The organism is Antarctobacter heliothermus, from assembly GCF_002237555.1.
In the GTDB taxonomy this organism is placed as follows: domain Bacteria; phylum Pseudomonadota; class Alphaproteobacteria; order Rhodobacterales; family Rhodobacteraceae; genus Antarctobacter; species Antarctobacter heliothermus_B.
Genome location: NZ_CP022540.1, coordinates 2,541,542 through 2,597,585 on the forward strand (window position 1 = coordinate 2,541,542; position 56,044 = coordinate 2,597,585).

Annotated in this window: 54 protein-coding genes (2 of these 54 cut by a window edge); 23 read left to right on the forward strand and 31 right to left on the reverse strand. The window is 63.5% G+C overall.

The window, feature by feature from the left end:
* The 3 genes in view from wrbA to ANTHELSMS3_RS12155 are tightly spaced (at most 18 nt apart) and all read left to right on the forward strand, a layout consistent with a single transcriptional unit that may run on beyond the window.
* Positions 1-520, forward strand: partial view of an NAD(P)H:quinone oxidoreductase gene (wrbA, locus tag ANTHELSMS3_RS12145; protein ID WP_094035088.1) — the 3' portion only. It extends 101 nt beyond the left edge of the window; 520 of the gene's 621 nt are visible here — the last part of the coding sequence; its start codon lies beyond the left edge, outside the window; it ends in the stop codon at positions 518-520.
* The gene (locus ANTHELSMS3_RS12150; RefSeq protein ID WP_094035089.1) at positions 520-663 is read left to right on the forward strand and encodes a DUF1127 domain-containing protein; all 144 of its coding nucleotides are present in this window, start codon (positions 520-522) and stop codon (positions 661-663) included. The genes wrbA and ANTHELSMS3_RS12150 overlap by 1 nt, the downstream gene beginning before the upstream one ends.
* Positions 664-681: 18 nt before the next feature.
* Positions 682-1,590 (forward strand): EamA family transporter, encoded by a 909-nt coding sequence (locus ANTHELSMS3_RS12155; RefSeq protein WP_094035090.1) that lies wholly within the window; start codon positions 682-684, stop codon positions 1,588-1,590.
* Here ANTHELSMS3_RS12155 and ANTHELSMS3_RS12160 read toward each other — a convergent pair.
* The 4 genes from ANTHELSMS3_RS12160 to ANTHELSMS3_RS12175 are packed head-to-tail and all read right to left on the reverse strand — an operon-like array spanning position 1,577 to position 5,822.
* Positions 1,577-2,821 carry an NAD(P)/FAD-dependent oxidoreductase gene (locus tag ANTHELSMS3_RS12160; RefSeq protein WP_094035091.1) on the reverse strand — a complete coding sequence of 415 codons (1,245 nt, stop codon included), beginning with the start codon at positions 2,819-2,821 and terminating at the stop codon, positions 1,577-1,579. The genes ANTHELSMS3_RS12155 and ANTHELSMS3_RS12160 overlap by 14 nt on opposite strands.
* A gap of 31 nt (positions 2,822-2,852) precedes the next feature.
* Positions 2,853-3,632, reverse strand: coding sequence for a maleate cis-trans isomerase family protein (locus ANTHELSMS3_RS12165; protein ID WP_094035092.1), 780 nt, complete (start codon positions 3,630-3,632; stop codon positions 2,853-2,855).
* On the reverse strand, positions 3,629-4,795 hold the full coding sequence (locus ANTHELSMS3_RS12170) for a M24 family metallopeptidase (RefSeq protein WP_094035093.1): 1,167 nt from the start codon (positions 4,793-4,795) through the stop codon (positions 3,629-3,631). The genes ANTHELSMS3_RS12165 and ANTHELSMS3_RS12170 overlap by 4 nt, the downstream gene beginning before the upstream one ends.
* On the reverse strand, positions 4,788-5,822 hold the full coding sequence (locus ANTHELSMS3_RS12175; protein ID WP_254694726.1) for a pyridoxal-phosphate dependent enzyme: 1,035 nt from the start codon (positions 5,820-5,822) through the stop codon (positions 4,788-4,790). The genes ANTHELSMS3_RS12170 and ANTHELSMS3_RS12175 overlap by 8 nt, the downstream gene beginning before the upstream one ends.
* Positions 5,823-6,226: 404 nt before the next feature.
* Between ANTHELSMS3_RS12175 and araD the strand changes: the two genes are divergently transcribed.
* The 4 genes from araD (at position 6,227) to ANTHELSMS3_RS12195 (ending at position 11,620) form a co-directional block, all read left to right on the forward strand.
* Positions 6,227-7,960: an L-arabinonate dehydratase gene (araD, locus tag ANTHELSMS3_RS12180; RefSeq protein ID WP_094035095.1), complete on the forward strand. Its 1,734-nt coding sequence runs from the start codon at positions 6,227-6,229 to the stop codon at positions 7,958-7,960.
* Positions 7,961-8,066: 106 nt separating this feature from the next.
* Positions 8,067-8,966 (forward strand): dihydrodipicolinate synthase family protein, encoded by a 900-nt coding sequence (locus tag ANTHELSMS3_RS12185; RefSeq protein ID WP_094035096.1) that lies wholly within the window; start codon positions 8,067-8,069, stop codon positions 8,964-8,966.
* A gap of 124 nt (positions 8,967-9,090) precedes the next feature.
* Complete coding sequence (locus ANTHELSMS3_RS12190; RefSeq protein WP_198319798.1) at positions 9,091-9,816, forward strand: ribonuclease activity regulator RraA; 726 nt, start codon at positions 9,091-9,093, stop codon at positions 9,814-9,816.
* 283 nt (positions 9,817-10,099) lie between these two features.
* Complete coding sequence (locus ANTHELSMS3_RS12195; protein WP_094035097.1) at positions 10,100-11,620, forward strand: aldehyde dehydrogenase (NADP(+)); 1,521 nt, start codon at positions 10,100-10,102, stop codon at positions 11,618-11,620.
* Positions 11,621-11,717: 97 nt separating this feature from the next.
* Here the strand turns inward: ANTHELSMS3_RS12195 and ANTHELSMS3_RS12200 are convergent, their stop codons facing one another.
* From ANTHELSMS3_RS12200 to ANTHELSMS3_RS25545, 16 genes are all read right to left on the reverse strand, one after another.
* Positions 11,718-12,521, reverse strand: a complete 804-nt coding sequence (locus tag ANTHELSMS3_RS12200; RefSeq protein WP_094035098.1) for a methyltransferase domain-containing protein — start codon at positions 12,519-12,521, stop codon at positions 11,718-11,720.
* A 64-nt stretch (positions 12,522-12,585) separates the two neighbouring features.
* On the reverse strand, positions 12,586-13,578 hold the full coding sequence (locus tag ANTHELSMS3_RS12205) for an ABC transporter ATP-binding protein (protein ID WP_094035099.1): 993 nt from the start codon (positions 13,576-13,578) through the stop codon (positions 12,586-12,588).
* Entirely contained in the window at positions 13,575-14,528 is a 954-nt protein-coding gene (locus tag ANTHELSMS3_RS12210; RefSeq protein ID WP_094035100.1) for an ABC transporter ATP-binding protein, read from the reverse strand. Before ANTHELSMS3_RS12210 ends, ANTHELSMS3_RS12205 begins: the two co-directional genes overlap by 4 nt.
* On the reverse strand, positions 14,525-15,460 hold the full coding sequence (locus tag ANTHELSMS3_RS12215) for an ABC transporter permease (RefSeq protein ID WP_254694727.1): 936 nt from the start codon (positions 15,458-15,460) through the stop codon (positions 14,525-14,527). Before ANTHELSMS3_RS12215 ends, ANTHELSMS3_RS12210 begins: the two co-directional genes overlap by 4 nt.
* Complete coding sequence (locus ANTHELSMS3_RS12220; RefSeq protein WP_094035101.1) at positions 15,457-16,386, reverse strand: ABC transporter permease subunit; 930 nt, start codon at positions 16,384-16,386, stop codon at positions 15,457-15,459. Before ANTHELSMS3_RS12220 ends, ANTHELSMS3_RS12215 begins: the two co-directional genes overlap by 4 nt.
* 151 nt (positions 16,387-16,537) lie before the next feature.
* Entirely contained in the window at positions 16,538-18,154 is a 1,617-nt protein-coding gene (locus ANTHELSMS3_RS12225; protein WP_094035102.1) for a peptide ABC transporter substrate-binding protein, read from the reverse strand.
* A gap of 200 nt (positions 18,155-18,354) precedes the next feature.
* Positions 18,355-19,149: a hypothetical protein gene (locus ANTHELSMS3_RS12230; protein ID WP_094035103.1), complete on the reverse strand. Its 795-nt coding sequence runs from the start codon at positions 19,147-19,149 to the stop codon at positions 18,355-18,357.
* Positions 19,146-19,487 (reverse strand): hypothetical protein, encoded by a 342-nt coding sequence (locus ANTHELSMS3_RS12235; RefSeq protein ID WP_094035104.1) that lies wholly within the window; start codon positions 19,485-19,487, stop codon positions 19,146-19,148. The genes ANTHELSMS3_RS12230 and ANTHELSMS3_RS12235 overlap by 4 nt, the downstream gene beginning before the upstream one ends.
* A gap of 97 nt (positions 19,488-19,584) precedes the next feature.
* Positions 19,585-20,430, reverse strand: coding sequence for a dynamin family protein (locus ANTHELSMS3_RS12240; RefSeq protein ID WP_157733492.1), 846 nt, complete (start codon positions 20,428-20,430; stop codon positions 19,585-19,587).
* Positions 20,427-22,430, reverse strand: a complete 2,004-nt coding sequence (locus ANTHELSMS3_RS12245) for a dynamin family protein (protein ID WP_094035106.1) — start codon at positions 22,428-22,430, stop codon at positions 20,427-20,429. Before ANTHELSMS3_RS12245 ends, ANTHELSMS3_RS12240 begins: the two co-directional genes overlap by 4 nt.
* Positions 22,431-22,476: 46 nt before the next feature.
* A complete protein-coding gene (locus ANTHELSMS3_RS12250) occupies positions 22,477-23,646 on the reverse strand; it encodes a hypothetical protein (protein WP_094035107.1) in 1,170 nt (389 codons plus the stop codon).
* Positions 23,643-24,539 carry a PP2C family protein-serine/threonine phosphatase gene (locus ANTHELSMS3_RS12255; RefSeq protein WP_157733493.1) on the reverse strand — a complete coding sequence of 299 codons (897 nt, stop codon included), beginning with the start codon at positions 24,537-24,539 and terminating at the stop codon, positions 23,643-23,645. The genes ANTHELSMS3_RS12250 and ANTHELSMS3_RS12255 overlap by 4 nt, the downstream gene beginning before the upstream one ends.
* Positions 24,532-25,482: an FHA domain-containing protein gene (locus tag ANTHELSMS3_RS12260; RefSeq protein ID WP_094035109.1), complete on the reverse strand. Its 951-nt coding sequence runs from the start codon at positions 25,480-25,482 to the stop codon at positions 24,532-24,534. Before ANTHELSMS3_RS12260 ends, ANTHELSMS3_RS12255 begins: the two co-directional genes overlap by 8 nt.
* 16 nt (positions 25,483-25,498) lie before the next feature.
* A complete protein-coding gene (locus ANTHELSMS3_RS12265; RefSeq protein ID WP_094035110.1) occupies positions 25,499-26,812 on the reverse strand; it encodes a serine/threonine-protein kinase in 1,314 nt (437 codons plus the stop codon).
* A 197-nt stretch (positions 26,813-27,009) separates the two neighbouring features.
* On the reverse strand, positions 27,010-27,612 hold the full coding sequence (locus ANTHELSMS3_RS25540) for a DedA family protein (protein ID WP_157733494.1): 603 nt from the start codon (positions 27,610-27,612) through the stop codon (positions 27,010-27,012).
* Entirely contained in the window at positions 27,609-27,974 is a 366-nt protein-coding gene (locus tag ANTHELSMS3_RS25545; protein WP_157733495.1) for a hypothetical protein, read from the reverse strand. Before ANTHELSMS3_RS25545 ends, ANTHELSMS3_RS25540 begins: the two co-directional genes overlap by 4 nt.
* 126 nt (positions 27,975-28,100) lie before the next feature.
* On the opposite strand from ANTHELSMS3_RS25545, the gene ANTHELSMS3_RS12275 reads away from it, so the two are divergent.
* Positions 28,101-29,768 (forward strand): thiamine pyrophosphate-dependent enzyme, encoded by a 1,668-nt coding sequence (locus ANTHELSMS3_RS12275; protein ID WP_094035112.1) that lies wholly within the window; start codon positions 28,101-28,103, stop codon positions 29,766-29,768.
* Positions 29,769-30,184: 416 nt separating this feature from the next.
* On the opposite strand, the gene ANTHELSMS3_RS12280 is transcribed toward ANTHELSMS3_RS12275, so the two are convergent.
* Together ANTHELSMS3_RS12280 and ANTHELSMS3_RS12285 are read right to left on the reverse strand one after the other, a co-directional pair.
* Complete coding sequence (locus tag ANTHELSMS3_RS12280; protein WP_094035113.1) at positions 30,185-30,391, reverse strand: hypothetical protein; 207 nt, start codon at positions 30,389-30,391, stop codon at positions 30,185-30,187.
* 81 nt (positions 30,392-30,472) lie between these two features.
* A complete protein-coding gene (locus tag ANTHELSMS3_RS12285; RefSeq protein WP_094035114.1) occupies positions 30,473-31,585 on the reverse strand; it encodes a hypothetical protein in 1,113 nt (370 codons plus the stop codon).
* 405 nt (positions 31,586-31,990) lie between these two features.
* Here ANTHELSMS3_RS12285 and ANTHELSMS3_RS12290 point away from each other — a divergent pair, with 405 nt between their 5' ends.
* Both ANTHELSMS3_RS12290 and kynU read left to right on the forward strand, forming a co-directional pair.
* Positions 31,991-32,854 carry a tryptophan 2,3-dioxygenase gene (locus tag ANTHELSMS3_RS12290; protein ID WP_094035115.1) on the forward strand — a complete coding sequence of 288 codons (864 nt, stop codon included), beginning with the start codon at positions 31,991-31,993 and terminating at the stop codon, positions 32,852-32,854.
* Positions 32,851-34,041, forward strand: coding sequence for a kynureninase (kynU, locus tag ANTHELSMS3_RS12295; RefSeq protein ID WP_094035116.1), 1,191 nt, complete (start codon positions 32,851-32,853; stop codon positions 34,039-34,041). Before ANTHELSMS3_RS12290 ends, kynU begins: the two co-directional genes overlap by 4 nt.
* On the opposite strand, the gene ANTHELSMS3_RS12300 is transcribed toward kynU, so the two are convergent.
* On the reverse strand, positions 34,017-34,745 hold the full coding sequence (locus ANTHELSMS3_RS12300; RefSeq protein WP_157733497.1) for a Hint domain-containing protein: 729 nt from the start codon (positions 34,743-34,745) through the stop codon (positions 34,017-34,019). The two genes, kynU and ANTHELSMS3_RS12300, sit on opposite strands and share 25 nt — an antisense overlap.
* A 275-nt stretch (positions 34,746-35,020) precedes the next feature.
* Here ANTHELSMS3_RS12300 and ANTHELSMS3_RS12305 point away from each other — a divergent pair, with 275 nt between their 5' ends.
* Together ANTHELSMS3_RS12305 and ANTHELSMS3_RS12310 are read left to right on the forward strand one after the other, a co-directional pair.
* Complete coding sequence (locus tag ANTHELSMS3_RS12305; protein WP_094035118.1) at positions 35,021-36,544, forward strand: acyl--CoA ligase; 1,524 nt, start codon at positions 35,021-35,023, stop codon at positions 36,542-36,544.
* Positions 36,545-36,642: 98 nt separating this feature from the next.
* Positions 36,643-37,620, forward strand: coding sequence for a 2-dehydropantoate 2-reductase (locus tag ANTHELSMS3_RS12310; protein WP_094035119.1), 978 nt, complete (start codon positions 36,643-36,645; stop codon positions 37,618-37,620).
* Between the two features lie 58 nt (positions 37,621-37,678).
* On the opposite strand, the gene ANTHELSMS3_RS12315 is transcribed toward ANTHELSMS3_RS12310, so the two are convergent.
* Positions 37,679-38,746, reverse strand: a complete 1,068-nt coding sequence (locus ANTHELSMS3_RS12315; RefSeq protein WP_094035120.1) for a Gfo/Idh/MocA family protein — start codon at positions 38,744-38,746, stop codon at positions 37,679-37,681.
* 82 nt (positions 38,747-38,828) lie between these two features.
* On the opposite strand from ANTHELSMS3_RS12315, the gene ANTHELSMS3_RS12320 reads away from it, so the two are divergent.
* The 11 genes from ANTHELSMS3_RS12320 (at position 38,829) to ANTHELSMS3_RS12365 (ending at position 49,129) form a co-directional block, all read left to right on the forward strand.
* On the forward strand, positions 38,829-39,119 hold the full coding sequence (locus ANTHELSMS3_RS12320; RefSeq protein ID WP_094035121.1) for a putative quinol monooxygenase: 291 nt from the start codon (positions 38,829-38,831) through the stop codon (positions 39,117-39,119).
* Positions 39,116-39,928 (forward strand): N-acyl homoserine lactonase family protein, encoded by an 813-nt coding sequence (locus ANTHELSMS3_RS12325; RefSeq protein WP_094035122.1) that lies wholly within the window; start codon positions 39,116-39,118, stop codon positions 39,926-39,928. The genes ANTHELSMS3_RS12320 and ANTHELSMS3_RS12325 overlap by 4 nt, the downstream gene beginning before the upstream one ends.
* Positions 39,929-40,087: 159 nt before the next feature.
* Positions 40,088-41,080 carry an inositol 2-dehydrogenase gene (iolG, locus tag ANTHELSMS3_RS12330; protein WP_094035123.1) on the forward strand — a complete coding sequence of 331 codons (993 nt, stop codon included), beginning with the start codon at positions 40,088-40,090 and terminating at the stop codon, positions 41,078-41,080.
* Between the two features lie 447 nt (positions 41,081-41,527).
* Positions 41,528-42,583: a TRAP transporter substrate-binding protein gene (locus ANTHELSMS3_RS12335; RefSeq protein WP_094035124.1), complete on the forward strand. Its 1,056-nt coding sequence runs from the start codon at positions 41,528-41,530 to the stop codon at positions 42,581-42,583.
* Between the two features lie 67 nt (positions 42,584-42,650).
* Positions 42,651-43,244: a TRAP transporter small permease gene (locus tag ANTHELSMS3_RS12340; protein WP_254694728.1), complete on the forward strand. Its 594-nt coding sequence runs from the start codon at positions 42,651-42,653 to the stop codon at positions 43,242-43,244.
* A complete protein-coding gene (locus ANTHELSMS3_RS12345; protein WP_094035125.1) occupies positions 43,241-44,557 on the forward strand; it encodes a TRAP transporter large permease in 1,317 nt (438 codons plus the stop codon). Before ANTHELSMS3_RS12340 ends, ANTHELSMS3_RS12345 begins: the two co-directional genes overlap by 4 nt.
* 74 nt (positions 44,558-44,631) lie before the next feature.
* Entirely contained in the window at positions 44,632-45,393 is a 762-nt protein-coding gene (locus tag ANTHELSMS3_RS12350) for an SDR family NAD(P)-dependent oxidoreductase (protein WP_094037093.1), read from the forward strand.
* A 10-nt stretch (positions 45,394-45,403) separates the two neighbouring features.
* The gene (locus ANTHELSMS3_RS12355; RefSeq protein WP_094035126.1) at positions 45,404-47,197 is read left to right on the forward strand and encodes a feruloyl-CoA synthase; all 1,794 of its coding nucleotides are present in this window, start codon (positions 45,404-45,406) and stop codon (positions 47,195-47,197) included.
* 109 nt (positions 47,198-47,306) lie between these two features.
* On the forward strand, positions 47,307-47,471 hold the full coding sequence (locus ANTHELSMS3_RS25550) for a hypothetical protein (protein WP_157733498.1): 165 nt from the start codon (positions 47,307-47,309) through the stop codon (positions 47,469-47,471).
* Between the two features lie 199 nt (positions 47,472-47,670).
* A complete protein-coding gene (locus ANTHELSMS3_RS12360; protein WP_094037094.1) occupies positions 47,671-48,507 on the forward strand; it encodes a helix-turn-helix transcriptional regulator in 837 nt (278 codons plus the stop codon).
* Positions 48,500-49,129, forward strand: coding sequence for a 3-hydroxyacyl-CoA dehydrogenase family protein (locus ANTHELSMS3_RS12365; RefSeq protein ID WP_094035127.1), 630 nt, complete (start codon positions 48,500-48,502; stop codon positions 49,127-49,129). Before ANTHELSMS3_RS12360 ends, ANTHELSMS3_RS12365 begins: the two co-directional genes overlap by 8 nt.
* Here ANTHELSMS3_RS12365 and ANTHELSMS3_RS12370 read toward each other — a convergent pair.
* From ANTHELSMS3_RS12370 to acs, 7 genes are all read right to left on the reverse strand, one after another.
* Positions 49,112-50,530 carry a 3'-5' exonuclease gene (locus ANTHELSMS3_RS12370; RefSeq protein ID WP_254694729.1) on the reverse strand — a complete coding sequence of 473 codons (1,419 nt, stop codon included), beginning with the start codon at positions 50,528-50,530 and terminating at the stop codon, positions 49,112-49,114. The two genes, ANTHELSMS3_RS12365 and ANTHELSMS3_RS12370, sit on opposite strands and share 18 nt — an antisense overlap.
* A 4-nt stretch (positions 50,531-50,534) precedes the next feature.
* Complete coding sequence (locus ANTHELSMS3_RS12375; protein ID WP_094035129.1) at positions 50,535-51,038, reverse strand: hypothetical protein; 504 nt, start codon at positions 51,036-51,038, stop codon at positions 50,535-50,537.
* 65 nt (positions 51,039-51,103) lie between these two features.
* Positions 51,104-52,927: a DUF294 nucleotidyltransferase-like domain-containing protein gene (locus tag ANTHELSMS3_RS12380; RefSeq protein ID WP_094035130.1), complete on the reverse strand. Its 1,824-nt coding sequence runs from the start codon at positions 52,925-52,927 to the stop codon at positions 51,104-51,106.
* Positions 52,928-53,049: 122 nt separating this feature from the next.
* The gene (locus ANTHELSMS3_RS12385; protein ID WP_094035131.1) at positions 53,050-54,837 is read right to left on the reverse strand and encodes a sodium:solute symporter family protein; all 1,788 of its coding nucleotides are present in this window, start codon (positions 54,835-54,837) and stop codon (positions 53,050-53,052) included.
* A gap of 6 nt (positions 54,838-54,843) precedes the next feature.
* Positions 54,844-55,125, reverse strand: coding sequence for a DUF4212 domain-containing protein (locus ANTHELSMS3_RS12390; protein ID WP_089279344.1), 282 nt, complete (start codon positions 55,123-55,125; stop codon positions 54,844-54,846).
* Between the two features lie 73 nt (positions 55,126-55,198).
* Positions 55,199-55,885 (reverse strand): adenylate kinase, encoded by a 687-nt coding sequence (locus ANTHELSMS3_RS12395; protein ID WP_094037095.1) that lies wholly within the window; start codon positions 55,883-55,885, stop codon positions 55,199-55,201.
* An 8-nt stretch (positions 55,886-55,893) separates the two neighbouring features.
* Positions 55,894-56,044, reverse strand: the end of a protein-coding gene (acs, locus tag ANTHELSMS3_RS12400) for an acetate--CoA ligase (protein WP_094035132.1). The gene runs 1,823 nt beyond the window's last position; 151 of the gene's 1,974 nt are visible here — the last part of the coding sequence; the start codon falls outside the window, past its right edge — the gene reads right to left on this strand; its stop codon occupies positions 55,894-55,896.

The following is a 56,044-nucleotide window of genomic DNA, read 5'->3' on the forward strand; positions in this document are numbered from 1 at the left end:
CGACATTCGACGCGTGGCAGAGACGGTCCCCGGGGCGGTGCGCCGCTCTGCCGGCTATGTCCCGGACATGACGCCGGTTGCCGCGCCGGCGGACATGGCCAACTATGACGGCATTCTCTTTGGGACGCCCACCCGGTTCGGCATGATGGCGGCACAGATGAAGCAATTCCTTGATCAGGCAGGCGGCTTGTGGGCGCGCAATTCGCTGGTCGGCAAGGTTGCGGGGGTCTTTGCCTCGACCGGGTCACAGCACGGCGGGCATGAGGCGGTTCTGTTGTCGGCGCATATCCCGTTGATGCATTTCGGAATGTTGATCGCCGGTCTGCCCTACAGTTTCGCCGGACAAACCTCGGCCGAGGGCATTCATGGCGGCACCCCCTATGGCGCGGGGACCATCGCCGGGGCGGACGGGTCGTTGCAGCCGACCGCGACGGATCTGGACGGCGCGCGCTTTCAGGGGGCGCATGTGGCGCGGATCGCAGCCCGCATGGCATCCGGCGCGGTAGAGGAGGCGGCGTGATGCCCTTGTTCAGTCGCGACAGCCCGCCGTCGTCCCGGATCGCCCGCAGACACCTGCACGGCATGTCCGATCACATGTTACGCGATATCGGGCTGGACCCAGTTGCGGTTTCCCCGCGCATCCTGCATGCGCGCCTGTGGTGACCAGAGAAGAGAACTGACATGACCCGTACCACCGATATCCTTGTTACGGCGCTTGCCCCGACCATCTGGGGCAGCACCTATCTGGTCACGACAGAGGCATTGCCGCCCGATCATCCCGTGACCCTTGCCATGCTGCGCGCCTTGCCTGCGGGGCTGTTGCTGTTGGCCCTGACCCGCCGATTACCACCGCGCGCATGGCTGGGCCGAACCTTTGTGCTGGGCACGTTGAACTTCGGGCTGTTCTGGGTGTTGCTCTTTGTGGCGGCCTACCGACTGCCCGGGGGTGTGGCAGCGACGCTGGGATCGTTTCAGGCGATGATGGTGATCGCCATGGCGCGCGGCTGGCTGGGCACCCCGATCAGGGCAGGGGCGGTTGCGGCGGCGGGTTGTGGCATCGTAGGTGTGGCGCTGCTGTTGTTGGGGCCAGAGGCTAGCCTTGACCCGCTGGGGGTTGCCGCCGGGCTGGGCGGTGCGGCGTCGATGGCGGCGGGCACAGTACTGAGCCGCAAATGGCAACCGCCCGTTCCCCCGCTCAGCTATACCGCGTGGCAGTTGACGGCCGGGGGACTGATCCTTGTGCCGCTGGCCCTGCTGCTGGAACCCCCGTTGCCGCCGCTGAGTATGCTGAACGTTGCCGGGCTTGCGTGGCTGGGCCTGATCGGCGCGGCAGCAACCTATTGGCTGTGGTTCCGTGGCATTGCGCGGCTAGAGCCGGGCGCCGTGTCGATGCTGGGCATGATGAGCCCGGTGACGGCGGTTCTGCTGGGCTGGCTCTGGCTGGGACAGGCGTTGACCCCGGTGCAGATCGCGGGTGCGGTGATTGTGTTGGGGTCGGTTCTGGCGGGACAGATCGCCAACCGCCCCGCCGCGGTGCGAGTGCGGACTACGCCTCCGCTTGCCGGTGCGGCTGACCTTAGAAACGGGTGATGCGGTAGGGGTGCAGGTCTACCACCGGGGGCTCACTGTCGATTAACTGTCCCATCAGTTTTGCCGTGGTGGCCGCAAGCGTCAAGCCCAGATGTCCGTGGCCCGTGGCGTAAAACACGCCCGGGGTTTTGGATGAGGCTGACAGGATCGGTACCGTGTCGGGCAGGGCAGGGCGATGGCCCATCCATTCCGTGGCCTCCGTCACGCACAGGTTCGGCAGGGCGGTTTGCGCATGTTTCACTGTAATCCTTGCGCGTCGCCAGTCGGGCGGCGTGTTCAGTCCAGCCATTTCCACGGTGCCGCCGACACGAATGCCGCCTGCGGTGGGTGTCACCATAAAGGCGCGGGCGGGCCAGATCAGCGCGTGGTCCAGATGCAATCCGGGGACCATGATCTGGGTGTGATAGCCGCGCTCTGTTTCCAGCGGGATCGGTTCCCCAAGCCAGCGCGCCAACCCGGCGGTGAAAACCCCTGCACACAGCACGACGGTTCCGGCCTCCAGCGCGCGGCCATCCGCCAACCGAACAGCAGTTATACGGTCGGCACGGTCAAAGCCCGCGACTTCGGCCCGCAGGATCGTTCCGCCAAGCGCCTCGAACCGGGTAACGATCCGGGTGACATAGCGGTGCGGGTCTTTCAATGATCGGTTGTCGGGAAGGATCACCGCCTGTTGAATGTCGTCTGAGATCTCTGGCACCAGCTCCCGCAGAGCGGTTTGTCCTATCACCTCATGGGCAAAACCGAACCGTTCAAGGATCTCGATATGATCGCCGTCGGCGCGGAACGCGGCGTCATCCTGATAAAGCGCAAGGCATCCGGTGTCCGAAAGGTCATCCTCGGAACCCAACTCGCGCAACAAGGCCTGCGTATCGCCAAGCGCGCGCTCACACAGCGCAGCACCCGCCGCCTCCAGCCGCCGCAGGGTTGCGGGGCGTGATGCCATCAGGAACCGCCAGAACCATGGTGCCAGCCGGGGCATGTGACTCTTGCGCACCGCAATCGGCCCTTCGGGATCTAGCAGCCAACCGGGCATCTGACGCCAGACCGAAGGGCGCGAGGCGGGCATGAATTCTGTCACCGCGATTGACGCCATATTCCCGAACGACGCGCCGCATCCCGGTGCGTCACGGTCGATCAGCGTCACGTCATGGCCGCGTTTTTGCAAGTCCAGCGCGATGGCCGCACCGATCACCCCGGCCCCGATCACAAGCGTTGGTTTGGTCGTCGTCACGTCGGTGGTCCTTGAAGTGGGGGCGGGTTGGTCACGCCGCAGGCAGCGCCGCCCCTGCAGATCGATTATCAGCAGAGTCGACTGGGCCAAGCGAGCCAATTGGGATGTCTGGCAGTCCTGCGGCGCGTGCCATGGCCCATGCCAGCGCAAGGTTGCTGCCAAAGACCGGCACCCTCAGTTCCTGTTCCAGTGGTCTGATCACGTCCAATGTCCTGAGGTTGGTGCAGGAAAGAAAGATCCCGTCAATGTCGCCGTGGCGGGCCACCTCGCGCGCGGCGGCGATCACGCTGTCGGGGGTGATGCGCGCCACGTTCGCCTCGACCTCTTCGCCGAAATGGACGGCGCGGGTGACGTGCAGCCCGTCTGTTTCAAAGGCGTCACTGACCGGCTGCGCCACGTCGGCGCGATAAGGCGAAACCAGCCCCAGCCTGCGGATACAAAGATGCGCACAGACTGCCCGTGCCGCACTAAGGGGATCGCAAACGGCGTCGGTCTTGCAGCCCGATTGGACCAGTTCCGCCACCCGGTCGACCCCGATCAGCGTTGTCCCGGATGTGCAACCATAGCCGACCGCCCCATAGCGCGTTGCCTGCGGCAACATCGATGCGGCCTCTGGCAGGTCCAGCGCCATTTGGGCGATCATCGCGGGCGTGACGGCAGCCCCGGCGCGCACGCGGCTGACGTAGATCCGAACTGGGGTGCCCCGGAAAAGTCGCAGGATATCGCCCTCAATCGTTTCGTCCGTTTGCAGGACGATCAGACCCAATGCGGGACCGCCGGTGTCTGACAACGTATAGGGAAAGCTGCTCATATCTCGATCTCCGGCAGGTCACAGGGTGCGCGTGGGGACAACAGCTCTGGCCCGTCGGCGCGCAGGACAATGTTTTCTTCATGCACCATGATCTTGCCCGGTCCGATTTCGACCGCCGGTTCCAGTGTCAGCACCATGTTTTCGCGCAGTTCGGTCGAGTCTCGGTCCGTGAAAGAGGGCCATTCGGTCAGCGTCACACCCAGACCATGCCCCAGCCGACCGCTGCAGGGCGTGGCCCCTTGCGCGCGCAGGCTTGTCGTCAAAAGCTGGTGCGCATCACGCGCGGTCATGCCGGGGCGCAGATCTGTCAGCGCCCGATCCGTCGCCGCATATAGCGCGTCTTGCGCGCGGCGGGCGGCGTCAGGCGGCGGGCCGATGGCAAAATTGCGATCAAAGTCGCAGAAATACCCGGCCTTCACCGCGCCGGTGTCCAACATCAGAATATCGCCCCGTTGCAGCGGGACTGATGCCGCCGGAGAGATCACATCGCCGTAACCGCCCGGACCCGCGCCGCCCGCCGTATAGCTGACCCAATCCGCGCCCGCCTCTAGCAAGGCGGCCTGAAAGTGCCGGAACACACTGTCCAGTCGCCGGTCGGTGGCGACGATGGTCGGCACGGCGTCAAAGGCGCGCCCGGCGATGGTACAGATCGTTCGGATCGCCGCGATTTCCTGTTCAGACTTAATCTCACGCACCCGCTGCACCGTGTCGGTGGCGTCGACAAAGGCGCGCGGGGCAAGGGCTGTGGCCAGGTGCAGATAGTCACCCAGCGGCATCCGCAAGCTGGTTTCCAATCCCATCGGCATGCCGATACGGCCTTGTTCAGGGACAAGTTCCGCAAGCGTGTCAGTCAACAGTCCGACGCCGTCGTCCTGTGGATCCGGGGCGGGCCAAGTGCGGATTTCGCCGGTGTGGCACGCTGCCATCAGATGCGCGCCGATTTCGGGGATCACCGCCACCGGTGCGCCGGTTTGCGGCAGGATCACGAACCACGGTCGCGCGGGGCTTTCCCAGAACCGGGTCAGAAAACCCGTGGTGTAGAAAACATCTGCCGAAGAGGTTAGCAACAGCGCGTCCTGCCCGGCGTTTGCCATGCGTGCCTGCAGCGCCTCCCACCGGCGGGCGTATTCGCCCGCGCCGAAACCGGGGCGCGCGTCAGCCATCTTCGGGGCCTTCGCTGAGGATGGCCAGGACGCGCGCGTCCGCGCCGACCCCCGGCAATCCCGCGATCAACGCGGCCAGACCGGCACCGCCGGACGGCGTGGTGGCAAACCCGTATCGGTCCAACAGGGCGACACCGTCGCGGGCCTCATCCTCTGTGATTGTCACAAAGGTATCGGCGTCCCGCGACAGACCTGCCAGCGCGATCATCGAAGGCGTCTTGCAGTCCAACCGGCCCATGCAAGAGATGGGGCCGGACGTGGTGATGGGGCGGCCCGCACGAATGCTGCCAATCAGGGCAGGGGCAGCATCAGGTTCCACGACAAGGATCTGCGGATCGTCGCCCCAGACCTTGCGGAAATGCGCGGCCAATGCGGCGGCCATACCGCCCACGCCCGCCTGCAACAGGATGTGCGTGGGTGGGGTGGGCATCTGTTCGACGGCCTCAGCCGCCAGTTGCAAATATCCCTCCATCACCGCCAGCGGGGCGTCGGTGTAGTCCTCCCATGAGCTGTCCGACAACAGCGTCCAGCCGTTGTTATCGGCGGCTCTTTGCGCGGCCTTCATGCTGTCCTCATAGGTGGCGCCTGCGCGCACGACTTCTGCCCCCTTGGAGCGCAGGCGATTGGCAAAGGCCTCTGGCACTGTGTCAGCAAGATAGATCACCGCCCGCGCGCCAAAGGTCGCCGCCCCTGCGGCCACGGACAGCCCGTGATTGCCTGCACTGGCGGCGACATAGGTGCGCCCGTTTGCCGAGGGCGGGTCCACCCTGCTAACATCGCGCGCGATCACATAGGCCGCACCAAGCGCCTTGAAGCTGCCCAGCCCCATACGCCCGCTTTCGTCTTTTATGCGCAGATCAGCCAAACCGCAGACCTGCGCTAGATCCGGCGCGGTGCGCAGCGGGGTCACGCCATGTTTCGGACAGCCAGAGAGCAAGGCCGCGACAGGCGTAGGGTCATCCTTGGGCAGGGACCAATCGGAAAGAAGGCCGGTGCCCCGGAACGGATTGGCAAAACTCTTTGGCACGGGCGGCCTCCGGCAATGATGTGTCACCCTGCCAAGCGTAGGCGCATTCGAAATGGGGCGCAAACCACGCAACCGGCAGGCTTGGGAGAAATTCGACGTTTGCCTCACATGCGCTGTCTTTTCATATGGGCGTCGTTGGCATGTGGCGGTCTGCCTGTCGGATTTGTCTGGGAAACAGGATTGCATTGCAAATTAGACTAGTATACCAGTTTGGTGATTGCTACTCCGGTCCTGACAGACTCTTGTGGCAGGCTGCGTATAGGGGGAGGCAGGCGGTGGAGTTTTGCACATGGCGATGGGCAAATGGCGGTTGGCACGCGACCACGCCGGGCAGCCACCCGTGTTTGAACAGTCTCCTAGCCTGATGTTCATGTTTTCGCAGCCTATATCTTGAGGGGATTGAGATGTGTGTTAAGAGACCTGAAGATCTTCGTTCCGCGCGTTGGTTTGCGCCGGATGATTTGCGCAGCATGGGTCATCGGAGCCGTGCGATGCAGATGGGGTGGTCTGCGGATGACTGGGAGGGCAAGCCGGTTGTCGCGGTGATCAACACCTGGTCGGATCTGTCGCCGTGCCACCATCACCTGCGCGACCGGGCCGAGTGGGTCAAGCGCGGCATCCTGAAGGCGGGGGGCACGCCGGTCGAGATGCCGGTGCATTCGTTTTCCGAACAGTTCCTGAAGCCGACCTCGATGCTGTATCGCAACATGGGCGCGCTGGAGGTCGAAGAGACGCTGCGCAGCCATCCCATCGACGGGGCGGTGCTGCTGGGGGGCTGCGACAAATCCACTCCGGCGCTGGTCATGGGTGCGGTCAGCATGAACCTTCCGTTCATCTTCATGCCGGCAGGGGCCATGCTGCGCGGCAATTACGCGGGGGAAAAGCTGGGCTCGGGGACCGACGTCTGGAAGTACTGGGATGAGCGCCGCGCGGGCAATATCACCAAGGACCAGTGGGACGGCGTGCAGGGCGGCATCGCGCGCAGCTATGGCACCTGCATGACCATGGGCACCGCCAGCACGCTGATGTCGATTGCCGACGGCTGGGGGCTGACGCTGCCCGGCGCCTCATCGATCCCGGCGCCGGATGCGGGGCACAAACGCATGGCTGCCGCCTGTGGCGCGCGCGCGGTCGAGATGGTCTGGGAGGACATGACGCCGGACAAGATCATGACCTGGGAAAGCACGCGCAACGCGGTCACCGTGGCCATGGCGACGGGCTGTTCGACCAATGCGATCATCCACCTGATCGCGATGGCGCGGCGCGCAGGCGTCGACCTGACGCTGGATCACCTCGACGAGATCGGCCACACCACGCCGGTGCTGGCCAATATCCGACCCTCGGGCAAGGACTACCTGATGGAGGATTTCTATTACGCGGGCGGCCTGCCGGCACTGATGAAAGAGCTGGGCGACAAGCTGGACCTGTCGGTGATGACGGTGAACGGCCAGACCATGGGCGACAACATCGCAGAGGCGGTGAACTACAACGACGATGTGATCCGGCCGCTGTCCAACCCGGTGTACCAGCAGGGGTCGCTGGCGGTGCTCAAGGGCAATCTGGCCCCCGATGGCGCGGTGATCAAACCCGCCGCCATGGACCCCAGGTTCCAGACCCACAAAGGCCCGGCGATTGTCGCCGACAGCTATGCCGAGCTGAAGACGATCATCAACGACGAAGATTATCCGATGACACCGGACCACGTTCTGGTGCTGCGCAATGCCGGGCCGCTGGGCGGGCCGGGGATGCCGGAATGGGGCATGATCCCGATGCCCAAGGCGCTGCTCAAGGACGGCCACCGCGACATGGTGCGGCTGTCGGATGCGCGCATGTCGGGCACATCCTACGGTGCCTGCGTCCTGCATGTGGCCCCCGAGGCCTATATCGGCGGCCCACTGGCGCTGATCCAGACCGGCGACATCATCGAGATGGACATCCCCAACCGGACGCTCAACGTCGTGCTGACGGACGCAGAACTGGAGGCGCGCCGCGCCGCCTGGACAGCGCCCGCCCCACGGTTTGAGCGCGGCTATGGCCAGATGTTCAGCAAACATGTGGAACAGGCGGACAAGGGCTGCGACTTTGACTTTCTGCGCAGCGATTTTGGCGGCCCCGTGCCGGAACCGGAGATCAATTGATGGCTGTGACGAACACCGCCCCTGACCTGATCCGGAACCTGATCCGGGGCCTGCACCTTTCCCGCCGGGAGGTCCCGGGACAGGCCCGGGACGCGGGGCTTCTGACATGAGCGCTCTCGCCAAGGCGCTGACCGGCGTGTCCGGCATCCTTGTCACGCCGTTTGACACGGCGGGCGAGATCGCGCCGGACCTGCAAAAGCCACTGGTCGACCGCGCCATTGCCGCAGGCGTGCATGTGCTGACCGCCAATGGCAACACCGGCGAGTTCTACGGGCTGACGCTGGACGAGGCCTGCGCCATGGTTGCGGCCAGCGGCACGCATATCGCGGGCCGCGTGCCGCTGGTGGCGGGCGTCGGACGCGGGGTGCGCGACGCGCAGACCCTGGCCGAGGCGTCGCGCGCGGCGGGGGCAACTGCGCTGATGATCCACCAGCCGCCCGACCCCTTTGTCGCGCCGCGCGGCGTCATCGCCTATGTGCAGGCGGTGCGCGAGGCCGGACAGGGGTTGCCGCTGATCCTCTACCTGCGCAACGATGCCATCGGGACTGATGCCATCGCCGCGCTGTGCCGCGTCGAGGGCGTGGTGGGGGTCAAATGGGCCACGCCCAACCCCATGCGGCTGAAGGCCGCCATGGCCGCCGCCCCCGATCACATCACCTGGACCGGCGGTCTGGCCGAGGTCTGGGCGCCGACGCTCTACGCCGTTGGTGCGCGCGGCTTTACCAGCGGGCTGATCAATGTCTGGCCAGAACGGTCGGTGGCGATCAACACCGCACTGGAGGCGGGAGACTACGCCCGCGCCCGCGCGCTGATCGCCGACATGCAGGTGTTTGAGGATATCCGCGCCGAGGAACAGGGCGGGGCCAATGTGCCCGGCGTCAAGGCGGCGCTGGCGCTGATGGGCGAGGACTGCGGCGTGGCGCGCCCGCCCGCCGCCTGGCCGCTGACCGACGACCAGATGATGCGCCTGCGCGGCTTCATGGCCGGCAACGGACTGCTGGCATGAGCCGCCCGCTGCGACACAGGCGGGACCAGGCGGCGGTCGAGCCGTCTGAACCGCGTTTCGAACCGCGTTCGAAGAGTTTTTGCCAAAGCCTGTCGAACGCAGATGTCACCCGAAGGAACCAGAGATGACCGATCACCCCCTGACCCCCGACACCAAGGCCAAGCTGGAACAGGTCTCTGTCGCCACGCTGGCCACCGCGCTGTACAAGCGCGGGCTACGCCATCAGGCGATCCAGGACGTGCGCCCGGTGGCCGCCAAGGGCCGCAACATGGTCGGCCCCGCCTTTACCCTGCGCTACATGCCTGCCCGCGAGGACCGCAACCAACTGGTCGAGTTCCGCAACCCCGAACACCCCCAGCGCGTCGCCATCGAGACCTGCCCGCCGGGCCATGTGCTGGTCATGGACAGCCGCAAATCGGCCACCGCCGCCAGCGCCGGCGACATCCTGATCACCCGCCTGATGATGCGCGGCGGCGCTGGTGTGGTCACCGATGGCGGCTTTCGCGACGCGATGAACATCGGCGAACTGGAGATGCCAGCCTATCACAGCCGCCCCTCCAGCCCGACCAATCTGACCACCAACGAGGCCATCGACATCAATGTCCCCATCGGTTGCGGCGACGCGCCGGTGTTTCCGGGTGACATCGTGGTGGGCGACGACGACAGCGTCATCATCCTGCCCGCGCATCTGGCCGCAGAGATCGCCGACGAGGCGATCGAGATGACCGCCTATGAGGATTTTGCCCTGGAGCAGGTCAAGAACGGCGCGGCCATCATCGGGCTGTATCCCGCCACGCAGGAGGAGAACCTGGAAAAGTTCGCCGCCTGGCGCAAAACAAACGGCCGCTGATGCCCTGACGGCCCCGCGCCAGTGCTGCGCAGGGGCCCGTCACGCGGCGCGGCACGGGTCTCTGGTGCGGATCTTTGGCGCCGTTCTTTGGCGTCATGCGGTTTTGGAGGCCGGATGCGTTTTGTCTCCGACCGCCCAAATGCGCCCGCCGCCCAGCCCGCCGCCCGCCGGATCACGACAGACCGGATCACGTCAGACCTGACCAGACCACAAACAGCCCGACCACACCGGGCAAGACGACAAAGGGCCAGACCACAACGGCCCGCCGACACAAGGATCGACCATGCCCGACACCTACACCCCTCACGGCAAGCACCTGATCGCAGGCGAGTGGGTCGCCAGCGCGGCGACCTTTGCCTCTGACCCGGCGCACGGCCCGTCCCATGCCTATGCCATCGGCACCCCCGAGCTGGTCGACCGCGCCTGCATCGCGGCAGAGGCGGCGTTCGAGAGCTATGGCCAGACCTCGCGCGCCGACCGCGCCGCATTCCTGCACGCCATCGCCGATGAGATCGAGGCCCGGGGCCCGCAGATCACCCAGATCGGCACCCAGGAAACCGGCCTGCCAGAGGCCCGTCTGAACGGCGAACGCGGCCGCACCACCGGCCAGCTACGCCTCTTCGCCGAGCATATCCTCAAGGGCGACTATCTGGACCGCCGCCACGACAAGGCCCTGCCGGACCGCGCCCCGCTGCCGCGTCCCGACCTCAAGATGGTGCAGCGCCCGATCGGCCCGGTCGCCGTCTTTGGCGCGTCGAACTTTCCGCTCGCCTTTTCCACCGCCGGCGGCGACACCGCCAGCGCGCTGGCCGCCGGATGCCCGGTGGTGGTCAAGGGCCATTCCGCCCATCCCGGCACCGGCGAGATCGTCGCCGAGGCCATTCACGCCGCCATCGCCACCTGCGGCATCCATCCCGGCACCTTCAGCCTGATCCAGGGCGGCAAACGCGATGTCGGCACCGCCCTTGTCCAGCACCCGCTGATCCGCGCCGTCGGCTTTACCGGCAGCCTCGGCGGCGGGCGGGCGTTGTTCGACCTTTGCGCCAGCCGCCCCGAACCGATCCCCTTCTTCGGCGAGCTGGGCAGCGTCAACCCGATGTTCATCCTGCCGCAGGCGACAGCGGCGCGCGGGGCGCAGATCGGCACGGACTGGGCGGCCTCCCTGACCATGGGGGCCGGACAGTTCTGCACCAACCCCGGCATCGCCGTGGTGGAAACCGGCCCACAGGGCGACGCCCTGGTCGCCGCCGCGGCCGAGGCGTTGAAGGGCGTTCAGACCCAATGCATGCTCACCGACGGTATCGCCGAGGCGTATAGAAACGGTAAACAGCGCTTTGACAGCCGCAATCCGGTGCGCCCGGTGCTGACCACCGACAGCGAGGGCCGCAACGCCGCCCCCAACCTCTATGAGACCGACGCCGCGCAGTACCTGCAGGATCACAGCCTTGGCGAAGAGGTCTTCGGCCCCCTCGGCCTGGTGGTGCGCGTTTCTGGCGCCGACGAGATGGAAACCCTCGCCCGCGGTTTTGAGGGGCAACTGACCTGCACGCTGCACATGGATACCGGCGACACCGACCTTGCCCGCCGCCTGATGCCGGTGCTGGAACGCAAGGCCGGCCGCCTGCTGGTCAACGGCTTTCCCACCGGCGTCGAGGTCAGCGACACAATGGTCCACGGCGGACCCTACCCCGCCTCCACCAACTTCGGCGCAACATCCGTCGGAACCATGGCCATCCGCAGGTTCCTAAGACCCGTATGCTATCAAAACTTCCCAGATGACCTGCTCCCCGTTGATCTCAGGTGAGACGGGGGGAATGACTATAGACAAAGGGGCTCGGCAGCCTGTTGCCGGGCCTTTTTCTGTTTCGGATCCTGATGTTCTTGGTAGGTGAACAGTCCTTCTAGCCCGGCTTTTGGGTTGTCGCACTGATGAACAGGATCGCCCCGTAGAAACTGCCATTTTCGGCCCGCCGCGCCGCTTCGGTGATGAACGCCTCTGACAGATCGAGCCCGCAGTCGCCCGCTTTGGCCGCTGCCGCGACGCCGCGTGCCATCAGCGATTTCATATACGCAGGGTTTTGGGTTTGGACAAAGCCATGTGCCTCCGTCCGGGACCTTTCAAAGCCAGCGTCTTCCATCATGCGTGGCAACCGACGCATGATATAGCCGTCATGTATCAAGTTGCGCTGGGTCGCAATCATGGCGGCCTGCAGAGGATCGCCATCAAACAGGGCGACGGTGTTGGTGGCATAATCCCCATCAAAGACCGCCAGCGTTCCGCCGGGTTTGAGGACGCGAAATGCTTCTGCCAAGGCCGCGCGCGGATCGGGGAGGTGGGAATAGACAGTATGGGCGACGACGACGTCATAGGCCGCATCTGGCTGCTCGGTCTTGACCGCAGTCCCGACTGTAAAATTTACAGCCGTCCGCCCGGCGAACCGTTTGCGTGCACGATCCAGTAGGCCCTCGGCTGGGTCGATTCCGGTCATTTCTGATGGGTCGATTGCCCGCAGAAGGAGGGCTGTGCTGGCACCATTGCCACAGCCGATCTCAAGCACCTTTGCGCCCGGTTTGGGGAGACGCCCCATGTAGCTGGCGCAGATCGCCTGCATTGCCGGGTCATTTGCCCGATCGTCCATAGAGGCGGCAATCGCCTCAAGGACGGAATCAGGTTGCGTGGAAATGCTCAGATACAGATCTGCCATCGCGCTCTCCTCAACCCGCGCAGTATAGCGCGAATTGAGGATTTCTGACAGCGTGGCGTCCTTGTCAGGCAGAGTGCTGCGCCTCTGTTTCCAACAGGCAGGCCACCTGGCGACCGTCGCGCGCCAACAGGGGGGGGCGGATGTTGGCGCAATCGGGAATGCGTTTCGGGCAACGGGACTGAAACAGGCAGCCTTGGGGCAGGTTCATCGGGCTGGGCAGATCGCCGGTCAAAAGCTGCGGCTGCGTGCGGACGCGCGGGTCCGGCACCGGCACCGCTGACAGCAATGCCTGCGTGTAGGGGTGGCGCGGATCGTGCACGAGGTCGCGCGCCGGGGCCATTTCCATCATCCCGCCCATGTACATGACCAGAATGTCGTCCGAGATGTGGCGCACCACGCCCAGATCATGGGCGACAAAAATCAGCGTCAGCCCCATCTCGCCCTGCAATTCCTTGAGCAGGTTGATCACCTGCGCCTGAATCGACACGTCCAGTGCCGAGACCGGTTCATCGCACAGCAGGATCTGCGGACGCGCAATCAGCGCCCGCGCGATGCCGATGCGTTGGCACTGACCGCCGGAAAATTCGTGCGGGAACCGGTTCATGTTGCGTTGCGGAATGCCGACACGGTCCAGCATCTCGACCACTTTTTGTCGCCGCTCCTTTGCCGAGAACTCGGGGCAGAAGTAGATCAGCGGTTCGGCCACGATCTCACGGATGGTCATGCGCGGGTTGAGCGAGGCCATCGGGTCCTGAAAGATCATCTGCATCCGACGGCGCAGGCGTTGCATCTCAGCGCGGCGTCGATAGTCGATCTCTTCGCCCTCCAGCGTGACGGTGCCGCTGTCGCGAGGCCCCAACCCCGCAATTGCGCGGATCAGGGTAGATTTGCCGCATCCGGATTCGCCGACCACGCCCAGCACCTTGCCGGGCATCAGGTCAAAGCTGACGCCGTTGACCGCATGCAGGCGACCGGGCGGCGACCACGGAAACCGCTTCCCCTGACGATGTGGGAAAGTGACGTGCAGATCGCGGACGGACAGGATCGGGGTGGTCATGTCAACTCCTCCACCGGGCGGATACAGGCGCGACCGTCCTGCATTGTCGGCAAGGTCCGGTGGCATTCGGGGATCGCATCGACGCAGCGCGGGGCAAAGGGGCAGGCGGTGGGCGCGCCGGTCTGGTTCGGCGGGCTGCCGGGGATCGCCGACAGTTCGGCGTCGTCGTCGGTGATCCGGGGCACAGCACGCAGCAGACCACGGGTATAGGGATGGCCGGGCGCGTCAAAGATCGACAGCGTCGGTGCAGCCTCCATCATGCGGCCACCGTATAGCACCATCGTGTCCTCACAGAACCCGGCGACCACTCCCAGATCATGGGTGATCAACAGAACGGCGGTGCCCATGTCGCGCTGGATGTCGTCCAGCAGCGCCATGATCTGCGCCTGAACGGTCACGTCCAGCGCAGTAGTCGGCTCATCCGCAAGGATCAGGCGCGGTTTGCAGATCAGCGCCATGGCGATCACGATCCGCTGCCGCATCCCGCCGGAAAACTCATGCGGATAGGCCTTGAGCCGGTTCTTGGCATCGGGGATTTTGACTGCGTCCATGACCTCTAGCGCGCGTTTGCGGGCGTCGCTGCGGCTGGCCCCCTCATGCAGTTCCACGACCTCGCCCAATTGGCGTTCGATGGTCATGTAGGGGTTGAGCGAACTCATCGGATCCTGAAAGATCAGAGCGATTTCCTTGGCGCGCAGGCGGTTCAGCTCTGCCGTGGGCAGGCCGATCAGGTTGCGCCCGTTGTACAGGATTTCTCCCTCGACCTCGGCGTTGCGGGCCAGCAAGCCCATGATGGCCATTGCGATCTGGCTTTTGCCCGATCCGCTTTCGCCGACCAGCGCCAGTTTCTGTCCCTGCGCCATGTCAAAGCTGACATCGTTGACCGCGTGGATTTTTCCGTCGCCGGAGCGGAAACGGATCTTGACGTTTCTTACGGACAGCAGGGTCATCGGCGATCCTTGGGGTCGAGGGCGTCGCGCAATCCGTCGCCGATGTAGTACAGAGACACCTGCGCGATCACGAAGAAGGCGGCGGGATATCCCAACTGCCAGAGCGTGCCGAATGTCATGGTTTTGGCCCCCTCGGAAATCAGCGCACCCCAGCTGGTGTTCGGTTCCTGAATGCCTACGCCAAGGAAGGACACAAGGCTTTCGGCCATGATGACCTCTGGGATGACGATCGACGTATAGATCACGATCACCCAGAGGATGTTGGGGGCAAGGTGTTTGAAGATGATGGCAAAATCGCTCATCCCCAGCATCCGGGCGGCATCGACGAATTCGCGGTTCTTCAGCATCATGACCTGACCACGCACGATCAGCAGACCGGCGGTCCAGTTCACAAGGATGATCACGATGATCATCTGCGTCAGCGAGCGACCAAAAAACGCCTGCCAGACGACAAAGAAGATGATGTAGGGGATGGAGATCCAGATCGTGTAGAAACCGACGATGATCTGGTCCAGCCGCCCGCCGAAATAGCCCGCCAGCGCGCCCAACGTGGCCCCCAGCAACACCGCCAGCGGCCCGGCAACGAAACCCACCATCAACGATGTGCGTGAGCCTTGGACGACGCGGGCAAACAGGTCTCGGCCCAATTCATCGACGCCAAAGTAGTGGCCGTTTTCCCAGTTCGGCCCGCCCTCTGTCTTGATCAGGCCCAACAGGTTCCAGTCGATTTCTTCATAGCTCCACTGCGCAAAGGCATGGCCAAAGATGGCAAACAGCAACAGTGCCAGCAACATGAAGATTGAGAACACGGCCAACCGGTGTCCGAAAAATCGGCGGCGTGCGTCGGCCCAGAAGGACCGCGAAACGATCATCTCTTCGGCGACGGTTTGAGCGAACTCTTGGGAATTCAGGCGTTTTTTGGCGTCTGTCACAGGTTGCTCCGCACCTTGGGGTCGATCCAGGCGTACATGAGGTCTAGCAATAGGTTCAGCGTGAAGGTCAGCAGGCTGTACAGCACCGCAAGACCCAGCAGCATCGCGTAGTCGCGGCTATAGGCCCCGTCGATAAAGTCCTGCCCGATCCCGCCGGTCGAAAAGAAGACGTCGATAAAGACCGATCCGGTGATCATGTAGACAAAGACCGGCCCCATGTAGGTCAGCGTTGGCAGCAGTGCCGGTTTCAGCGCATGTCGCCAGATAATGGTACGTTCGGGCAGGCCCTTGGACCGCGCAGTCAGGATAAAGGGCGCGTTTAACACCTCCAGCAAGGACCCCCGCGTCAGGCGCGCGACGCCGGCCATGTAGGATGTCCCCAGCGCGATGGCGGGCATGACGATGTATTCCCATTGCCCGCCGTTCCACCCGCCGCCGGGCAGTAATCCCCATGACAGGGTGAACAGCAGAACGAGGATCGGCGCGAGGACGAAGTTGGGAAAGATCTGGGAAAAGATGGCGAGGCCCGTCATCGTGTAATCCCAGAAACTGTTGTGCCGCAGCGCCGCGACGATCCCCAGCGGGATGCCCAGCACCAGCACAAAGACCGCCGACCAGAACCCATAGGTGAGCGTCACCGGAAACCCTTGGGCGATCACGTCGTTCACCGTCCGGTCCTTTTGGGCAAAGCTGGGGCCGAAATCGAAGTGGAAGACGATGTTCTTTATGTAGGTCCAGAGCTGGACATACAGCGGCTGATCCATCCCGTAGCGTTCCAGCACGTTCTGCATCACTGCGGGCGGCAGGGGCTTCTCAGAGGTGAATGGACCGCCGGGGGCCAGTCGCATCAGGTAAAAGGAAAAGATGATCAGCACCAACAAGGTCGGAACGACCGTCAGGATGCGGCGCAGGGTATAGTTGAACATGAAGGGTCCAGTGCAAAGGGCGTCGGGCGCGAAACCCCGTCCCGGGCCTGACCCGGGACCTTTTGCCAGCAGCAAAAGGCCCCGGATTGGCAACAGGGCAGAGGCCCCGGATCAGGTCCGGGGCGGTGGTCGCCAGTTGGCGTTGTCGCGCCTATTCGGCGACCTTGTAGAGGTCTTTTGCGTACCACGTCTGTTCGACGTTGTTGATCGGCCAGCCTTGGATTGAGTCGCTCAACATGATGTTGGTCGAGTAGTGGTAGATTGGGATCACCGGCATTTCGGCGGCAAGGATCGCTTCGACCTCGGCATACAGCGGATTAGTGTCCTGCGAGGATTTTGCCTCTGCCATCAACTCATCCACGCGGGCGTTGCTGAACTTGCCATCGTTGTAACCCGACTGCGTGGTCAGCAGATCGAGGAAGGTCGAGGCTTCGTTGTAGTCACCGCACCATGCACCGCGCGCCAATTCAAAGTTCTGGTTGCCGCGGGTTTCAAGGAAAACCTTCCATTCCTGATTTTCCAGCGTCACCTCTACACCCAGTTTCTGCTTCCACATCTGGCTGGCCACAATGGCGATCTGCTGGTGGCTCTCGGAGGTGTTGTAAAGATAGGTGAACGACAGTTTTTCACCGTCCGGACCGTATCCCGCCTCTGCCAGCAGTTCCTTGGCCTTCGCGTCACGCTCTGCCTGAGTCATGTTGGCGTAGTCGACCTCAGGAACCTCAAACCCGTCTGTGGCACCGGGGGTAAAGGTATAGGCCGAAAACTGGCCGCCTTGCAGCACGCGGTCAACGATCACGTCGCGGTCTAGTGCATAGGACAGCGCCTGACGTACGCGCACGTCCTGAAACGGCTCTGGGCCGTTCTTGACGTTGAAGGTCATGTAGTAGTTGCACAAGCGCGGAAGGGCATAAGCCTCATCCGGGAACTCTTCTTTCAGGGTCGGGTATTGGCCCGAAGGGATCTCTGTCTTGTCGACCTCACCGGCGCGCCAGCGGGTCAGTCCCTGTGCGTCGTCGCCGATGACCAGTGTCACGACCTTGTCGAGCACGGTCTTGTCGTTGTCCCAGTACATCTCGTTGCGCTCGCGGACCGAGCGTTCCTTGGGGACGTGTTCGGTCAGGACATAAGCGCCGTTGCTGACGATGTTCTCGGGGCGGGTCCATTCGGACCCGTGTTCGTCGATCACCCATTTGGGCGAGGGGAAAGTGGTTGCATGGCTAACCATCTTGGCGAAATAGGGCAGCGGCTGCGACAGTTGCACAACCAGTGTGTGATCGTCAGGGGCCGAGACGCCCAGATCGGTGATCGGCTTTTCGCCCGCGATGATGGCCGCGCCGTTCTCGATCGACATCAGTTCCATGTACCACGCATAGGGAGAGGCCAGCTCAGGCTCGACCGCGCGCTGCCATGCGTAGACAAAGTCGCCGGCTGTGACGGGGGTGCCGTCAGACCACTTGGCATCATCGCGCAGGGTAAAGGTGTAGGTCTTGTTGTCTTCGCTGACGGTGTGGCTAAGGGCGACGCCGGGAACGATCTCGCCGTCGGCGTTCTGGTTGTAGAGCCCTTCGAACAGGTCGCGCACAACCTCGGAGCCGTTCACATCCTCGACCACCTGCGGATCGAACGACGAAAACTCGTCCAGCACCCGGTAGGTAAAGACCTGTTCGGCGGCAAGCTGTGTGCCATCGGGGACATCGGCGGCAAAGGCTGCGGTGACCAGCGTAGTTGACAACAGCATCGGAATAATCGCGGAACGAATTTTCATGGTTCTCCCCTTGGTTTGATGATTTTGGCAAAGCGTGCCTCAGTTGAACGCCGAAGCAAAGGCTTTTCTCCAGTGGCACTCGCGCGCCGTCGGGTCAACCGTAGAGGGTAAATATGAGCGCCGACTATCGGCCCAAATCGTCAGAACACGCGCGGGCAATTGCGGTGTCAGATTGTGCCAGATCGTGGTGGCGTTGCCTGTCAGGCCGGGTCGCAGATCAGGGGCGTATTGGCCATGTTGGCCCAGTAGGCCGCGATCTCAGGCAGGCTGTCTGCCTTGAAGATCAAGGCCACAGGGCCGGTTTCCGTGTGGACTAGCCCGAGTGCCAAATCCGCGTCAACCCGGCGAGTCATGAGTAGAATTTCATTTTCCTTCAGGATGTTGCCCAGATTATTTTGGTCGTCAAAAGCCTTGCCTGCAAGATTGGACAGATCGTCGGGAAGGGGCTGCCCCGGTTGTGTCACAAGAGGTTTCTGGCCCGGGCGGCAAATCGCGATCAGAACCTCGTCTGCGGCCTCAATCAGATAGGCAAGGCGGTCGGGCACGGCCAAGTCAAACGAGGTCAGGCCCAATGTGTGCAGCATCGCCGGGCAGGTCAGCCCCGCGTGCGTCGGATCGGACGCGGCCCCATGTGGCGAAGTCGAAAACGTGATGACCTGCTCACCAGGAAAGGCCCTGGATAAGAGAGCGGCAACCGGCCCCAGATCGGCGGGTCGCAATGGACGACTTATCAGGTCAGCACACCCTGCACGCAGAGAGGTGGAGGCGTCGATCAGTTGCATCAGGTTTCCGGAAGCGACCTCCATCCCAAGAAGCAATCCGCTCTCGTCCGAGACTGTCATTCTGCGCGGCAGGATGCAGGATGCAATTGCGTCCAGCACAGAGCCGAGCGCCTCTTCTGATGTGGCGACCTCGATCCGACGGGGACCGGTGCCTAGTGCCGCTGCTCTGGACAGGATGGTCGCAAGATCGGCGGGCACTTCCTTGCCGGTCATGCCACGCGGTCCCGGTGAAACAGGGCGGCACCGGCTGCGCAGGCGGCACCAAGGTCCGCCGCCGGTCCGAACAATCCGCAAAGCACCTCTGTCGCGTCGTCGGGCGATTGCACAAAGACCCGGCTGCCGGTGGGGCCGGCCAGGATGGCGGTTCCTGTTGCCGCCAAATCACCGGTAAACACTGACCGTGCCAGATCACAGAGGTGATCCAGCCGTTCCTGACCGAAATGCACATCGCTGTCAGACATCAACACTGTGCCGGTCGACAGATCGACGAGCGTCAAGAGTTCGCAGGTGCCTATACCGGCGCGAAACCGGGAAAGATCGTCATGGGTCATAGGACATGGGTCATGGAGCCGCCTTCACGCCCCAGTCATGGCCCATCGTGGGTTAATTTCACCTTACGAATGGCTCGACGACGGATCGACAACCGGGTTAGGCGGGCCTGTTTTCCGACGCCGCGCGATGGTCGCCGGATTTTGTGCGGATTATCCTACGCGGCACAACCCGACCGGGGCGGGCTGGATTGGCGGGCGCAGGGGCGGCCGTCGCTTTCGGGCGCGGCGGTGTGGCAAGCGGCGCAGTGCGCGGGCTATCCAGCCCTTCGAGAGCGTGGCATAGGAACTCTACCAGCGCCGCAGCACCTGTCGCGCCCAACACCTCGTCGTCGTCTCGTCCCGCCAGCGCACCGGTCAGCGAGATCGGCAACACGTCACGAAAAAGTGCACCGGCCTCGGCTCGCACGCGGGCCATGACACGGGCGCGGTCCCGTTCGGTCTGCATTTGGTCGATGCGGGTGACCAGCAGCAGGCTTTTGGTCCAGAGCAGCGGCGGCACCTGTTCCCACAGCGCCGCCTCTGACTGTCGCCACGCCTGATTGGCAGGGGTGCACCAGATCGCAAGATCGACCTCAGGCAGGAAGCGGGACCAGAAATCCGGGGCCATGTTGGGGTCCGCCGTTCCGGGCATGTCGATCAGGTCACAGGCGTGCAGAATGTCCGCCCCCAGTCCGACAGAGATCATGCGCGTGTCATCGGGCCGGACCTGCGACCAGTCGTCAATCGGCAGTGGCTCTGACCGGCCGTCAATGTCGATGCGCTGCGCCTCTGGCGGGCCTTGCCTGTACCAGACCGGTGGCAGCTGCGTCGCCGTGACCTGCACCGGAGATCTGTCCTGCCCAAGCAGCAGGTTTGCCAGCGTGCTTTTTCCGGCGCTAAATTCGCCCATCAGGGCGACGCGCGGATTGCGGGGCTTGGGGGCGGTTGGGGACTCTGGTGTCATCTGGCTGACCTCTTGAGGCGGTTCACAGGGGCGGTGGGGGGCAATTCTATTGCAGGCGGTGCGGCAGCTTGCTGCGCAAGGCCAAGAAGGACATCGCGTTGACCCTGCATGAAATCGCTCAGTGTTTGGCGCATTGCCTGAGCATGGGGCGCGGCGCATTGCTGGTGCAGCGTCTCCACGACCGGCTTTGTCTCTTCATGGATCAGCCGGGCAAAGTCCTCTGAAAACGCCTCATACCCGCGCTGACGCCGCCAGAATCGTGCCCACCAACTGCCGCGCAGGTCCAATGCGATGGTCTGGCCAAGGCCGATTGGCGCGGGAACGGCGGGCAGGGGCGGGGGGGCGATGGCCGGCCCGTCAGAGGCCAGACCAAAGGCATGATGATACAGCGCGCTGATGTCATTGGCGGCATTGGTCAGAACGGCGGCTCCGGTCTTTCCCGCCCCCTGCGCAAAGACCTTGTAGGCGCTGCGCAGCAGCATCCGCAGGCCGGAGGGGTCATAGGTCCAGATCTCGTCCTCACCAAACTGTTCCAGGTGCTTGATCAGTGACCCGGTCGCCCGTCCCAGAAAGGCGCGGCGGGCATTGTCGGTGCGCCCGGCAAAACTGCGGTGAACCTTGTCCAGCCCCGATTCCAGCGCGGCGTGCGCGCGGTCCTCGATCTGATCGAACTGCTGGACCAAATCCTGCGGCGTGATTTGCAGGTGACGCGGCCCGGCATTGGCGGAGGTGTCCTGTTGCGTCCTCGCAGCCAATCCTGTTCGCAGGTTTCCCAGCGCAACCCCCAGCGATTCCTCAAGTCGAGCACCGGGCCCCTTGTCGATCCGATCTGATATTGCGTCGCCAAGGGCCCGCAACCCGGACAGATGCCATATTATCTCACGCGGGGATAACTGTGCCAGTGCGCCGGTCACATGTGTCTCTGCCCAGGACACCAGCGCCTTCGCGCTGTCCGCGCCTAGTTCGGCAAAACTGTCCGCGACCGCGTGGTGGGCCCAAAAACCACTGCCAAACAGGATCTCGGCCTCTTGCGGGCCGTCGAATTTGCGCAGTGTCTCGACAATGCTGGCGCGGATCTGGGGAACCGCCTGAACCGGGTCGGCCAACTCATCGATACGATTGACAAAGATGATCACCTCACGCGCTTTGACGTTGGAAATCAGCCGGATCAGCCCAAGGTCGACCGAAGACAGCGCCTGTTGCGCCGACAGGACCACCACACATAGACGGCTGCCGCGCAGTGCGTTGATGGTGATCTGTTCGCGGATCATGAAGGTGTCGTTCACCCCCGGCGTGTCGCGTAGGCACAAGGGCAAGGGCAGGTCAGGCCCGGCAAACCACAGGTCTGCGGATTTGGTGATGTCGGCGAAACGGCCCTGATCCGGGCTGCCGTCTGCCTCCTCCCAGAAATCGTCGCCAAGGCAGACGTAGCGCTGGATCAGTTCCTTGTCGAACGTCTCATAGTTGTGGGTCTGTCCCAGCAGCATCTGGAACTTGCGCCCCAGCCGTGCCTTTGATTTCTCGCGCATCTCGTCCAGTTGGGCGCGGACCTTTTCAAGCTCATCCTCGGCCCCGGCGCGGGCGGCAATCTCTCCGACGCGGCCCCCCTGACGGATCAGGTTGTCCCATTCGTCGTTGGTAAAGAACCGAAACGCAGAGCGTCGGTCCTGCCGGCGCATCTGCGGCTGCATGTGCAGCGAGGTGACAACAGACGTCCACGGGTTGACGTCGGCCGGCAGCAGATCGGGCCAGCCGGTGAGCGCGTTCACAAGGGTTGTCTTGCCCGCCTTCACCTGACCGATCAGCGTCACAGAAGGTTCAAACCCGCGCAACTGGCGGCGCAATTCGCGTGCTTGATGGGCAATCGATTCCTCACCGCAACCGGCCAGTTCGATCATGGCCTCGTCCAGCGCGCCAAGACGGGTGGCCAATGCGCCCAGCCCGGAAAACGCACTTAACGCGGGCCGGTCTTTGGGCGTTGTGGGGGCCTGCGGTGTCATCTGTGTTGCCTCATGTGGTTGCGCGGACTGTCCATGTGTTGGGCTTTCAGGCGGCCAGCCGTTCCTGAATGTCGTGGCGGACCTGCACCAGCAGATGCGCGGCGTCGCCCAATTGTTCTGCGCCGCCCTCGATCCGCAACAGCAGGGCAAGGTCGTGGGCCTGCGTCACTTGGGTGGCCAGATCGGGCCACGTCTCTTGCAGGGCGACGTCCCCGGTGACCCGATCGGCCAACGCCTCGAAAATCTGTTCGAACTGCATCAGTAGGGTGTCGGTATTGCCTGCGGTCCCATCGTAAAGCCTGCGCAGCATGTCCTGGGCAGAGGTGCGGACCGCCTGAAACAGTCGTGCGAGCTCTGCAATGGCCTCGGGTGGGACTTGGGGTGCCACGGCGGGTGAGGCGGGGCGGGGGATGGTGGCGGTTTGGGTAACTTCATCCGCTTGTGATGGAGGCGCCGGCAAAGATGGCCGCGCGGATAGAGCACCGTTGCGTTGCAGAAACATTTGCGCGGCATGAATATCGTGCAGGCAGGCGTCTTTGATGGTTCGGTCCAGATAGGTGGCCAGTTCTGAAAAACTCTCAGCACCCGACTGACCAGCGCTGCTGAACCGGGTCTCAAACCCATCTGCCGCCGGATCGCTTCGGCGCTGCCCCTTCCCGGTGACAAACAGGATCGCGTGATTGCGCAGACTGTCCGGTGCGGTATGCCAGACCTGCCGTTCTGCCTCTGACCAATCCACCGTACACCATAGCGCGATGTCGATACGGGGCGCGGCCCATGTCAGAGCGGCCTGCAGATCCTCGGCGTTGGCTTCGGTCGAGACAAGCAGAACACACCGCCCCACCAGCGCCTTGTCCGGGGATGTCACCTGCAAAAAGACCGGTTGCTGTGCCAACAGGGCCGGGTCCGGCAGGCCGGACGCCTCAAGCCTGCCGCCATCCACCATCATGGCCGTGGTCGCAGGCACCGGGCCATAGGTGATTTCCAAGGTCGGAGCCCAACCCGGATGGTCGGCTACAGTAAGTCCGGTCAGGGCGTGTAGCACACGGCGTTTTCCGGCCCCGGGCAGGCCAAACAGGCCAATTCGGACCGGCCTGTCCAGTTTCTCTAGTAGAGAGGCACATGTCGCCCCGGCCCGCGCGGCCAGTTTGCCGTGCTGTTGCAAGGTGGCCAGGCCTTTGAGCGTCTCGGATCTGAGCATGTCCTGATCTGTCACGGACCCGTCCTTCGGCCCACGGCGCGCAGGGCTTGGCTGCGGATCGGAAAGAGGGGGCGGATCAAATCAGCCAACTGGGAAGCGATCCGCGCGCCGGACAACGACGAGGACTCGACAAGGGCCAACCGGATTACGACCAGCGTGACGTTGTCCTGTTGCGGGGCTTTTTGTGTGCGTACCGCGTCCAAAAGCGCGCCGGTCATCGCCACACTGTCTTTGTGGGCGTTTCGTTTGAGGATCTGCGCGATCTCTGCCTCTGACAGGACATTCAACCCGTCGCTGGCGAGAATGATGCTGTCGCCGGGTTCAAGTGTCAGGGCCTCGCCGGGGCAATCGACGTGCGGGATCTCGCCCCCGGTTACGGCTGAGGTCAGGCAATGGCGATGCGGGTGTTGCGCGGCGGCGCTGGCCTCCATCGCGCCGGTTTTCACCATCAGATCCAGTTGGATGGCCATGGAATGCAGTTGGTTCAACTGCTGCAACCGACCGTCGCGGTACAGGTAGAGCGGACTGTCGCCAACCGACATCCACCGCAGTGCGCGCCCCTCGACAGTAACGCATACCAACGTGCCGCCGGTGTCGACGCTGATGTATCCGGCGTCGATGTGTTGTTTCAGGCGCGCGTTTGTCCGTTCCAGCGCGGCGTGAAACACCTCTTCCGGCGTTTCGCTGCGTCGGTCTGGGCGAGCCGCTGCAAGATACATCTCGCCGAACATTTCGCTTGCGAGAATGCGACCAGCCAGATCCCCGTCGTCATGTCCGCCCATGCCGTCCGACAGGACGGCAACCCCCGGCATGTCGCCCTGCGGGAACTGCGCGATAACCGCGTCTTCTTGGCGGCTGCGCGCGCCGATGTACTGGCCGCTGGCGGCCTCTGCGACCAGATCAGTCATTGCCGATCCCCGACGCATCCGTGTCGGCCCAGGAAAACCCGTCATCGCATAGCCCGACAAAGCGCAGCACCGTCTTGCCAATCCGGACCGTGTCGCCGTCGTTGAGTTCCTCAGTCGTCAAAAGCGGCCTGTCATTGTGGCGCACGATGTTGCTTTTGCCGCCGTGGCCGATGTATGTCCGACCGTCCTCGTCGTCATGGGCGATAGAGATATGCCGCTCACGCGAGATGCTGGTATCGCCAAAATCCAGTGTAACGGTCTGGTCCGCGTCACGTCCGACGGTCGACAGTCCCGCTGTCAGGGCAAAGGACGCCCCGCGACCGGGGCCTTCGATGACAACGATCCAACCGATAGGAAAGCGCGGCGCGCTGGCTGTGGGGATGACCGCGGGGGCGGCAAAGGGGTCGGGAGTGCCTGCCTCGCTGTGAAAGCCCAGGAGCCGTGTCTTGACCCGTTCAGAGGTCGGGCGCGGTAGGGGATCGGCGGGCGCGACCAACCCAGCGGCGCTGCGCGCTAGTGGCGAAACCGTTTCCGCAGGTTCAGAGTGCAGCTGGTCCGATACGTCGGACCGGGCGGGGGCGGCCGCTGCGGCCGAAGGGTCCAGATCCCAGATCTTTGGCGTACTACCGGTGCTGGTCCGGGTTAGGGGGGCAATACCGGGATCAGCCCGTGGTGCCACAATCGGCTCTGGCGAGAGGTCGCTTTCCGGGTCCAAAGCGGACGGCGCCCATTCCTGACGGGGCGAGGGCTGTGGTCGCTCTGGCCTGGGAATGTGATCGCGCGCAGCCCGGGCGTTGTCCTTGTCACAGGTCCGAGGGTCCGGCTTTGTGCCCACACGGGCGTGCAACTCTTCCCATGGATCGACCAGCGGTTCGGGATCGGTCCCGGAGGCAGGGTCCGATGCGGGACGCCGTCTTGCTATCAGGTTCCTGATGCCCTGCATTGCAATTCACCTTTTCTCAAACATTAGTCTGGATGCCGTCGCGCGCACTGCGCGAGGGCCAGGGCAGCAGAGCGCTCAGCGAAAATCGGCGCTGGCGTCGCGCCGGCGGAGCGGATGTTTCGATCTGCGCGCTTGCCGGGATAGGGTCGGGGGCCGTTTGCGGTGCCCAATCGGCGGGATCCTCGTTCAGAATGGCCCAGTACGCGCGCTCTGCCGCGCGCTTTTCCGCCTCTGGGTCCGGTGTTCGGGTTTGGGCCGCGGGGGCTGTGGGGTGCGCCGAATCCGCCTCGATGGCCTGATGGTTGCTGGCCACGAGTTCGGCGATTTTCGACTCGATCTCTGGGTCATCCTGAGGGGGCCGGGGGATGGCCGCTGCAGGTGGCGCGACAGCCGCAGTGCTCTGGCGACCCGACAACGCGTCAAGCCAGGCGTCGGCGCTTTGCAGACGGTCCTTGGCAAACAGGTTCAGGCATTGGTCGATGGCCGCCAGCAGACGCTGATCCTGCGCCGGGAACCGCCCCAGCAGAGGGCGATAAGGGTCTGGCTTTTGCTCCGCCACGGCTGCCAGCCGTAGACTGCTATTGGGGGGCGGATGCCCCTCGATCAGGTGCACAAAGGTGGCCGCCAGCGCGTAGAGGTCACTGGACCGCGATTGCGCGCTGCCCGCGATGTAAAACTCTTGCGGGGAATACCCGTCCTTGACGGTATGGACGCGGGACAACACGCGGCTTGCCTGACTGGCACCCTGCCGGGCCGCGCCGAAATCAATCAGGACAGGCGTACCCATCGTGTCGAGCAGAATGTTGTCGGGTGAGATGTCGCGGTGCAGGATGCCGTTGCGATGCACATAGCTGAGCGCCTGCAACAGGATCACCGCCAGTTCGCGGGTCGCCTCGGGTGTCAGCGCGTTTGGGCTATAGTCGATCATGTCGAACAGATCGGTCCCCTCGACGAAATCCAGCGCCATGTAGGCCGTGCCATTGGCCTCAAATATCTGGTGGACGCCCACAATGTTGGGATGCTGCAAATGTGCCAGCGCGCGCGCCTCTTTCTGGAACAATTCGACCGCGCGGCTGAAATCCACGTCAAAGGTCTGGGACCGCAGGCGCACGGCCTCACCGGCGCGACAGCAGATCGCGTTGGGAAAACACTCTTTGATGACAACGCGGCGGCCTAGGCTGTCACGCGCCAGATATGTGATCCCGAACCCGCCAGCATTCAGGTATTTGTCGACAGTGTATTGCCCGTTGCACAGGGTGGTGCCGGGGGGCAACCCATCGCCAACGTGCTGTGAGGCGGCAGGTGCCTGGATCTTCGACTGATGCGTCATTCCGGGTCCTCCTGAGTAACGTGAGCAGCCCGCGTTTTGTGGCAAACGGGGGGCGCTGCACGGCGGACACCGTCAAATCATCAGCAAATGCGGCCCGGGCGGTGTTCTAAACTGGACGAAAACATGTCGCTTTGGGCGAGTTAAATTAAACCTTTACAATAGTTTGTCAGGATATCGGTGCACAAGGGGCGACCATGTCACCGCATCTTGCGGGTTTTGCGCAACTTGAGGACCAGAAGCGTGGCGAGGGTCACGGTCATGGCGGCAGAGACAATCATGCCCGACCAGTCTGTGACGATGTCCGTCAATTCCTCCAGCCGACTGCCAAAGGCAAAGCCCAGTGTCACATAGGCCGTGACCCAGATCGTTTCCCCGGCCACGTCCCAGACCGTGAATCGCCAGCGTTCCAGTCGCGCGGCCCCGGCGATCAGGTTGACCCAAGGCCCCAGAGGCGCAAACAGCCAAGTCGACAGGAACACGCCAATCCCGCCCCAATGGTGGACCGTATCGCGCGCCCGACCGATCAGTTTGTGGCGGCCGGTGCGCCGTGCAATGGCGTCGATCAGGGGCGGGCCGCCCCAGCGCCCGATGTGAAACCCGGTCTGGTCGCCCAGAACCGCGGCCAGCCATGCGGTGCCCAGCACTTGCCAAAACACCAGATCCCCCGCCGCCGCAAATCCCCCTGCGGCCAGCATGATGACGGCCGTGGGAATCGGAATAGCGAGACAGGACAAAAACGCCGAACCGGCGACAACCCACAGGCCATATGTCGACACCAAAGCAAACAGCGTCTCAGTCACGGGTGCACCTCTCGGTGGAGGGCAATAGCGGCCTCCAGTTCGGCGATCAGCACCTCGACCGGCACGCCGCGGTCTGCCGCCAATTGCCCCAGCGTGATCCGCCCGCCCGTGCCATCGTGCGTAAGGGCCAGCGTATCGGCCACCATGTCCGGCGGTAGGCGCCACGAATGCGCGACAAACCGCGGTGTCATCCAGGGGGCGGGCGGTACATCGCGGTGCGCCGGGTCGGCCCAGTAAATCGCACCGGCCACAAAGCGGCCCGCAAAAAACAGCGTGCAGGCAAGTGCCAGGACAAATGCCCCAGTTAGCCAGGGCGCGTCCTGCCACAGCCGTTTGATGACGCCCGGTCGGGTTCCAGTCATTCGGGTTTCTCCAATGGGCGCCCTCTGCAATTGGCGCTTTGGGTTTCATCGTCGGACGCTTGTCGCTACAAAAACGGTAAGACACCGGGTCGTACCGGTGCCACACCATCTTCGGGGATATTCGACATGATACGCAACGGCGGGCAACTTTTGGTCGATTGCTTGATCGCACTGGGTGCGACAAAGGGTTTCGGCGTTCCGGGCGAAAGCTATCTGGCGGTGCTGGATGCGCTGCACGACACCGGCGGCAAGCTGGACTTCGTGTTGTGCCGGAATGAGGGCGGCGCGGCCTTCATGTCCGCCGCATGGGGCAAGCTGACGAATAGCCCCGGCATCTGTTTTGTGACGCGTGGTCCGGGTGTCACCAATGCCTCGATCGGGATTCACACTGCGATGCAGGACAGCACGCCGATGTTGATTTTTGTCGGACAGGTGGGCACCGACATGAAGGGACGCGAGGCGTTTCAGGAAATCGACTACCGGGCGGTTTTTGGCTCCATGGCCAAATGGGCTGTGGAAATCGACGATGTGGACCGCGTGCCGGAAATCCTTGCCCGTGCGTGGAAGACCGCCACCACGGGCCGCCCCGGTCCGGTGGTAATCGCTCTGCCAGAGGACATGCTGACCAACATGACAGAGGCGGCACCGCTCGCGGGTGCCTCTGTCGTGCGCGAGCCGTCGACGGATGGCGCGACGGTGGCGGACGTGGCGGGGCTGCTGAGCGGGTCCAGCCGACCGCTGATCCTGATGGGTGGGTCCAACTGGTCGGCAGAAGGCGCGACAGCGCTGCAATCCTTTGCCGAAGCCTCTGACATTCCGGTCATTGCCGCCTTTCGCTATCAGGACCAGTTCGACAACCACTCACCGGTCTTTGCCGGAGAGGCCGGGGTAGGGATGCCGCCCCATGCGCGTCGCCTGCTGACAGAGGCCGACACCATTCTGGCCATCAACGTGCGCTTTGGTGAGATGACCACCGACGCCTATACGCTGCTGAAGGTGCCCGAACCGCAGCAAAAGCTGATCCATGTGCATGCCTCGGACGCGGAAATCGGCAAGATTTATGTTCCTGCGCTGGGCATACAGGCGGGACCGAACGCCTTTGCCAAGGCACTGACCCCGGTCAAAGGCGGCTGGGCTGACTGGCGCGCGCAAGCGCGGGCAGAGTTCGAGGCCAGCCTTGATGCACCGGCGCAACCTTCACCGGTGGATATGGGGACGGTCATGCGCCACCTGACGCAGGTTCTGCCCGACGATGTGATCCTGACGAACGGCGCGGGCAACTTTTCCGTCTGGCCGAACAAGTTCTTCAAATTTGGCCCCAAGGCGCGCCTGCTGGCACCGCAGTCGGGCGCGATGGGGTACGGCCTGCCCGCTGCTATCGCGGCGCGGGTGGCCTTTCCGGATCGTATGGCGATCTGTTTCGCCGGGGACGGCGACTTTCAGATGAACCTGCAAGAGCTGGCGACAGCGGCGCAGGCGGGGGCGCAGCCGATTGTCCTGATCCTCAACAATGGCATCTACGGCACGATCCGCGCCCATCAGGAGAGGCACTATCCGGGGCGGGTGTCCGGGACAGATATGGTCAGCCCGGATTTTGCCATGCTGGCGCGGTCCTATGGGTTTCATGGCGAGCGGGTCGAGCGGACAGAGGATTTTGCGGCGGCGTTTGAGCGGGCCCGCGCGTCGGGCACCGGGGCGGTGTTGGACCTTGCGATTTCCGAAGAGGCGCTGACCCCGCGCCGGACCCTGAGCCAGATGCGTGAGGCGGCGCTGGCGGCGCAAGGCGCTGGCTAAGGCAGGATGGGCTGTCCACGCGTGGACAGCCTTTCACCCACTATAAATCAATGGGTTACAGAGACGGTTTTACCTTTCGGTAACACTTGGGGCAGCGGGGTGGACCGTCTGGCCCGCCTTTGGTGCAGGCTGCGGGCAGGCCAAGTGGCAACGAATCCCGCCCGACGGCATCGGCCTAGGCCAGCGGTCGATGCGGGCCATGCGCGCCGCTGCGTAGGTTGCCCAAATGTGTCCTCGTTGTGTGATCTGATCCGAAAAACCAACCTGACCGACCATTTGCGCGCTTTGCCGGCCTTGAAAACGGACGTGTAGTTGGCCGGGCGCGACCTGTTCAAGTTTGGGATCGTCGGCGGGAGGGCATCAAGGCCCATAGCAAAATGGATGGGTTCCGATTTCCGTCAATCAACGGGAGTCGGTCACTCCGGTCCTTTTTGCGCGGCGATGGCGTCTGCAATTATTTTATGGGCGGTGGCCACATCCACACCGGCGCTGATGGCGCTCTGCTCTGTCGTGCCACCATGCGCATAGCAGTTGAGCACATCGGCGATCACGGTCCGGTCGATGGCGTGTTGCGTGGTTTCGTCTGCGGCGGGGCCTGCGCCGCCTTGCTTTTCATCGTTCATTTTTACTCACCAAGGTTATCTCCGGTCGCCTGAGCATGGATCGAGCGTTCGGCTGGAACCAGAACGCGGCCCATGCCGGATTTAGGCTGACGATAAATTCGCCGCGTCAGAAAGGAGGTGGTCAAGTGTATCGTTCCGAAGCGGGGACAGTCCGGTCTGGATCGCCTCCAGCGTGGCGCGTTTGTCTGGCTGGGACGCGATATGGCGGACTGCCAAATCCCGGTGTTCGCCCTTCCAATCCTCAAAATCGGTCTTGATTTGGTCCAGTTCCTTTTGCACGCGCGAAATGTCGTAGAGCAGCGGGGTGTCTTGTACCGTGATGGGCGTTGGGGATTTGAGCCGTTCCTCTAACCTCCTGACCCGACCGCGCAGTTGCGTAAGTTCGGCTTCCAAGCGGGCGATTTCTGCCTCGCGGTGGCTAGGGTTGCATTTGAGCGGGGTCAGGACAAACCCCGACACGAGATCGTTGATGATGTCGGGCCGCTGGTCCCGCGCAGCACGCGCAACTGGTCCCATAATTGCAGCCCCCAATTGCCAGCGTGCTTTGATTGAGCCGCTGGTCAGACCCATGATGCCATTTGCAACCTCCTGACAGAAGGTGTGCATCACGTCCCCGCGCTGGACCACATGAAAGGTTACAATTCGCCCGATGTCTTTGGCGGCATCGGAGCCCTGTGTAAGGAGAAAGAGGGTGAACGAGAATGCGTGTTCGGGAAACGACATCAAGACATCGGGAAGGACGCGCACCACCCCGGCGTATAGCTTTATGCCGTCACCCGTTGCCGAGGCATGATGAAAATAGAGCGAAATGAGCGCGTCCACCGGCTGGGCAAGCTCTGGTTGCTGCTTTGCCGCTGCGGTCATCTGGCGGATCAGCCACAGGATTTTTTCGTTATGCCGTGCCAAGCGTGTCTGGATCGCAGGTCGTGAACCGATCCCAGTCAGGTAACGTTGGTCGGATACAGTCGTCAGGAAAACCGTGGCGGTTTTCGGAGTGAACTTATGGGCGGGGTCGGGACGGTGCGTCCCGCCCAAAAGCGTTTCGCCTGCGTCGATGATCAGCTCATAAAGCGTGTCAAAGTGGTCAAAGTCCGTGGCGCAAATCTCTGCCCACGTTTGCCTGACCCTGTGCATTTCGGTGAGGTCACTCACGTCGACAGAGGCGAGCCGTTCCAGTGTCGGGGTGAAAATCATCGCGCGTCCACCAGTCGTTCGGCGAACCGATTGCGGAATGCGTTGTGGTCTCTGCCCTCATCAAGGATCGGCCTGAATGCCCCGGATTTGATGAGGCAGCGTTTGCAAATGGCAAAGGTCATGATCGTGCCGGGCCTTTTTCACCGGGTCTGGAGCCGGAAATCTGGTGTTCGAAGCACAAATTTTTCATGTGAAAACTCTTAATATTGTCCCATTGGGGTGAACAGTGACAGGCTATGGACGAGACGCATTCCCGGCAATGGTTCAAAGGCGAGCAGCGGGTACTTTTGCCGGGGCTGCGCATGTCGGTTCCCCCATCGCCACGCACGATGGCCGCGGAAATCCCTGTTCTGCCTTCTAACCGGGTTGCCAAGGCGCTGCATTCTGACCAAGAGTGCCGCCGATATGACCCAGACACCCGACGATACCAGCCCCGCCGCCGCCTTTGATCCCGCCCATGACGGGGCGAAGATGGGCTTTGCCGATGCCATGTCCTATGGCGATTATCTGCGGATCGATACGTTACTGGGGCAGCAACATTGCCTCAGCGATGCGCATGATGAATTGTTGTTCATCATCCAGCACCAGACCTCTGAGCTGTGGATGAAGCTGGCGATCCATGAACTGGGCGCGGCGCGCGATGCGCTGTTGTCCGACGATACCGCCAAGATGTTCAAGATGTTGGCCCGTGTGAGCCGCATCCTTGAACAACTCAACAACCAGTGGGACGTGCTGCGGACGATGACGCCCGCCGATTACACCCGCTTTCGCGAGGCGTTGGGCCCGTCGTCGGGGTTTCAGTCCTACCAGTACCGGCAGATCGAATACATTCTTGGCAACCGCAACACCCACATGATGCACCCGCACGACCACCTGCCAGAGGTGCGCGGCGTGTTGGAGGCGGAACTGGCCCGGCCCAGTTTCTACGATGAGGTTGTGACGCTGCTGTTCCGCACGGTTGATGGCGACACCGCAGCCATGCCCGCGCCGCAACTGGATAGCCCCCATACGGCGGTGCCAGAGATTCAGGCGCGGTGGAAGGTGGTCTATGAGGACATCGAGACCTATTGGACGCTTTACGAACTGGGCGAAAAGCTGATGGATCTTGAGGATTACTTTCGCCGCTGGCGGTTCAACCATGTGACGACCGTGGAACGGGTGATCGGGTTTAAACGCGGCACTGGCGGCACCTCTGGCGTGGCCTATCTGCGGCGCATGTTGGGCGTCGAACTTTTCTCTGAACTCTGGCACCTGAGAGGTGAGCTATGACCAATTTGCCCCGCAAAGAGCTGTTTCACCTGCCCGAGGGCGTGATCTATCTGGATGGCAATTCGCTGGGGCCGCTGCCCAAAGGCGCGACAGAGCGGATGCAGCAGGTCATGACGGCGGAATGGGGGCAAGAGCTGATCCGGGCGTGGAACACCGCCGACTGGATGGCGCTGCCTGCCAAGGTTGGTGATCGCATCGGCCGTCTGATTGGCGCGCCCGCCGGGTCGGTGGCCACCGGCGACACGCTGTCGATCAAGGTCTATCAGGCTTTGGCGGCGGCGCTGAAGATGCGGCCCGACCGGCGTGTGATCCTGTCCGATGCAGGCAACTTTCCCAGCGATTTGTATATGGCGCAGGGGCTGATCGGCACCATCGACAAGGGGTACGAATTGCGCACCCCCGCGCCCGAGGACGTGGCAGAGGCGATCACCGATGAGGTGGCCGTGGTGATGCTGACGCAGGTCGATTACCGCTCTGGCCGGATGCACGACATGAAGGCGATCACCGAGCGCGCCCATGCGGCGGGGGCTGTCATGGTCTGGGATCTGGCGCATAGCGCGGGGGCCGTGCCGGTGGACGTGACGGCCAGCGGGACAGAGTTTGCCGTGGGCTGCAGCTATAAATACCTCAACGGCGGGCCGGGGGCACCGGCCTTTATTTACGCGCGTCCGGACATTGTTGAGTCGATCGAACCGGCGCTGTCTGGCTGGCTGGGCCATGCCGCGCCCTTTGCGATGGAGCCGGGATACCGCCCCGCCATGTCGACCGAACGGATGCGTGTCGGCACGCCGCCGATCCTGCAGCTGGCCGCGCTGGACGCGGCGCTGGATGTGTGGGAGGGCGTCGACATGGCCGACCTGCGCGCGGCCTCTGTCGCCTTGTGTGAGCGGTTCATCACCGAGGTCGAGGCGCGCTGTCCGATGCTGACGCTTGCCTCGCCGCGCGACGGCACGCAGCGCGGGTCGCAGGTATCGTTTGCGTTCAAGGACGGCTACGCCGCCGTGCAGGCGCTGGCGGATCGGGGGGTGATCGGCGATTTCCGCGCGCCCGATATCATGCGCTTTGGCTTTACCCCGCTCTACATTGACGAGGCCGATGTGATCGCGGCGGTGGACGTGATGGAAGAGATTCTGCGCGATGAGATCTGGCGGGAGGCCAAATATCAGGTCCGATCGCGCGTGACCTGAAGGCTCAGGCCGGATCGGGCCAGTTCGGGCCTGTCACGGGTTCGCAACAGGGTTTGGACAAGATCGGACGGGACAGGCGGACGGGCCGGGGGCGCAGAGCCGTCTTTGGTCAGGGCAGGGCCTGCGGCAAGTAGCGCGTCCTGCGTGGCACGCGGCAGGCGGGCCAGTACAGCGGACGTCAATCGCAGGCTGTCGGTCCAGACTCCTTCGACCATCACAACTTCATGCCGGTCGAACAGTATCTGAACGTAGGTGCCGGGGCTGTGGTGCAGTGCCGTCACGCCCTTCAGTCTGGTCAGTTGCGCGGCGGTCACTGTGGCCTCGGCCAGTCCAAGCAGGTGGCGAAGGCGCGCCCCGCCGATCACGAAACGCTGTTCCGGCGCGACAAGCATGACCCGTTCCGGCAGGCCGTGTCCAAGAACGCCCTTGCGAATGCGGATCGCGGCAACGGCGGGTGATCCGTCGGGCGTTCGCCCGCTCCACCGCAGGGATTGATAGCCATTGTCGCGCGTCAGAACGCGGTCGCCGGGGCGCAGATCACCGGCCCGCCGCTCACCCTGAAGGGTCTTGATCCGCGCGCAACACGGCAGACCGCCCGCGATTTCAGGCGAACAGGTCCGCACCCGACCAGGGGGCAGCCCGGTCTCGTCCATGACGTCCACCGGAACCGCCCCGTCGACCGGAAAAATGCCACTGCGTTCCATCGACCCTCCGACTCGATTGTCGCTTGCCGGACAATGTGTCCTGTGAGGGGTCAGGATCTTCCCAACACGGACAGGCAAAACGCGACGGTTTTTAGGCGAAATCTTTGGGTCGGGGCACAGCGACGTCGCGCACAGGTGCACATGCGCAGACCGGGCACGGGGAGAGGGGCGAAGTCGCCCCTGTTCAACGCACCGGTCCTGGTGAACACTCTGGCGCGAGGGGGACCGCGCCGAGGGAGATTGGCGCGGGGCGCATGACTGGGAGGACACGGCGTATGACGGGGACATTTGCGGACCTGATGGCGACACATCCGGACGCGGCGCAGGCTATCGGCGCGCCGTCAAAAGGCTGGCTCAGCTTTGGCGGGCTGCGCGCGCTTGCGGGGGATGTGCGGGCCCGGCTGCGCAGTGCGGGCATCGGGCCGCAGGACCGTGTGGCGATTGTGTTGCCGAACGGGGCCACCATGGCCACCGCCTTTGTCACTGTCGCTGCGTCGGCGACAACCGCCCCGCTGAACCCGGCCTATCGCGAAGAGGAATACGCCTTTTACCTTGAGGATCTGAAAGCAAAGGCGATCATCCTTGAGGCGGGCTATGACGGTCCGGCACTGGCCCCGGCGCGCCGCTTTGGCCTGACAATCCTTTGGTTGCATGAGGACGCGCAGACCGCCGGTCTGTTCCGGCTGGAACCTGACGGCGCGGTCGTGGCGGCGCGGGACGGCACACCGGGGCCGGAGGACGTGGCGCTGATCCTGCACACCTCGGGCACCACGTCGCGGCCTAAGATCGTGCCGTTGATGCAGTCGAACATCGCAGCGTCAGCGCGGCATATCGCAACGTCTTTGGCGCTGACGCCGCAGGACCGTTGCCTGAACGTGATGCCGCTGTTTCACATCCACGGGTTGCTGGCGGCGGTCTGTGCCTCTTTGTCGGCGGGGGCATCGGTCTTTTGCGCGCCGGGGTTCAACGCCTTGGCCTTCTTTGCGCAGATGCGCGAGGCGCGCCCGACGTGGTACACGGCGGTGCCGACCATGCATCAGGCGATCCTGTCACGCGCGCCGCGCAATGCGGAGGTGATCGGCGATGTCCCGCTGCGGTTCCTGCGGTCTTCGTCGGCCTCATTGCCCGCGCAGGTCATGGCGCAGCTGGCCGAGACCTTTTGCGCGCCGGTGGTCGAGGCCTACGGCATGACAGAGGCAGCGCATCAGATGTGCTGCAACCCTCTGGACCGGCAAAAGCCGGGGTCTGTCGGTGTGGCGGCGGGGCCAGAGGTGGCCATTGCCCATGAGGTTGAAAACAGCCTGATCGACGGTGTCGGAGAGGTTGTGATCTCTGGTCCCAATGTGACGCCGGGCTACGAGGCGAACCCCGAGGCCAACGCCAAGAACTTTTTCGAGGCAGGCGGCACGCGCTGGTTCCGAACCGGCGATCAGGGGGCCTTGGACGCGGAGGGCTTCCTTAGCCTGACGGGGCGGTTGAAAGAGATCATCAATCGGGGCGGCGAGAAGATTTCGCCGTTGGAGGTGGACGGCGTGCTGATGGATCACCCCGCAGTGGCGCAATGCGTGGCCTTTGCCCTACCGCACCCCAAGCTGGGAGAGGAAGTCGCGGCGGCGGTTGTGCTGCGAGAGGGCTGCGTCGCGACCGAGCAGGAGATCTGTGGGTTTGCCGCCGACCGCATGGCCGATTTCAAGGTGCCGCGCCTGGTGGTGATTTTGGAGGAGATCCCCAAGGGCGCGACGGGCAAGATGCAACGCATTGGCATGGCTGAAAAGCTGGGGCTTGTTGCAACCACCTGAGCTATTGCTCTGGCGGCGGTATCTGTGGCCGGTGTCGGAGCCTCCGGCGGGGGGTATTTTGACAGAGAAGAAGCACGGGGCGCGTGCGAGGGGACGGGATGAAGATCTGCATTTTCGGGGCCGGGGCGATCGGCGGGTATCTGGGCGTCAAGCTGGCGCAGGCGGGCGCGGATGTGAGCCTTGTGGCGCGCGGGCCGCATCTAGCGGCGATGCAGGCGGATGGGCTGCGGTTGATTGAAGAGAGCGGTGAGACCTGCGTGCCGGTGCGGGCGTCCGAGGATCCGGCGGCGTTGGGCGTGCAGGACTATGTGATTGTGACCTTGAAGGCGCATTCGGTGCCGGGCGTAGTGGCGAAGATGGCGCCATTGATTGGTCCGGAGACGACCGTGGTCAGCGGGGTGAACGGCGTGCCGTGGTGGTATTTCCATCGCGTCGGCGGGGAACTGGAGGGCACGCGGCTGGCCTCTGTTGATCCGGGTGACGTGCAGTGGGACGGGTTTGGACCTGATCGGGTGCTGGGCTGTGTTGTCTATCCGGCGGCGGAGGTGATCCGGCCGGGTGTGATCCGGCATGTGGAGGGCAATCGTTTTTCGCTGGGCGAGCCATCGGGGGAGAAGTCAGAGCGGGCGCTGGCCTTGTCCAAGGTCTTGGGCGCCGCGGGGTTGAAGGCGCCGGTGCGGCCGCGTTTGCGCGATGAGATCTGGGTCAAACTGTGGGGGAACCTGTCGTTCAATCCGATCTCGGCGCTGACCCATGCGACCTTGGACGTTTTGTGTACTGATCCGGGCACGCGTGGAGTGGCGCGGGGGATGATGGGTGAGGCGCAGGAGATCGCTGAAAAGCTGGGCGTGAAGTTCCCCATCGATGTGGAGCGGCGGATTGATGGCGGGGCGGCTGTGGGGGCGCATCGGACCTCTATGCTGCAGGATTTGGACGCAGGTAGGCCGATGGAGATCGATGCTCTGGTGGGGTCTGTTCAGGAGCTGGGGCGGATCACGTCGACGCCCACGCCGACCATTGATACGGTGCTGGCGCTGGTGCAATTGAGGGGGCGTGTGGCGGGCCTGTATGGGTGAGTGTCCACATGCGGCGGCCAAGGTGACGTCGCGTCTTCAATGGCTTGCAGAGGCGAATTTACCCTTCGTTAGGACTCGCGCGTGGGTCTAGCTCTAGCTTTCGGCCCTCGGCGGCGGAGGTGTAGACGGCGTTTTCGATGCTGATGACGGGCAAGTAATCGCGGGCCGTGTTCTCGGGCATGTCACCGTTGCGCAGGCAGGACACCACATGGCTTTGCAGGGCAAATACGCAGTCGCCGCCGAAGGTGTCGGAGGTGTCGGGCGGCAGGATCGTCTGTGCCTCTAACGCGCCAAAGCGGCGCAGGTGCAGCGCGCCGTCCCCGGTCAGGGTCAGCGTGCCTGTGGTGCCTTCGGCCAAAGCCTCTCCCATGGTGCAGCGGGTGTTGGTGGCGGCGTGATCCAAGAGGCGGTTGCCATCGAACAAGGCGCGTGCGCCGCCCGGATGATCGAACAGGATATAGCCCGCGTCCTCACCCGCGATCACCGGATTGACCTGCCGCAGGTCGGCATAGACCGCCGAGGGCGCGCCCAGCAGATAGCGGAAGGTGTCGATCCAGTGAACGGCGGTTTCATGCACCAGAAAGCGCGGCATCTGTTGGAAATAGGGTTGCCGGTCAAGGTAGGCATCCGGCCCCTGACCGTCGCCGGGGCGCAGGCGAAAGGTGATCTGCTGGACGGTGCCGATCTCTCCCGCGTCTAGGCGCGCTTTCATCACGCGATACCACGGCTGAAAGCGGAAATTTTCGTGGATGACCAGCAGCGCGCCTGCGGTTTCGGCCTCTTGGGTGATGGCAAGCGCCTCTGCCGGGGAGGTGCAAAAGGGCTTTTGACAGATCAGCGCGCGAACCCCTGCGGCCAGTGCCGTGCGGATGGCCTGTGCCTGCGCCGGGGGCGGCACGATCACATCCAGCAGGTCTGGCGTTGTCTCGGACAGCATGTTGGCCAGATCGTCAAAGGCGGGCGCACCGGTGTCGCGCGCCTTGGCGATGTCGTGGTCACAGGCCCCGACCAGATCGACGCCCGCAATGCGCCGCCATCCGTCATAGTGAAAGCGGCTGAAATAGCCCGCGCCAAGGCAAGCCACCCGAAGAGGGCGGGTGTCGTTCGCTCGGTCGTTGAATGTCATGTGTCCTCCCGGTTTTGTGTGCAGCATAGACCTGTGCCACGGGCCTGCCTACAGTGCGCGCGAGGCAAGGGGAGGAAAGCCGATGTATGCCGTGACCGTCCGTTTCGAGATCAACCCGGAGACGGCAGATGCCTTTCTGGACCTGATGCGCCAGAACGCCCGCGCCTCTGTCCGCGATGAGCCGGGGTGCCATCAGTTTGACGTCTGCACCGATGCCGACCGCCCCGGCGAGGTGTTCCTGTATGAGATCTATGACGACCGGGCCGCGTTTGAGGCGCATTTGACCACCGCGCATTTCATCAGCTTTGAGGCGGCCAGCGCGCCCTTTGTCAGTGACAAGCAGGTGCAATGCTTTGCGCGGGTGGACCAATGAGCGATTGGGAGGTTTATGCCGTCTGCTATGCGGATCGCGTCGCGCGCGTGCGTGCCGACAGTTTCATCTTTGACGACAACCACGATGCGCCGCACCCGATGGAGTATTTCGTCTGGCTGCTGCGGCGCGGCGAGGAGGTGATCCTTGTCGACACCGGCTATGACGATGCCGAGGCGCAGGCGCGGGGGCGGCCCATCCGGCTGGATCCGGGGGCGGCGCTGGCGCCGTTGGGGGTGACGCCCGAGGATGTGACACAGGTGATCGTGACGCATCTGCATTATGACCATGCGGGCGGGTTGCATCTGTTTCCCAATGCGACCCTGCATTTGCAGGCCGCCGAGATGGCCTATGCCACCGGGCCGTGCATGTGCCACGACGTGTTGCGGATGCCGTTTACCGCCGATCATGTCTGTGAGGCGGTTCGGCGGCTGTACGCGGGCAAGGTGATCTTTCACGACGGCGAGGCGCAGGTGGCTGAGGGCGTGACGGTGCATTGCATTGGCGGGCATTCCCGCGGCTTGCAGGCGGTGCGGGTGCGCACGCAGGCGGGGTGGATGGTGCTGGCCTCGGACGCGGCGCATTTCTATGAGAACGTCTGGCTGCACAAACCCTTTCCCATCGTGGTTGATTTGCAAAACATGCTGGACGGATTCGAGACGCTGAAGCGGCTGGCCTCGTCGCGCGAATTGGTGGTGCCGGGGCATGATCCGCTGGTGCGGCGGCTGTTTCCCGCAGGACCGGCGGCGCATGTGACGCGGCTGGACCCCGGCCCGCAAGAGGTGATCTCACCGGCGCTGTTCACGCTGTGACAGGTGTGTGAGGGGTTCTGCGCGCGCGCCTCGCAGAGATGATAGAAAAACGCGCATTGTGCCGCCGGGTGGCTTGACCGGACCGCCCTTGGGCCCTGCATATCCGGACATGCCTGCGGCGCGGTTTGTCGCCGACTAGGTCCAAACCGGGAGAGAGACATGACACTTGGATTTGCAATTCTGGGCGCGGGCCGGATTGGTCAGGCGCACGCGCGGGCGATTTCGGCCACGGCGGGGGCGCGGTTTGTCGCGCTGTCAGAGCCGACGCAGACGGCGGCCGACGACATGAAGGCGCGGTATGGCTGTGACCTGCGCAGCATTGAAGAGATTGCCGCCAGCGAGGATATTGATGCGGTGGCGATCTGTACGCCGACCGACACCCACGCCGACCTGATCGAACAGTTCGCCAAGGCGGGCAAGGCGATCTTTTGCGAAAAGCCGGTGGATCTGTCGGCGGAACGCGTGCGGCAGGCGCTGGCCACGGTCGAGGACACCGGCGCCAAGTTGATGGTCGGGTTCAACCGCCGGTTTGACCCGGATTTCATGTCGGTGAAGGCGGCGATTGACGCGGGTCAGATTGGTGATGTGGAGATGGTGGTGATCACCTCGCGCGATCCCGGTCCGCCGCCTGCGGCCTATATCAAGGTGTCGGGCGGGATTTTCCGCGACATGACCATCCATGACTTTGACATGGCGCGCTGGCTGTTGGGTCAAGAGGTGGTGACGGTCATGGCGCAGGGCTCTGTTCTGGTCGACCCCGAGATTGGCGCGCTGGGCGATTTCGACAGTGTGAACGTGATCCTGAAGACGGCGAGCGGCAAGCAGGCGGTGATCACCAACTCTCGCCGGGCCACCTATGGCTATGACCAGCGGATCGAAGTGCATGGCTCTGCGGGGATGGCCTCTGCCGCGAACCGGCATGAAAGCACGGTTGAGGTGTCGGGGGGCGCGGGGTTCACCCGGCCGCCGCTGCTGAACTTTTTCATGGATCGCTATGCGGTGGCTTATGCCAACGAGATCGCCGCCTTTGTCGCGGCGGTGACGGCGGGCGGCGCGTTGCCAACCACAGGGCAGGACGGGTTGCGGGCGCTGGAGCTGGCCGATGCGTCGCTGGAATCGGCACAGACCGGCAAGGCCGTGACGCTGGGCTGATTCTGTCGGCGCGTCCGGGGATTTCGGGCGCGCCTCAACACCTGCGTGTGCTGGGGGCGGGCCACGTTCCTATGGCGAATGGCGGCGTCGCATTTTGCGGAATCCCTGTGCAAAATTTGTTTCCTAGTGGATTAATATGGACAATCGAGGCCTGACCTGCTCCTGTGAGGGCAGGGTGCAGGGGTGTGTGGACAGCTTTCGTCGGACGTCGTAAAACCGACCGCACGGGCGGGAAATTCATTGCGATATAGTGCAGCCTGTGCAAAATGATGCATACTCTCGGGTCATCCGGGGGGCGTTCTGAAGGGGAGGTCAGGATGGGTGGGCGGTCTCCAATATTTCGTTGCATATGCAACGGAACGATGTATCACTTCTGTCGGGGTTGGGGAGATCCCTTCGTCCTGCCGTTCGGGACACAAGAATTAGAGTCATTCAGGGAGGTAAGACATGACCAATCGTAGAACTGTTCTGGGTTTCGCCGGGGCCGCGCTGGCCGCGATGATGACCACCACGCCGGCCATGGCGCAGGAGGTCACGCTGACGCTGCACCAATTCCTGCCGGCACAGGCCAACGTGCCGAAACTGGTGCTGGACGTCTGGGCGGACCGGGTTGAGGAAGCGTCGGACGGGCGGATCGAGATCGAGCGTTATCCGTCGATGCAGCTGGGCGGTAGCCCGCCGGAACTGATGGACCAGGCCGCAGACGGCATCGCCGATATTGTCTGGACCGTGGTTGGCTATACGCCGGGCCGCTATCCGACCACCGAGGTCTTTGAACTGCCGTTCATGGTCGAAGACGCGCGCGCCGCCTCTTACGCCTATTGGAAGATGTTCGAAGAGCATATGGAGAACGGCGAATTTGCCGATCTCAAGATCCTGGGTACATGGGTTCACGGACCGGGCATGTTCCACACCAACAAGCCGGTTGTGGTGCCGTCCGATCTGGAAGGCATGAAGATCCGTGGCGGCTCTCGTCTGGTGAACGACCTGCTGACACGCGTCGGCGCAGAGCCGATCGGGATGCCGGTTCCGGCCATTTCCGAAGCACTGTCCAAAGGCGTTCTGGATGGCACCACCATCCCGTGGGAAGTGACCGCCTCGCTGAAAGTGCCGGAACTGGTGAGCAATCACACCGAATTCGACGGTCCGGCGCTGTATAACCTGACCTTTGTTTTGGCGATGAACAAGGACATGTACGAAAGCCTGCCTGAGGATCTGCAACAGGTCATCGACGACAACTCTGGTCTGGAGTTCTCGATCTTTGCGGGCGGCACGCAGGCCGACGCGGATGGTCCGGCCCGTCAGATCGCCGTCGATCTGGGCAACAATATCGTCACCGTGTCCGAAGACGACGCCAAGGAATGGGACGCTCTGGTCAACCCGATCTACGAGACCTGGGTTGCGGACATGAAGAGCAAGAACATCGACGGTCAGGCGCTGATCGACGAGGCCCGTGCGCTGATGGCGGAGTACACCTCTGAGATGGACACCTGGGCCAAGTAAGACATTAACACTTGGGGCCGCGGGCAGATGTCCGCGGCCCCTTTCGAGACAAGAGGGGGCATCTGCGATGACCGGTCTGCACCGCATCGTATTGGGACTTGCGCGCATCATGGCGCTAATGGGTGGGGTCGTGCTGATCTTGCTGGTCCTGATCACCTGCATTTCAATTCTGGGCCGCGTCGTGAACACCGCCTTGCATTCGGCTTTGATGATGTCGGTGGCCCCCGGTCTGGCGACCTGGCTGATTGATGCCGGCGTGGGGGCCATTCGCGGTTCTTACGAATTGGTCGAGGCCGGGATGGCGTTCTGTATTTTCGCCTTTATCCCGTTTTGTCAGGTGACCATGGGGCACGCCTCTGTCGATATCTTTACCAACGCTTTGCCAACCCGGGCCAACCGGCTGCTGGAGCTGCTGATTTCGGTGCTGTTTGCGGTCGCGCTGGTGACCATCGCGATCCAGTTGAACGCCGGGATGCTGCGCAAGCTGAGCTCTGGTCAGACATCGCTGTTGCTGGAATTTCCGGTCTGGTGGGCCTATGCGGCCAGCCTTGTGGGGGCGGCCCTTGCCGCCGTCACATCCGTCTATATCGTCCTCATGCGGCTGTATGAACTTCTATCCGGGCGCATGATCGCGCCGAATGCCGTGGGAGCGGATCATTGAGCAATCTCGAAATCGGCATCTACTCCTTTCCGGCCCTATTGTTGTTGATCTTCCTGCGGGTGCCGATTGGTCTGGCAATGTTTGTTGCCGGGTTTGCCGGGTTCTACTTTGTCATGGGCAGCACGCGGCTGCCGCTGGCGCAGCTCAAGGACCTGACCTATTCGACCTTTTCCAGCTATTCGCTGTCGATTGTGCCGATGTTCCTGCTGATGGGATATTTCGCCACGCTGGGCGGCATGTCACAGGCGCTGTTCAAGGCCGCCGAAAGCTGGCTGGGCCATCGCAAGGGCGGTGTCGCCATGGCCGCCATCGGGGCCTGCGCGGGTTTTGGCGCGATCTGCGGGTCGTCGCTGGCCACCGCCGCCACCATGAGCCGCGTGGCTCTGCCGGAACTGAAACGCTATGGCTATGAGGGTGGCTTTTCCACCGCGACGCTGGCCGCTGGCGGCACGTTGGGCATTCTGATCCCGCCCTCTGTGGTGCTGGTGATCTATGCCATTCTGACCGAACAGAACATCGCCAAGCTGTTTCTGGCTGCCTTCATTCCCGGCGTTCTGGCCGCCATCGGCTATATGATCGCGGTGTCGATCTATGTGCGCATCAACCCAGAGGCTGCCGGTGTGCGAGAGCCGGTGCCGATGGCCGAAAGGTTCCGCGCCATCTTTGACGTTTGGCCGGTGCTGACGGTGTTTATCGCGGTGGTGGGCGGCATCTATGGCGGTTTCTTTACCCCGACAGAGGGCGCAGCGGTGGGCGCATTGGGCACCGGCATCATCGCGCTGACCAGTGGCGGGCTGACGTGGCGCACGCTGTTGGACAGTTTCACCGATACGGCCCGGTCGTCCGCGATGATCTTTTTCATCGTTTTCGGCGCGGCCTTTTATAACCTGTTTCTTGCCCGCACGCGGGTGCCGCAGGAGCTGTCCAACTGGGTGGTTGAGCTGGGCATGTCGCCGATTGCGGTGCTGTCGCTGATCCTTGTCATCTACCTGTTGCTGGGCTGTTTTATGGACAGCCTGTCGATGATCCTGCTGACGATCCCGATCTTCTTTCCGGTGATCTCGGCGCTGGATTTCGGCATGAGTCAGGAACATGTGGCGATCTGGTTCGGTATCCTTGTTCTGATCGTGGTCGAGGTCGGGTTGATCACGCCTCCGGTGGGGATGAACCTGTTTGTGATCAACGCGATGGACCCGGCCACGCCGATGGTTCAGACCTATCGCGCGGTGATCTATTATGTGGCGTCGGATCTTGTCCGGGTCGTCATCCTTGTGGCGTTTCCGTCGATCACATTGTTCCTGATACCGGGGTAGAGGGGCGCCTTTGGCGACTCCCCCTAGAGTACTTTTGACCAAGAAAAAGCCCCGCCGTGCTGGAGGAGGATACGATGGACATCAAGGGTCAGGTCGCGGTCGTGACAGGTGGCGCAAGCGGTCTGGGGGCGGCGACGGCGCGGCGTCTGGCGGCGGATGGCGCGCGGGTCGGCATTCTGGACTTCGACGCGGACAGGGCCGCTGTGGTGGCGGCGGAAATCGGCGGTCATGCGGTTCATACGGATGTGGGCGACGAGGCGTCGGTTGGGGCGGCTATGGCCGAGGTGGTGGCCAAGCTGGGCGCGCCGCGTGTGGCGGTCAGTTGTGCGGGCATCGGACCGGCGGCGCGGATCGTGGGGCGTGAGGGCAAGCTGTCGACGGACCTGTTCGAACAGACCATCCGGGTGAACCTGATGGGCACCTATTATGTCATGTCCCATGCGGCGCGGGAGATGATGGCGCTGGACCCGCTGGAGACGGGCGAGCGCGGAGTGGTGATCAACACCGCCTCTGTCGCGTTTCAGGATGGGCAGATCGGGCAATCGGCCTATGCGGCCTCCAAGGGGGCGATTGCGGCCATGTGCCTGCCCGCCGCGCGTGAGATGGCCAAGCAGGGTGTGCGCGTGATGGCGATTGCGCCGGGGCTGTTCAACACGCCGATGATGGAGGGCCTGCCAGAGGAGACGACGGCGGGGATCGTCGCCAACGTGCCATTCCCGCACCGTTTGGGTGATCCGGCGGAATACGGTTTGATGGTCAGCCAGATCATCGCGAACCCCTACCTCAACGGCACCACGATCCGTCTGGATGCCGGTGTCCGGTTGCCGCAACGCTGAGGATCTCCCCATGACCACCTATCGTGCCCATTCCGTCACACGTCAGGACCGGGCCGATGGCACCATCCTGCTGCGCTCCGGCCATAAAATGTCTCGACCCGCGACCCGGACCGGCGATTGGCTGGACCATTGGTCCGATCTGACGCCGCACGCGGTGTTTCTGGCGGAACGTTCTGGGGCAGGCTGGCGCGAGGTCACCTATGCCGAGGCGCGCGAGGCGGTGCGCCTTATCGCGGCCAGCCTGCTGGAGCGGGGGATGGGGGCGGATACGCCGATCCTGATCCTGTCGGGCAACGGGGTGGATCACGCCTTGCTGACGCTGGCGGCGCAGTATGTCGGCGTGCCCACCGTGCCTCTGGCAGAGCAATACGCGTTGATCCCCGGCGCTTGGCCGCAGTTGGAGCATTGTGCGCGACTGGTGAACCCGGCGATGGTCTTTGCCGATGATGGCGCGCGGTACGGGACGGTGCTGGGACATGCGCTGTTTGATGGCGTGGAGCGTGTCGTGGCCCGCAATCCGCAAGCGGGCCAGACCGACCTGACAGCGATGTTGCGCGCAGGCGACGGGTTGGCAGTGGCGGCGGCAGCCTTGCAGGTCGGGCCGCAGACCGTGGCCAAGTATCTGATGACGTCCGGGTCAACCTCACACCCCAAGGCAGTGATCACGACGCAGGGGATGATGTGCGCAAATCAGGCGCAGATCGCCGATGCGCTGCCCTTTTTGCGCGACCGCCCGCCGCGGATTGTCGACTGGCTGCCGTGGAACCACGTTTTTGGCGGCTCGCACAATGTGAACATGATGCTGGCCAATGGCGGGGCGCTGTATATCGACGGCGGCAAGCCGATCCCGGCCAAGATCGCCGAGACCATCGAAAACAACCGCCTGATGAACGGCACCATGGCCTTTAACGTGCCGGTGGGCTTTGCCATGTTGCGCAACGCCATGAAGGCGGATCGCGGATTGCGGCAACGGTATTTCGAAGATCTCGACATGCTGTTTTACGCCGGGGCGTCGCTGCCGCAGGACGTCTGGGCGGATCTGGAGGACATGGCGCGCGAGGTGCGCGGTGAGGTGCCCTTGATGAATTCGTCCTGGGGGCTGACGGAAACCGCGCCCGCCTGCCTGATCCAGCATGAGCCCACCACCATGTCCGGCATCATCGGGGTTCCGATGACCGGGGTCGAGGTCAAGCTGATCCCCGACTCTGAGATGCGCTGCGAGATCCGCGTGCGCGGGCCGAACATCATGCCCGGCTATCTGAACGATCCGGAAAAAACCGCCGAAGCCTTTGACGAAGAGGGGTTCTTTTGTACCGGGGATGCGGTGCGATTTGTCGATGAGGACGACCTGACCAAGGGGATGCGGTTTGACGGGCGCATCTCTGAAGACTTCAAGCTGTTGACGGGCACATGGGTGCGCGCGGCGACCCTGCGGCTGGAACTGTTGATCGACTATGCGCCGCTGGTGCAGGACATCGTGATCTGTGGCGCGGATCGGGCGGAGGTCGGCTTGATGATCTTTCCCTCGACCGAGGCACTGGCGCTGGCGGGCGAGGCCGAAATCGACGGCGCGCTGATGAGCGAAGCCTTGCGGAGCGCGCTTGCCGACAAGCTGGCCTTGCGGGCGGATCACGGCTCTGCCGCGCGGGTCATGCGGGTGATGGTGCTGGCCGAGCCGCCGTCCATGGGCGACGGCGAGATCACGGCCAAGGGCAACCTGAACACCCGCAAGGTGCTGGCGCGGCGCGCGGATTTACTGGAGCGGCTGTATGCCGAGGATGACCCGGCAGTTGTGCGGTTGTGACGGTCTTTCGGTGAGACAAACTGTGCTGTCTTGATCTGGAACAAGGACGGGTGTTGCGGGGAGGGTAGTCTTGGGGACTGACCCTTCTGTTGCGAACAGGAAGACATCCATGCAAGCAGACCGCCTGATTGGCTATGCCCCGCGCAGCCGCGCCTTTGGCGAAAAACTCCAAGCTGACCCAAGCACCTGTATCGGGTGCAAAGACTGTTCCGGGCTGTGTCTGGCGCTGATCGACGTGGTGATGGTGCCAGAGGTTATTCTGGGTCGCGACTGAGCGGCCAGGCGATCCACACCGCAAGAGCGCAGGATTATGCGTATGACGTAGCGTCCACTTTGCAAAAATCCTTCCTTTTCAGCGCCGTCCAACTCCGCTATGCACTATAGTTCACAGGAGCAGGCAGGGCGCGGAAGGGATCGCGGTGGCGGTGGAATTGGATGGACACAGGGTAACGGAAGACGCGGTTGCCGCGTTGATGACCCGTGTCGGAGAACGAGTCCGGCAGGTTCGGGAACAGCGCGGCATTTCACGCCGCGTGCTGTCCGAGACCTCTGGCGTGTCGCCGCGCTACCTTGCACAGCTGGAAAGCGGGGCGGGCAATATCTCGATCGGGCTGTTGTGCCGGGTGGCCGAGGCACTGGATTTCCGGATCGACTGGCTGTTGGGTGAGGACGATCCGTGGACCTCTGAGGCGCTGCAAATGGCGGATTTGTACCGCCAGTCAGAGGCAGCGGTGCAGGCGCAGGTCAGGGCGTTGTTGTTGGACGGTGCGCCGGGTGGGCAGCGGGCGCAGCGCATCTGCCTTGTCGGACTGCGCGGCGCGGGCAAGTCCACGCTGGGGCGGATGGCGGGCACTGCTTTGGAGGTGCCGTTTATCGAACTCAACAATGAGATTTCCGAGGTCGGCGGGATGCCGGTGGCCGAGATCATGGCGCTGTACGGGCAAGAGGGCTTTCGCAAGCTGGAGGCGGATGCGCTGGAGCAGGTGATTGCGACCCATGAGCAGGTGATCCTTGCGGTGGGGGGCGGCATTGTGGCCGAGCCTGCCACCTACAACCGGCTGCTGTCGCATTTCCACACCATCTGGCTGAAGGCCGCGCCTGAGGAGCACATGGCGCGCGTTCGTGCGCAGGGCGATGAGCGGCCCATGGCGGGCCAGCCAGAGGCGATGGGGCAGTTGAAGTCGATCCTTCAGGCGCGAGAGACCCTGTATGAACGGGCGCATGCGCAACTGAACACTTCTGGTGCCTCTGTGACGGATACGTTGGAGCGGTTGCTGGCGCTGATCGCGCGGGAAAAGTTTCTTGGCTGACACACTGGTCGAGCGGTTGCGCGGTCCGTTCCGGGACGCCGCAGAGGCGGTGTTTCTGCACGGCTCGACCCCTTGGGAGGTGGATGAGGCGCTGGAGGCGTTTGGGTTCACCGAAGGGCCGTTTGAGGCAGAGGACCGGATCGGGCTGGATCTGGCGTGGGCGCGGCAGGGGGCAGAGGCGTCGCCGATCCTGCGTCGGATGATGGAGCTGGGCAAGCTGGGGCGCACGGCGGGCGCGGGCTGGTATCGGTATCCCGGTGGGGGCGGCAAGGTAGACGATCCGATCGTCGCGGATCTGGCGCTGGAAGAGGCGCATTTTCACCGCATGGTGCGGGTGGATTTCTCTGCGGACGAGATACGAGAGCGGCTGTTGGTGGCGCTTGTGGTCGTAGCGGTGGAGCTATTGCAGGATGGTGTGGCGGAGGATGAGATCAACCGCGCCTCTGTCGTTGGGCTGGGCTTTCCGGCAGGATTGGGCGGTGTGCTGGTGTGGGCGCGCGGGATCGGCGCGGCGCGGTTGGGCGCGATGGTGCGCCGGGTTCAGGACGAGGGCAAGGTGCCGTTGCGGCCTGTGCCGGGGGTGGGGCCGGGGTTGGACAGCGGCCTAGTTCAAATCCTCTAGCAGCCGTCCGTGGCGGCGGGTCTCTGCGATTACCGCGCCAAAGGTGGTCAGGCCGCGCGCCTCTAGCATGGGCAGCATCCTGACCAGCACCTCGGCCGTGGCGCGGGCGTCCCCCAGCGCGGTGTGGCGCAAAGCCTCTGGGATTGTGACATCCAACCGTTCGCACAGGGCGTCCAGAGTGTGCGTCTCGGAGGCCCCGAACAGCACTGCCGACAGCAGGACGGTGTCTAGGATCGGGTGATCCCAGACCACCCCCATCCGGCCCTTGTGACGTTGCAGAAAGGCCATGTCGAACGGCGCGTTATGGGCGACGATCACGGAATCCCGTGCAAAGCAGTGGAACTGGCGTCCAGCGCGGGCGATGCCGGGCTGCCCGGCGACCATCGCATCTGTCACCTTGTGCACCTTGGTCGAGGCGGGGGGAATCGGGCGGCGCGGGTCGACCAGTTGGTCAATCACCTCGCCCGGCACGATGCGGCCATTCACAACCCGCACGGCACCGATCTGCACGATCTCATCCTTGTGCGGCAAGAGGCCGGTGGTCTCTGTGTCGAAGACGGTAAAGGTGAGTTTGCCAATCGGCGTCTCATCCAGCTTGGCCGTGCCGCGGCCCTGCATCAGGTCGAAATCATAGACCAGCGGGCGCGCGGCCTCTGGCGAGATTTCGATATGGGCGGCGTCGATGATCATCATATAGCCGCCGCCCTGCATCGGCTTGAACCGCGCATCATAGCTTTGTTGGCCATCCAGCCCCTCTAGCGGGCGGTTGATCTCTTTGCCGCCTTTGTTCATGGCGGTGCGCGCTGCCTTGATGCTGGCGGGGTCGAAGTAGTCGGCCAGCGGCGCGTTCAGGCGGGGGACGGCCTGTTGGGCCAGCACCTCTGCCGCCTGTCCGTCATACAGCACGATCTGATCGTCGGCGTTGATCAGCAGCGTGGCCACCGGGATTTCCGTCAGCAGGGCGGTCAGTTGCGTCTTTTCGGCGGTCAGGCGGGCGGTTTCGTTGGCAATCCGCTGGGCGGTCGAGACGGCGTTTTCCGACAGGGCAGCGGTGATGGCATCGGCGGCGGGGGCGAGATCGCCCAGATAGCGGGCGGCGTCCTTGTCCACGGTTGTGCCGGTCCCGGCGTGGGCTCGGGTGCGCAACCGGGCGGACAGCCGCTCGATCGGTTTGGCGACGTTTTCATCAAACAGCAGCCAGACGCCGGTGGTGAGCGCGACAAAGCCGAAACTGGCAAGGATGCCAGCAAAGACAAAGCCGTTGGCCGGGGTGGTGGCAAGCGCGCGCGCGTGTCCAACCCAGAGCGCACCCAGCACGATGGCGGTCCCACCAAGCGCGATCAGGCAGAAAAACAGAAAGATCCGCAGGCGTAGGCTGAGCTTGCTCATGGGGTTGGACATGGGGTCATACCTCGGCGCAGACGGTCCTGACGACCGGATCGTCGGGGCCGACGTCGCGCCACAGCGGCGGCGAGCCATCGCCCAGCACCGGGTCGGCGCGGCGATAGCCCGCACAATCCACCATGACCTGCACGATCTGGTTCGACCGCCAGCGCCCGTAGAAATAGAGCTTCACCAGGTACAGCCCCTCTGTCTCGGTGTTTTTGAGCGGGCTGGCGGTGTCGACCGCGACAAAGCGATCAGTCAGCGGATAGATGTAGGTCCAAGGCCGCCACAGGGCGCTGTTTTCGACCGTTTGCGCAATGCTCAGTCCCTTGTCGCGGGCGCTTTGTGCGGTGCGGCCATACCAGCTGTATTCCGTGGCGATCCCGGCGATCAGCATGGCGGCCCCCGCGCCAACCGGCACGATCCAGCGCGGCAGACGACGGCCGGTCAGTGCCGACAGCGCCATCATCAGACCCGCGCCGACAAACCCGGCCACAAAGACGGCGATCAGTTCCAGAAACATCTTTCTTCTCCTCCTCGGGGCCGGGTTATGCCCCGTTTGCCCCGCTTTCCGTCCGTCTTGCCGACCTAGCCAAGCATCCCCTTGCCGTGACCTACAGCCGATTGCAGTGACTTGACCACGACAAAGGCGTTTCGCAAATGGCTCCGCTCAAAATCCGACAGATCGGCGGGGGCCAGATAGTTGTCCGGCGCATTGCCTGCCTTGATCTGGCGGGCCTGATGTTCCAGCCGGGTTTCGGCGATCAGATCATAGGCATCCAGCAGATCCTGCCCGCCGGATTGACTGAGCACACTCGCCCCCATTGCGGTCTCTAGCCGGGCGCGGGTGTTGACCTGTGCCAGCGATCCTTGCAGCGCATAGACTCGGCCCAGATCGACGACCGGCACGACGCCGTTGTGTTTCAGGTCCAGCTGGTTTTTGTGCTCACCCGAGCGGATCGTGGCAAAGCCGCGCAGCAGGCCCAGCGGAGGTGTGTGTTTGAGTGAGTTCGAAATCATATGCGCCACGAAGATCGAATTCTTGGCCGCCTTTGCCAAGGTCTGTTCCTGAAGGTTTTCGAACAGGGTTGCCGTGCCGCCAATGGGGCGCAGGTCGAACATGACTGAGGCCAGCATCTGCGCCTCGGGGACGGGTTTGTTGATCCAACTGTCGAAATAACCGCGCCAGACGCGCAGCGGTTGGCACCAGCGCGGGTTCGAGGCCATCATATCGCCGGGGCAATATACATAGCCGCAGGTGTTCAGCCCGTCGGTGACGATTTTTGCCAGCCCTTCGAAGTAGGGGCGCATGTCCTCGGTGAAATCGTCGTGGAGGAATAGCACGTTGTCCTGATCCGAGACGCCGGTCTGCTCTTGCCGGCCCTGACTGCCGCAGGCCGCCCAGAGGTAAGGCACCGGGGGCGCGCCCAGTTCCGCCTCGGCCAGCGCCAGCAGGCGGCGGGTGGCGGTGTCGGCGATGTCGGTGATCAGGCGGGTCACAACCTCATGCCGGTTGCCGCCTGCCACTAGTTGGACCAGCAGTTGCGGAATGCGGGTGGTGACACGGGCCATATCCTGTGGCGTGCGGGCATGGGCCAGTTCGGAAACCAGTTCGGCCGAAGTCATGGCCTGAAAGCGGGTGAGATCGGTCTGGGTGACCATCCCCACCAGATTGCCGCCGTCGACGACGGGGACGTGACCGATGCGGCGTTCCATCATCATGTGCAGCACATCCGACCCGATGGCCGAGGGCGGCAAGGTCAGCGGATCGGCGGTCATGATCTCTGACAGCGGCGTGTCATAGGGCAGGCCGCCACCGACCACCTTGCCCGAGATGTCGCGGATGGTGGCGATGCCGCGCAGCACCTTGCCCTCGGTGATGCAGACCGATGAGATGTGGCGCGAATGCATGAGCTGTGCCGCGTCGCGCACCGGCGTGTGCGGCGGGCAGGTCAGCGGGGCGGGGGCCATCAGGGTTTCGACCCGGCTGGTGGACAGATCGGCGCGTTTGGGTTTGGGCGCGCGCTGGCGGTCAAAGAACTTTTTCGCAGCGGGCTGCGTTTCGATCAAGTGGCGGAATTCGGCGGGGGGCAGCACCAGCAGGCGGCTTTCTTCGCGCGTGCGGGCAGAGGTTGCCGCCAAGCCGTCGCGCATGAGGCCGCGTTCGCCAAAGCTGTTGCGGGGGCCAAGTTGCGAAATCTGCGCGCCGTTCTGGTCGCGGACTTCGACGGTGCCTTTGTGGATCAGGTAGAGCCCGTCCAGCGGTTGGCCCAGCGTATAGATGTCCTGATTGGTCTCCATCGTCTGCTGCTGGAAAGCGGGCAGCAGATCCTCCAGCACTTGCGGATCAAGCGCGTCATAGGGGTGGAGTGCGGACAGAAAACGGCGAAGGTCGGCGCGGTCGATGGGCATGGATCATCCTTGCGCAGGAAGTGGGGTGTCCCGCCCGGCAGGGGCCGGACGGGACTGTGTTTAGTGGGGGCGGGATTGCCCCGCGGTCCCTGTCCCGGCGCAGGGGCCGGGACAGGGCGTTTTTAGTGGTCGGCCGCTGCGGCACCGGCACCGCGCGGGACGCGGACCGATTCCACCAGCTCTTCGATCTCTTGCGGGATCGGCTGGGTCATCTTGGACACGATGAAGGCCACCGCAAAGTTGATCATGGCTCCGACAGCCCCGAAGGAGGTCGACTGGATCGTGCCCAGTAGCGGGTCCGCATCGGTAAAGCTGTTGGTGTCCGGGATGAACAACCAACCCTTGTGCAGGAAGATGTAGACCAGCGTCACCAGCAGGCCGGTGACCATGCCCGCAACCGCGCCTTTGTTGTTCACCTTGGTAAAGATGCCCATCATCAGCGCCGGGAAGATCGACGCAGCGGCAAGACCAAAGGCCAAGGCCACCGTTTGCGCCGCAAAGCCCGGAGGGTTGAGGCCCAGATAGGTTGCCACCGCGATGGCAACCGCCATGGCGATCCGTGCGGACAGCAGTTCACCCTTTTCCGAGATCGCGGGGTTGATAGAGCCCTTGATCAGGTCGTGGGAGACGGCAGAGGAGATCGCCAGCAGCAGGCCCGCAGCGGTTGACAGGGCAGCGGCAAGACCGCCAGCCGCGACCAGACCGATGACCCAGCTGGGCAGGTTGGCGATTTCGGGGTTGGCCAGCACAAGGATGTCACGGTCGAACTTGGTCAGTTCGTTTGCGTCACCCCAACCGGCGGCTTCCATCTTGGCAACCGTGTCGGCATCGGCATCGTTGAAGTAGACGATCTTGCCGTCACCATTCTTGTCTTCCCAGCCCAGGAGGCCGGTTTTCTGCCATGTCGCCATCCAGTCATATTCTGGATTGGCTTCGATCATTTCGACAGAGACAGGCTCTCCCGCAGCACCATTGGGCCACATCAGGTCGGTGATGTTCAGGCGTGCCATGGCACCCACAGCCGGTGCGGTCAGGTACAGCAACGCGATGAAAACAAGCGCCCAGCCCGCGGACCAGCGTGCATCGGCCACGCGCGGCACGGTGAAAAAGCGCATGATGACGTGGGGCAGACCCGCCGTACCGATCATCAGCGACAGGGTGAACAGCACCATGTTGAGCGTGTCGGAATGGTGGGTCGTGTACTCGTTAAAGCCCAGTTCGGCGACGATGGAGTCCAGCTTGGCCAGCAGCGGCTCACCGCTTGCGACGTGATCGCCAAACAGGCCCAAGGCCGGGATCGGGTTGCCGGTCAGTTGCAGCGAGATGAACACGGCCGGAATGGTGTAGGCCATGATCAGCACGACGTATTGTGCGACCTGCGTATAGGTCACGCCCTTCATGCCGCCGAACACCGCGTAGGCAAACACCACGCAGGCCCCGATCAGAAGACCGGTTGTGTTGGAGACCTCAAGGAAGCGGCCAAAGGCCACGCCGACGCCGGTCATCTGCCCGATCACATAGGTGAGCGAGGCAACCAGCAGCGCGATGACGGCCACGACGCGTGCAGTCGGCGAATAGAAACGGTCGCCGATGAATTCCGACACGGTGTATTTGCCGAACTTGCGCAGGTAGGGCGCAAGCAGTAGCGCCAGCAGCACATAGCCGCCGGTCCAACCCATCAGGAAGGTCGAGTTATCATAGCCCGTGAAGGCGATGAGACCGGCCATACCGATGAATGAGGCCGCCGACATCCAGTCCGCCGCCGTGGCCATGCCGTTGGTAACCGGGTGAACGCCGCGGCCCGCAGCATAGAATTCCGAAGTGGAGCCCGCACGGGCCCAGATCGCGATGCCGATGTAGAGCGCGAAACTCGCGCCGACAAACAGCAGGTTGATGGTAAACTGATCCATAACGTCTTACTCCTCCTCGACGCCGTATTCACGGTCGAGCTTGTTCATCCGCCACGCGTAGAAGAAGATCAGCGCCAAGAAGACGATGATCGACCCTTGCTGGGCAAACCAAAAGCCCAGATCGGTGCCGCCAACGGCAATGCCCGAGATCATCGGGCGCAGCAGGATGCCAAAGCCGAAAGACACCAGCGCCCAGATGATGAGACTGATGACGATGATGCGTACGTTTGCCTTCCAGTAGCCCGCATCGGACTTTGCCTGTTCGGCCTGTGATGTGTGGTCCGCCATGATGCGGTTCCTCCTCTTTCCTCCAGGGAACCCGCCGCGCGGCGAACGCGGCGGGCAATTCGTTTGGCGCCGCTCAGGCGGTCGCGGTCTTTACGATCGCGGACAGCTTGCCCGCGATATCGTCGATGTCGCCCATTGCATTGATGCCGATCAGCGCGCCCTGACGGGCGTAGTGTTCGATCAGCGGCGCGGTCTGGGCGTGATAGGCCTCCAGCCGCGAGGCCACGGTCTCGGCGTTGTCGTCGGCGCGGCGCTTGAACTCTGTGCCACCGCACTTGTCACAGGTGCCGGCGGCCTTTGGCTGCTTAAAGCTATCGTGATAGCCTTCGCCGCACTCGGCGCAGGTGTAACGGCCGGAAATCCGCGTTACCATGGCGGCGTCGTCGACCTCTAGGCTGACGGCGGCGTCGATCTTTTGGCCGTTTGCGGCCAGCAGTTCGTCCAGCGCCTCGGCCTGGGCCGTTGTGCGCGGGAACCCGTCAAGGATGACGCCCTTGGCGCAGTCCGGTTCGGCCAAACGGTCACGCAGGGTGGCAATGACGATATCGTCAGAGACAAGCTCACCCGCCTCCATCACCGCCTTGGCCTGCTTGCCCGCGTCGGTGCCTGCGGCCACAGCGGCGCGCAGCAGATCCCCGGTCGACAGTTGCACAAACCCGAATGTCTCTTCGAGCATCCGTGCTTGGGTTCCTTTGCCGGCCCCGGGGGGGCCAAGCAGGATCAGCACGGGGGCGGCGGCGGTTGTTTTGGTTCCGTCCATCATGTCCCTCACGCCTTATTCATTCTGTTTTCGATGAGGTCATCTACGACGGTTGGGTCAGCGAGAGTTGATGTGTCGCCGAGGGCGCCGTAGTCGTTTTCGGCGATTTTGCGCAGGATGCGGCGCATGATCTTGCCGGAGCGGGTTTTCGGCAGGCCG

Bases quoted from the DNA above. Each gene is read 5' to 3' on its own strand.
- ANTHELSMS3_RS12150 (WP_094035089.1), top strand. From the start codon at position 520: ATGCCCTTGTTCAGTCGCGACAGCCCGCCGTCGTCCCGGATCGCCCGC.
- ANTHELSMS3_RS12155 (WP_094035090.1), top strand. From the start codon at position 682: ATGACCCGTACCACCGATATCCTTGTTACGGCGCTTGCCCCGACCATC.
- ANTHELSMS3_RS12165 (WP_094035092.1), bottom strand. From the start codon at position 3,632: ATGAGCAGCTTTCCCTATACGTTGTCAGACACCGGCGGTCCCGCATTG.
- ANTHELSMS3_RS12170 (WP_094035093.1), bottom strand. From the start codon at position 4,795: ATGGCTGACGCGCGCCCCGGTTTCGGCGCGGGCGAATACGCCCGCCGG.
- araD (WP_094035095.1), top strand. From the start codon at position 6,227: ATGTGTGTTAAGAGACCTGAAGATCTTCGTTCCGCGCGTTGGTTTGCG.
- ANTHELSMS3_RS12185 (WP_094035096.1), top strand. From the start codon at position 8,067: ATGAGCGCTCTCGCCAAGGCGCTGACCGGCGTGTCCGGCATCCTTGTC.
- ANTHELSMS3_RS12190 (WP_198319798.1), top strand. From the start codon at position 9,091: ATGACCGATCACCCCCTGACCCCCGACACCAAGGCCAAGCTGGAACAG.
- ANTHELSMS3_RS12195 (WP_094035097.1), top strand. From the start codon at position 10,100: ATGCCCGACACCTACACCCCTCACGGCAAGCACCTGATCGCAGGCGAG.
- ANTHELSMS3_RS12200 (WP_094035098.1), bottom strand. From the start codon at position 12,521: ATGGCAGATCTGTATCTGAGCATTTCCACGCAACCTGATTCCGTCCTT.
- ANTHELSMS3_RS12205 (WP_094035099.1), bottom strand. From the start codon at position 13,578: ATGACCACCCCGATCCTGTCCGTCCGCGATCTGCACGTCACTTTCCCA.
- ANTHELSMS3_RS12210 (WP_094035100.1), bottom strand. From the start codon at position 14,528: ATGACCCTGCTGTCCGTAAGAAACGTCAAGATCCGTTTCCGCTCCGGC.
- ANTHELSMS3_RS12220 (WP_094035101.1), bottom strand. From the start codon at position 16,386: ATGTTCAACTATACCCTGCGCCGCATCCTGACGGTCGTTCCGACCTTG.
- ANTHELSMS3_RS12225 (WP_094035102.1), bottom strand. From the start codon at position 18,154: ATGAAAATTCGTTCCGCGATTATTCCGATGCTGTTGTCAACTACGCTG.
- ANTHELSMS3_RS12230 (WP_094035103.1), bottom strand. From the start codon at position 19,149: ATGACCGGCAAGGAAGTGCCCGCCGATCTTGCGACCATCCTGTCCAGA.
- ANTHELSMS3_RS12235 (WP_094035104.1), bottom strand. From the start codon at position 19,487: ATGACCCATGACGATCTTTCCCGGTTTCGCGCCGGTATAGGCACCTGC.
- ANTHELSMS3_RS12240 (WP_157733492.1), bottom strand. From the start codon at position 20,430: ATGACACCAGAGTCCCCAACCGCCCCCAAGCCCCGCAATCCGCGCGTC.
- ANTHELSMS3_RS12245 (WP_094035106.1), bottom strand. From the start codon at position 22,430: ATGACACCGCAGGCCCCCACAACGCCCAAAGACCGGCCCGCGTTAAGT.
- ANTHELSMS3_RS12255 (WP_157733493.1), bottom strand. From the start codon at position 24,539: ATGACTGATCTGGTCGCAGAGGCCGCCAGCGGCCAGTACATCGGCGCG.
- ANTHELSMS3_RS12260 (WP_094035109.1), bottom strand. From the start codon at position 25,482: ATGCAGGGCATCAGGAACCTGATAGCAAGACGGCGTCCCGCATCGGAC.
- ANTHELSMS3_RS12265 (WP_094035110.1), bottom strand. From the start codon at position 26,812: ATGACGCATCAGTCGAAGATCCAGGCACCTGCCGCCTCACAGCACGTT.
- ANTHELSMS3_RS25545 (WP_157733495.1), bottom strand. From the start codon at position 27,974: ATGACTGGAACCCGACCGGGCGTCATCAAACGGCTGTGGCAGGACGCG.
- ANTHELSMS3_RS12275 (WP_094035112.1), top strand. From the start codon at position 28,101: ATGATACGCAACGGCGGGCAACTTTTGGTCGATTGCTTGATCGCACTG.
- ANTHELSMS3_RS12280 (WP_094035113.1), bottom strand. From the start codon at position 30,391: ATGAACGATGAAAAGCAAGGCGGCGCAGGCCCCGCCGCAGACGAAACC.
- ANTHELSMS3_RS12285 (WP_094035114.1), bottom strand. From the start codon at position 31,585: ATGATTTTCACCCCGACACTGGAACGGCTCGCCTCTGTCGACGTGAGT.
- ANTHELSMS3_RS12290 (WP_094035115.1), top strand. From the start codon at position 31,991: ATGACCCAGACACCCGACGATACCAGCCCCGCCGCCGCCTTTGATCCC.
- kynU (WP_094035116.1), top strand. From the start codon at position 32,851: ATGACCAATTTGCCCCGCAAAGAGCTGTTTCACCTGCCCGAGGGCGTG.
- ANTHELSMS3_RS12300 (WP_157733497.1), bottom strand. From the start codon at position 34,745: ATGGAACGCAGTGGCATTTTTCCGGTCGACGGGGCGGTTCCGGTGGAC.
- ANTHELSMS3_RS12305 (WP_094035118.1), top strand. From the start codon at position 35,021: ATGACGGGGACATTTGCGGACCTGATGGCGACACATCCGGACGCGGCG.
- ANTHELSMS3_RS12310 (WP_094035119.1), top strand. From the start codon at position 36,643: ATGAAGATCTGCATTTTCGGGGCCGGGGCGATCGGCGGGTATCTGGGC.
- ANTHELSMS3_RS12315 (WP_094035120.1), bottom strand. From the start codon at position 38,746: ATGACATTCAACGACCGAGCGAACGACACCCGCCCTCTTCGGGTGGCT.
- ANTHELSMS3_RS12320 (WP_094035121.1), top strand. From the start codon at position 38,829: ATGTATGCCGTGACCGTCCGTTTCGAGATCAACCCGGAGACGGCAGAT.
- ANTHELSMS3_RS12325 (WP_094035122.1), top strand. From the start codon at position 39,116: ATGAGCGATTGGGAGGTTTATGCCGTCTGCTATGCGGATCGCGTCGCG.
- iolG (WP_094035123.1), top strand. From the start codon at position 40,088: ATGACACTTGGATTTGCAATTCTGGGCGCGGGCCGGATTGGTCAGGCG.
- ANTHELSMS3_RS12335 (WP_094035124.1), top strand. From the start codon at position 41,528: ATGACCAATCGTAGAACTGTTCTGGGTTTCGCCGGGGCCGCGCTGGCC.
- ANTHELSMS3_RS12340 (WP_254694728.1), top strand. From the start codon at position 42,651: ATGACCGGTCTGCACCGCATCGTATTGGGACTTGCGCGCATCATGGCG.
- ANTHELSMS3_RS12350 (WP_094037093.1), top strand. From the start codon at position 44,632: ATGGACATCAAGGGTCAGGTCGCGGTCGTGACAGGTGGCGCAAGCGGT.
- ANTHELSMS3_RS12355 (WP_094035126.1), top strand. From the start codon at position 45,404: ATGACCACCTATCGTGCCCATTCCGTCACACGTCAGGACCGGGCCGAT.
- ANTHELSMS3_RS25550 (WP_157733498.1), top strand. From the start codon at position 47,307: ATGCAAGCAGACCGCCTGATTGGCTATGCCCCGCGCAGCCGCGCCTTT.
- ANTHELSMS3_RS12360 (WP_094037094.1), top strand. From the start codon at position 47,671: ATGACCCGTGTCGGAGAACGAGTCCGGCAGGTTCGGGAACAGCGCGGC.
- ANTHELSMS3_RS12370 (WP_254694729.1), bottom strand. From the start codon at position 50,530: ATGTCCAACCCCATGAGCAAGCTCAGCCTACGCCTGCGGATCTTTCTG.
- ANTHELSMS3_RS12375 (WP_094035129.1), bottom strand. From the start codon at position 51,038: ATGTTTCTGGAACTGATCGCCGTCTTTGTGGCCGGGTTTGTCGGCGCG.
- ANTHELSMS3_RS12380 (WP_094035130.1), bottom strand. From the start codon at position 52,927: ATGCCCATCGACCGCGCCGACCTTCGCCGTTTTCTGTCCGCACTCCAC.
- ANTHELSMS3_RS12385 (WP_094035131.1), bottom strand. From the start codon at position 54,837: ATGGATCAGTTTACCATCAACCTGCTGTTTGTCGGCGCGAGTTTCGCG.
- ANTHELSMS3_RS12390 (WP_089279344.1), bottom strand. From the start codon at position 55,125: ATGGCGGACCACACATCACAGGCCGAACAGGCAAAGTCCGATGCGGGC.
- ANTHELSMS3_RS12395 (WP_094037095.1), bottom strand. From the start codon at position 55,885: ATGGACGGAACCAAAACAACCGCCGCCGCCCCCGTGCTGATCCTGCTT.